The 50159-nt window shown below is 38.9% G+C and carries 47 protein-coding genes and 1 pseudogene; 17 read left to right on the top strand and 31 right to left on the bottom strand.

The annotated features are described in order from the left end of the window. Window positions 1-87 precede the first annotated feature (87 nt). The 3 genes from htpG to spoIVB all read right to left on the bottom strand — a co-directional run bounded on the left by htpG (window position 88) and on the right by spoIVB (window position 4387). Entirely contained in the window at window positions 88-1926 is a 1839-nt protein-coding gene (gene htpG / locus ACLU24_RS06325; protein WP_412611123.1) for a molecular chaperone HtpG, read from the bottom strand. A gap of 322 nt (window positions 1927-2248) precedes the next feature. Then, a complete protein-coding gene (spo0A, locus tag ACLU24_RS06330) occupies window positions 2249-3037 on the bottom strand; it encodes a sporulation transcription factor Spo0A (protein WP_412611124.1) in 789 nt (262 codons plus the stop codon). A gap of 117 nt (window positions 3038-3154) precedes the next feature. Next, window positions 3155-4387: a SpoIVB peptidase gene (gene spoIVB / locus ACLU24_RS06335; protein WP_412611125.1), complete on the bottom strand. Its 1233-nt coding sequence runs from the start codon at window positions 4385-4387 to the stop codon at window positions 3155-3157. Between the two features lie 58 nt (window positions 4388-4445). On the opposite strand from spoIVB, the gene ACLU24_RS06340 reads away from it, so the two are divergent. Further along, window positions 4446-4664 carry a hypothetical protein gene (locus tag ACLU24_RS06340; protein ID WP_412611126.1) on the top strand — a complete coding sequence of 73 codons (219 nt, stop codon included), beginning with the start codon at window positions 4446-4448 and terminating at the stop codon, window positions 4662-4664. Window positions 4665-4779: 115 nt separating this feature from the next. Here ACLU24_RS06340 and alaS read toward each other — a convergent pair whose 3' ends face one another. From alaS to ACLU24_RS06365, 5 genes are all read right to left on the bottom strand, one after another. Next, a complete protein-coding gene (gene alaS / locus ACLU24_RS06345) occupies window positions 4780-7410 on the bottom strand; it encodes an alanine--tRNA ligase (protein ID WP_412611127.1) in 2631 nt (876 codons plus the stop codon). Between the two features lie 113 nt (window positions 7411-7523). Then, window positions 7524-8738: a peptidase U32 family protein gene (locus ACLU24_RS06350; RefSeq protein WP_412611129.1), complete on the bottom strand. Its 1215-nt coding sequence runs from the start codon at window positions 8736-8738 to the stop codon at window positions 7524-7526. Between the two features lie 376 nt (window positions 8739-9114). Next, window positions 9115-10731, bottom strand: coding sequence for an endolytic transglycosylase MltG (gene mltG / locus ACLU24_RS06355; protein WP_412611131.1), 1617 nt, complete (start codon window positions 10729-10731; stop codon window positions 9115-9117). Between the two features lie 2 nt (window positions 10732-10733). After that, entirely contained in the window at window positions 10734-11336 is a 603-nt protein-coding gene (locus ACLU24_RS06360; protein ID WP_412611132.1) for a 5-formyltetrahydrofolate cyclo-ligase, read from the bottom strand. Next, on the bottom strand, window positions 11327-11869 hold the full coding sequence (locus ACLU24_RS06365) for a DJ-1 family glyoxalase III (RefSeq protein ID WP_412611135.1): 543 nt from the start codon (window positions 11867-11869) through the stop codon (window positions 11327-11329). Before ACLU24_RS06365 ends, ACLU24_RS06360 begins: the two co-directional genes overlap by 10 nt. A 612-nt stretch (window positions 11870-12481) precedes the next feature. On the opposite strand from ACLU24_RS06365, the gene ACLU24_RS06370 reads away from it, so the two are divergent. The 5 genes from ACLU24_RS06370 (at window position 12482) to feoB (ending at window position 17471) form a co-directional block, all read left to right on the top strand. After that, window positions 12482-13396 carry a helix-turn-helix transcriptional regulator gene (locus ACLU24_RS06370; protein ID WP_412611137.1) on the top strand — a complete coding sequence of 305 codons (915 nt, stop codon included), beginning with the start codon at window positions 12482-12484 and terminating at the stop codon, window positions 13394-13396. A 14-nt stretch (window positions 13397-13410) separates the two neighbouring features. Next, window positions 13411-14286 (top strand): SPL family radical SAM protein, encoded by an 876-nt coding sequence (locus tag ACLU24_RS06375; RefSeq protein WP_412611140.1) that lies wholly within the window; start codon window positions 13411-13413, stop codon window positions 14284-14286. 90 nt (window positions 14287-14376) lie between these two features. Next, window positions 14377-14832, top strand: coding sequence for a GyrI-like domain-containing protein (locus ACLU24_RS06380; protein ID WP_412611142.1), 456 nt, complete (start codon window positions 14377-14379; stop codon window positions 14830-14832). A 162-nt stretch (window positions 14833-14994) separates the two neighbouring features. Continuing rightward, on the top strand, window positions 14995-15237 hold the full coding sequence (locus ACLU24_RS06385) for a FeoA family protein (protein ID WP_412611144.1): 243 nt from the start codon (window positions 14995-14997) through the stop codon (window positions 15235-15237). 116 nt (window positions 15238-15353) lie between these two features. Continuing rightward, the gene (feoB, locus tag ACLU24_RS06390; RefSeq protein ID WP_412611147.1) at window positions 15354-17471 is read left to right on the top strand and encodes a ferrous iron transport protein B; all 2118 of its coding nucleotides are present in this window, start codon (window positions 15354-15356) and stop codon (window positions 17469-17471) included. 77 nt (window positions 17472-17548) lie between these two features. Here feoB and ACLU24_RS06395 read toward each other — a convergent pair whose 3' ends face one another. The 13 genes from ACLU24_RS06395 to coaBC all read right to left on the bottom strand — a co-directional run bounded on the left by ACLU24_RS06395 (window position 17549) and on the right by coaBC (window position 27389). Then, entirely contained in the window at window positions 17549-18190 is a 642-nt protein-coding gene (locus ACLU24_RS06395; RefSeq protein WP_412611150.1) for a SpoIIIAH-like family protein, read from the bottom strand. Window positions 18191-18692: 502 nt separating this feature from the next. After that, window positions 18693-19268, bottom strand: coding sequence for a hypothetical protein (locus tag ACLU24_RS06400; protein ID WP_412611153.1), 576 nt, complete (start codon window positions 19266-19268; stop codon window positions 18693-18695). A gap of 68 nt (window positions 19269-19336) precedes the next feature. After that, window positions 19337-19795 (bottom strand): hypothetical protein, encoded by a 459-nt coding sequence (locus ACLU24_RS06405; protein ID WP_412611155.1) that lies wholly within the window; start codon window positions 19793-19795, stop codon window positions 19337-19339. Further along, window positions 19792-20925 (bottom strand): stage III sporulation protein AE, encoded by a 1134-nt coding sequence (locus tag ACLU24_RS06410; RefSeq protein WP_412611158.1) that lies wholly within the window; start codon window positions 20923-20925, stop codon window positions 19792-19794. The genes ACLU24_RS06405 and ACLU24_RS06410 overlap by 4 nt, the downstream gene beginning before the upstream one ends. A gap of 167 nt (window positions 20926-21092) precedes the next feature. Continuing rightward, on the bottom strand, window positions 21093-21485 hold the full coding sequence (locus tag ACLU24_RS06415) for a SpoIIIAC/SpoIIIAD family protein (protein WP_412611161.1): 393 nt from the start codon (window positions 21483-21485) through the stop codon (window positions 21093-21095). A gap of 2 nt (window positions 21486-21487) precedes the next feature. Then, window positions 21488-21682 carry a stage III sporulation protein AC gene (spoIIIAC, locus tag ACLU24_RS06420; RefSeq protein WP_022263907.1) on the bottom strand — a complete coding sequence of 65 codons (195 nt, stop codon included), beginning with the start codon at window positions 21680-21682 and terminating at the stop codon, window positions 21488-21490. A gap of 20 nt (window positions 21683-21702) precedes the next feature. Further along, complete coding sequence (locus ACLU24_RS06425) at window positions 21703-22212, bottom strand: stage III sporulation protein AB (protein ID WP_412611164.1); 510 nt, start codon at window positions 22210-22212, stop codon at window positions 21703-21705. Next, complete coding sequence (locus ACLU24_RS06430) at window positions 22209-23141, bottom strand: stage III sporulation protein AA (protein ID WP_412611166.1); 933 nt, start codon at window positions 23139-23141, stop codon at window positions 22209-22211. Before ACLU24_RS06430 ends, ACLU24_RS06425 begins: the two co-directional genes overlap by 4 nt. A gap of 495 nt (window positions 23142-23636) precedes the next feature. After that, window positions 23637-24341, bottom strand: a complete 705-nt coding sequence (locus ACLU24_RS06435; protein WP_412611168.1) for a DUF6062 family protein — start codon at window positions 24339-24341, stop codon at window positions 23637-23639. Then, on the bottom strand, window positions 24338-25147 hold the full coding sequence (locus tag ACLU24_RS06440; protein WP_412611169.1) for an amidohydrolase family protein: 810 nt from the start codon (window positions 25145-25147) through the stop codon (window positions 24338-24340). The genes ACLU24_RS06435 and ACLU24_RS06440 overlap by 4 nt, the downstream gene beginning before the upstream one ends. A gap of 2 nt (window positions 25148-25149) precedes the next feature. Beyond that, window positions 25150-25554, bottom strand: coding sequence for a hypothetical protein (locus ACLU24_RS06445; RefSeq protein WP_412611170.1), 405 nt, complete (start codon window positions 25552-25554; stop codon window positions 25150-25152). Window positions 25555-25675: 121 nt separating this feature from the next. Beyond that, window positions 25676-26128 (bottom strand): DUF3916 domain-containing protein, encoded by a 453-nt coding sequence (locus ACLU24_RS06450; protein WP_412611172.1) that lies wholly within the window; start codon window positions 26126-26128, stop codon window positions 25676-25678. A 67-nt stretch (window positions 26129-26195) separates the two neighbouring features. Further along, a complete protein-coding gene (coaBC, locus tag ACLU24_RS06455) occupies window positions 26196-27389 on the bottom strand; it encodes a bifunctional phosphopantothenoylcysteine decarboxylase/phosphopantothenate--cysteine ligase CoaBC (RefSeq protein WP_412611174.1) in 1194 nt (397 codons plus the stop codon). Between the two features lie 532 nt (window positions 27390-27921). Here coaBC and ACLU24_RS06460 point away from each other — a divergent pair. The 9 genes from ACLU24_RS06460 to ACLU24_RS06500 all read left to right on the top strand — a co-directional run bounded on the left by ACLU24_RS06460 (window position 27922) and on the right by ACLU24_RS06500 (window position 35745). Then, a complete protein-coding gene (locus tag ACLU24_RS06460; protein ID WP_412611176.1) occupies window positions 27922-28674 on the top strand; it encodes a tRNA1(Val) (adenine(37)-N6)-methyltransferase in 753 nt (250 codons plus the stop codon). Window positions 28675-28695: 21 nt separating this feature from the next. Beyond that, window positions 28696-29517: a 16S rRNA (cytidine(1402)-2'-O)-methyltransferase gene (rsmI, locus tag ACLU24_RS06465; RefSeq protein ID WP_412611179.1), complete on the top strand. Its 822-nt coding sequence runs from the start codon at window positions 28696-28698 to the stop codon at window positions 29515-29517. 40 nt (window positions 29518-29557) lie between these two features. Continuing rightward, window positions 29558-30151 (top strand): Maf family protein, encoded by a 594-nt coding sequence (locus ACLU24_RS06470; RefSeq protein WP_412611180.1) that lies wholly within the window; start codon window positions 29558-29560, stop codon window positions 30149-30151. A gap of 39 nt (window positions 30152-30190) precedes the next feature. After that, on the top strand, window positions 30191-31390 hold the full coding sequence (locus ACLU24_RS06475; protein WP_412611181.1) for an acyltransferase: 1200 nt from the start codon (window positions 30191-30193) through the stop codon (window positions 31388-31390). Between the two features lie 139 nt (window positions 31391-31529). Then, window positions 31530-31700 (top strand): DUF362 domain-containing protein, encoded by a 171-nt coding sequence (locus tag ACLU24_RS06480; protein WP_022263918.1) that lies wholly within the window; start codon window positions 31530-31532, stop codon window positions 31698-31700. 618 nt (window positions 31701-32318) lie between these two features. Beyond that, the gene (locus ACLU24_RS06485; RefSeq protein ID WP_412611184.1) at window positions 32319-32795 is read left to right on the top strand and encodes a helix-turn-helix domain-containing protein; all 477 of its coding nucleotides are present in this window, start codon (window positions 32319-32321) and stop codon (window positions 32793-32795) included. Between the two features lie 84 nt (window positions 32796-32879). Further along, complete coding sequence (locus ACLU24_RS06490; protein ID WP_412611185.1) at window positions 32880-33953, top strand: hypothetical protein; 1074 nt, start codon at window positions 32880-32882, stop codon at window positions 33951-33953. Window positions 33954-34151: 198 nt separating this feature from the next. Then, a complete protein-coding gene (locus ACLU24_RS06495) occupies window positions 34152-35294 on the top strand; it encodes an IS3 family transposase (protein ID WP_412611187.1) in 1143 nt (380 codons plus the stop codon). 142 nt (window positions 35295-35436) lie between these two features. Continuing rightward, complete coding sequence (locus tag ACLU24_RS06500) at window positions 35437-35745, top strand: hypothetical protein (RefSeq protein WP_412611189.1); 309 nt, start codon at window positions 35437-35439, stop codon at window positions 35743-35745. A gap of 28 nt (window positions 35746-35773) precedes the next feature. Here the strand turns inward: ACLU24_RS06500 and ACLU24_RS06505 are convergent, their stop codons facing one another. The 6 genes from ACLU24_RS06505 to xerA form a co-directional block, all read right to left on the bottom strand. Next, a complete protein-coding gene (locus ACLU24_RS06505; protein WP_412611191.1) occupies window positions 35774-36565 on the bottom strand; it encodes a hypothetical protein in 792 nt (263 codons plus the stop codon). Window positions 36566-36679: 114 nt separating this feature from the next. Continuing rightward, on the bottom strand, window positions 36680-37039 hold the full coding sequence (locus tag ACLU24_RS06510; RefSeq protein ID WP_412611192.1) for a hypothetical protein: 360 nt from the start codon (window positions 37037-37039) through the stop codon (window positions 36680-36682). A gap of 165 nt (window positions 37040-37204) precedes the next feature. Next, entirely contained in the window at window positions 37205-39922 is a 2718-nt protein-coding gene (locus ACLU24_RS06515) for an ATP-dependent DNA helicase (RefSeq protein WP_412611194.1), read from the bottom strand. A gap of 34 nt (window positions 39923-39956) precedes the next feature. Next, entirely contained in the window at window positions 39957-43124 is a 3168-nt protein-coding gene (locus tag ACLU24_RS06520; protein WP_412611196.1) for a type I restriction endonuclease subunit R, read from the bottom strand. A gap of 74 nt (window positions 43125-43198) precedes the next feature. Further along, complete coding sequence (locus tag ACLU24_RS06525; RefSeq protein ID WP_412611197.1) at window positions 43199-44311, bottom strand: restriction endonuclease subunit S; 1113 nt, start codon at window positions 44309-44311, stop codon at window positions 43199-43201. Between the two features lie 12 nt (window positions 44312-44323). Beyond that, on the bottom strand, window positions 44324-45307 hold the full coding sequence (xerA, locus tag ACLU24_RS06530) for a site-specific tyrosine recombinase/integron integrase (protein WP_288283646.1): 984 nt from the start codon (window positions 45305-45307) through the stop codon (window positions 44324-44326). An 83-nt stretch (window positions 45308-45390) separates the two neighbouring features. On the opposite strand from xerA, the gene ACLU24_RS06535 reads away from it, so the two are divergent. Together ACLU24_RS06535 and ACLU24_RS06540 are read left to right on the top strand one after the other, a co-directional pair. After that, the gene (locus ACLU24_RS06535) at window positions 45391-46050 is read left to right on the top strand and encodes a restriction endonuclease subunit S (RefSeq protein WP_412611198.1); all 660 of its coding nucleotides are present in this window, start codon (window positions 45391-45393) and stop codon (window positions 46048-46050) included. Next, window positions 46047-46253, top strand: a complete 207-nt coding sequence (locus tag ACLU24_RS06540; RefSeq protein ID WP_412611199.1) for a hypothetical protein — start codon at window positions 46047-46049, stop codon at window positions 46251-46253. The genes ACLU24_RS06535 and ACLU24_RS06540 overlap by 4 nt, the downstream gene beginning before the upstream one ends. Here ACLU24_RS06540 and ACLU24_RS06545 read toward each other — a convergent pair. The 4 genes and pseudogenes from ACLU24_RS06545 to ACLU24_RS06560 all read right to left on the bottom strand — a co-directional run. Then, on the bottom strand, window positions 46250-46753 hold the full coding sequence (locus ACLU24_RS06545; protein WP_412611201.1) for a restriction endonuclease subunit S: 504 nt from the start codon (window positions 46751-46753) through the stop codon (window positions 46250-46252). The two genes, ACLU24_RS06540 and ACLU24_RS06545, sit on opposite strands and share 4 nt — an antisense overlap. After that, window positions 46743-47654, bottom strand: a pseudogene (locus tag ACLU24_RS06550) (N-6 DNA methylase); the annotation flags it as partial. The pseudogene ACLU24_RS06550 and the gene ACLU24_RS06545, both read right to left, overlap by 11 nt. 241 nt (window positions 47655-47895) lie before the next feature. Continuing rightward, the gene (locus ACLU24_RS06555; RefSeq protein ID WP_412611203.1) at window positions 47896-49473 is read right to left on the bottom strand and encodes a recombinase family protein; all 1578 of its coding nucleotides are present in this window, start codon (window positions 49471-49473) and stop codon (window positions 47896-47898) included. Beyond that, the coding region (locus ACLU24_RS06560; RefSeq protein ID WP_412611205.1) for a recombinase zinc ribbon domain-containing protein at window positions 49455-50159 on the bottom strand (705 nt) is incomplete at its 5' end. The genes ACLU24_RS06560 and ACLU24_RS06555, both read right to left, overlap by 19 nt.

Genomic DNA, 50159 nt, shown 5'->3' on the forward strand with positions numbered 1-50159 from the left:
CATGAGGGACTCCGTCCCTCAACCCTGCGAGCCTTTGAAAAGGCTCGAGCGAAACCTTTAAGTGTCTAAGGGAAGTTTGTTAGCTAATTATTTAATTATGCCAAGAATTTCAACACTTCTTGCTACAAAGTCCTTGAGTTCATCAGCAGTGAGCTTTCTCTGGCTGATAGTAGCAAGGTCAAGAATATGCTTACAAACAAGCTTGCGATTTTCTTCGCTTAATGTCGGAAGTGTCTTGATAATATCATTTGTTGTATTAATAACAAGTGTTTCCTTAGCCTCAGGTGAACCCCCGAAAATTCCGCCATAAAGCGTATTCATATCATTCATTCTTCTCATATACTCATTTTGAAGAAGAATTGCGGGAGTTCCCTTAGCTTTAAGACTTTCTGTCTGAATTTCAAGCTTATCGTCGCCGAGTGCAGTCTTAAAGATTTCCTTTAGCTTTTCGTTACTTGCATCATCAGTAACCTCATCAGATTTAAGTGCATCGCCAAGCTCTGAATCTATTCTTACAAGTTTTGTGCCGGTTTCCTTATATTCAAGGAAGCTTATGAAATGTGTATCAATAGTATGTGTAAGAAGAACCGCGTCAAGTCCATTAGCCTTAAACATATCAATATACTGTGCCTGAACACTTTCATCTGTGACATAGAAAATCTTGTCGCCCTGTTTTGGACAATCTGCGAAAGTTTTATATTCGCCTGAGATAGTCTTAAAGAGAATTATATCCTTAACTCTGTCATAGAACTTCTCGTCCTTAATGCAACCGAATTTAATAAATGGAGCAATATCGTCCCAATATTTTTCATAGGTTTCTCTGTCGTTCTTAAACATTGAAGAAAGCTTATCTGCAACCTTCTTTGTGATATGCTTTGAAATCTTAGCGACTTCGCCATCATTCTGCAAGAAGCTTCTTGAAACATTAAGCGGAATATCAGGACAATCAATTACACCCTTTAAGAGCATAAGGAACTCAGGGACAACCTCTTTGATGTTATCTGCGATATAAACCTGATTTGAATAAAGCTTAATTTCACCAGGCATAACCTGAAGCTTATCTGTCTGCTTAGGGAAATAAAGAATACCCTTTAAGTTGAAAGGATAGTCAACATTGAGGTGAATCCAGAAAAGTGGCTCATTAAAGTCGTGGAAAGCCTCTACATAAAATTCCTTATATTCTTCATCTGTGCAATCTCTTGGAGCTTTAAGCCAAAGTGGAGTTGTATTATTAACAGGCTTTGCGTCGTGCTTAATCTCGTTTCCGTCTGCGTCTTTTGTTACAACAGCCTCTTCTTCAGCAGGATTGAGATAAATCTCATAAGGCATAAAATGGCAGTATTTAAGGAGTAAATCACGAAGCTTATCCTTGTCAAGAAATTCTTCCTCGTCCTCAGTTATGTGCATAATGATAGATGTACCGTGCTGTGTGCGAGTACCATCTGTAATTTCATAAGTTGTACTTCCATCACTTACCCAGTGTACAGGCTGTGAATTTGGCTGATACGAAAGTGTTTCAATTTCAACGCTTTCAGAAACCATATAAGATGAGTAGAAACCAAGTCCAAAGTGACCGATAATACCTGCGTTGTCATCGGATTTATCTTTATATTTCTCTATAAATTCTTCCGCACCGGAAAAAGCAATTTGAGTAATATATTTTTCAACCTCATCAGCAGTCATACCAATACCGTTATCTGTAACAGTAAGGGTTTTTGCGTTCTTATCAGCGATAACTTCAATCCTTGGCTTAATACCGTCATTTTCAGCCTCACCAATACTACAAAGACTTTGATATTTTTTAATAGCATCGCAAGCGTTTGCAACAATTTCTCTGAGGAAAATATCCTTGTCAGAATAGAGCCATTTCTTAATTATCGGAAAAATATTTTCCGAGCTTACCTTAATTTGTCCTTCTTTTTGCATTATAAAAACCTCCTATGGCGTAATTGCCGGATTTTTTATGTAGATTTAAACAGGCAATACCATATAGAATTATGGTGCTGCCTGTTGTTTATATAATAATACCAATCATTCATTTTGTCAAATATTGCGGAAAGCGACAAATAAGCGCAGTTCAAAAACGAACTGCGCTTATTCTGAGAGGATTTATAATGTCGAACTGTATATGAAAATCTTGTAAGCAAATTATATTGTGTGAATTTTTAAATAGTTTAAAACATCAATGAGCTTTATTATATACCAAAATCTTATCAGCATTGATTAATTTTATACGAATATCAGAAAATCAAGCCACATCGCCACGATTTGGCACTTGCTTCATATGCAATCTCAATCTGTCAGAAATCATTGCCACAAATTCGCTGTTTGTTGGCTTTCCTCTGCCGTTGTGAATTGTATATCCGAAGTAAGAATTTAATACATCTACATCGCCTCTATCCCATGCAACCTCTATTGCGTGTCGTATTGCTCTTTCTACTCTTGATGAAGTAGTTTCATATTTCTTTGCAACACTTGGGTAAAGCTGCTTTGTTACTGCGTTTATTATCTCAGGGTGTTCTATCGACATAATAATCGAATCTCTAAGATACTGATAACCCTTAATATGTGCAGGAACTCCTATCTGGTGTAGAATCTCTGTAACCTGAATCTGCAATTCGCTATCGGAGCTTTTTATAGCACCGCTTGTCCTTGAAGAATTTCCTCGAATAAAGTCACTTATTCTCTCAAGCAAATCTGCTGTTTTGAAAGGCTTGATTACATAATAAGCTGCTCCTGCTCCGAGTGCCTCTCTTTCAAGCATTGAACTATCGAAATTTGAGAGTGTGATATAAATAATCTCCTTACCCTTTGAATTTCTTCTTGCATTCTTCATAACTCCGACAGCGTCAATATTTTTCATAAACATATCCATAACGACAACATCAGGTGATTGTTTATGAATTTCTTCAAGAAGAGCTGTTCCGTCTTTTTCGCAAAAACTTGGTGATACACCAAATTCTGCATAAACTGTTGTTCCTACATCAGCAAATTCTGCGGAATCCTCCGCAATAAGCATTTTAATTGTATTTTCCATGACCATTCCCCCGATTGATTTATTTGATGATTGAATATTACCATAAACTGGAAAAAATAGCAATAGTTTATCGTCAAAAAATTGGAAAAAAATGGAAATATGGTTGCTTGCATAAAATTAGGCAATATTTTCTATATCGTTTTGTGCAATTTCGTTGACACTTTCATACATATTCTCCGCAAAAATCGCATAGCCTCTTGTCGGGTCATTGACAAAAACATGGGTAACAGCTCCTATCAGCTTACCATCTTGAATAATCGGACTTCCGCTCATACCCTGAACAATTCCTCCTGCAGTATCAAGAAGTTCCTCATCTGTAACATGAATTACCATATTTTTCGTTTCCTGACTATCATTTCTGCTGACATTCTCAATCCAAATATTGTAATACTTCGGTTCACTGCCATCTATTGTAGAAAGCACCTTTGCCTCGCCTGTATGAACATTTTGCTTCCAAGCAATAGGAATTTCTGAATTATCAATCGGTGCTTTTTCTGCCTTACCAAAAACGCCCCTCTCTGAATTTGTAAGAATTGTTCCGATAGCATTATCATCGGCAAAATATCCTCTTAAAGAACCTGCCGAACCAGTGGTACTTTTTGTAAGACCGTTAATTTCCGCTGTAACAATATCACCGCTTAATAAAGGCAAAATAGTTCCTGCTTCGCTATCGCATATTCCATGTCCAAGCCCCGCAAAACACCCTGTATCGTTATCATAAAAGGTCATAGTACCGATACCGGCGGAGCTGTCACGCACCCATACCCCTATTTTATATTGAGCCGTTCCACATAAAGCAGGCAAAAGTTTAGTTGTAAAAATAACATTATCCCTGCGAACTTTCAACTTTATAGATTTCCCCTTTGACTTTGAAACTATCTCAGAAAGTTGTTCATTAGTGTCAGTTTCTGTTCCATCGGCGGATAAAATAATATCACCCACTTGTAATCCGGCGTCCTTTGCCGGATTAAGATACTTACCGTCTACGATAATATCTTCCATATTTATAACTATAACTCCACGAGTATAGAGTTTTACTCCGAAAGGTGTTCCGCAAGGAACAACAGTTTTTTCGTCACTTATTTTAATATCAATCTTTTTTATGGGAATACTGTTAAATAGCTTAAGTTCTCCACTTCCCACTTTTGTGGAACCACTTTTTGTACTTGCCGAAATAAAGCTATCTGCATCGGCCGAAACACAAAGCGGATAAGGTAAACTTATCTGACTTTTATTTTCCGAAACAGTAAATGAAGATTGTGCCGATACTGATTCATAGCCTACAATATAAAAAATCATCATTGAAATAATTGAACATATATATGAAAGCATTTTAAAAAATTTTTTCAATTACTTCACCTCCCTTTAAGAATAGCTTTTCCGACTACGAATAAAATAACTAAGGAAAATGCTAAGCTACAAACTTTCCAACAAATCGGCGGCAAGCCGCCGTTCCAAAGACGCAATGCGTGACCACACCGGACAAGACGCAGAATCGGTTTTGCAAGCAAAACCTCGACATATGCAAGGAAATTTTATTAACGCAGATAAAAAAATTTCCAATGAACTATCGACAAAAAATAAAGCGACGGACAAAGTCCGTCGCTCAAGAGCAAAGAATGGTTAAGGGCTTCGCCCTTAAAACCTACGAGGGACTCCGTCCCTCGACCATGCAAGCCTTTAAAAAGGCTTGACCTAAATTTTAATTTTCTTAGAGAAGTAATTTAGCTAATTATAGAATTCTATTCCTTTATCATTGGCAAAACTATATTTTCAACCTGCATAAGTGCTTCATCAATCTTAGTCAAATCTTTTACGCCAGCCATAGCTCTTTCCGGCTTACCGCCGCCTTTTCCACCTACAATAGCAGCGACTTCTTTGACTATCTTTCCAGCGTGAGCACCCTTCTTAACAGCTTCCTTACCGCAAGCAACAGCGATAGTTGCCTTTTCGCCGTCAATACCGAATAGAACTGCAACGCACTTATCTGCTGAACTAAGAACTCTGTCACACATATTCTTGAGCATTTCTGAATTTGTAGATGTAAATGCTGCTGAAATAATTCTTACATCTTTCTTGAGTTCAGAATTTGCAAAGAGTGAATCAAGCTTAAATGCTGCAATAGAGTTATTGAGCTTACTAATAGAATGTTCTTTCTCCTTAATATCATTTGCGATATGCTCACAAACATCAACAAAGTCATTGATGTTATTAACCTTGAGGATAGCAGCACCTTGCTTAACCATATCTGAGATATGATTAAGTGCATTGAGAACACCACGACCTGTAACAGCTTCTATTCTTCTTACACCAGCTGCAACAGAGCTTTCGCTTATAATCTTAAACATACCGATTTTTGAAGTATTATCAACATGAGTACCGCCGCAAAATTCTCTTGAATAATCTCCGATAGAAACAACACGAACTACATCGCCGTATTTCTCACCGAACAATGCCATAGCACCGAGCTTCTTAGCCTCTTCAATAGGCATTTCTCTGCAATCGACATCAATAGCGTCAAAGATTACATCATTTACCATATTTTCAATCTGATGAAGTTCTTCGTCAGTAAGAGCTGAGAAATGAGTAAAGTCGAAACGCATTCTATCAGCAGAAACAAGCTGACCAGCTTGTTCAACATGGTTGCCGAGAAGTTTTCTGAGGCTTGCTTGGAGAATATGAGCAGCAGTGTGATTTCTCATAGTGGAATTTCTTGTTTCCTTATCGACCTCAGCAGTAACTGTATCGCCTTCAGAAATAACACCGCTCTTAACTACGCAATGGTGCATGAATATTCCGTTGTTGTTTTTAGCTGTATCTTCAACTTCGATTTCACCATTAGAAGTTTTAAGAACACCGATATCACCTGTCTGACCGCCGCTTTCTGCATAGAAAGAAGTCTTATCAAGAACTATTACAACCTTATCATCTGCGCCGGAAAATTTTACTCTTTCGCCATTCTTGATGATTGCAAGAACCTTAGCGTCATTAGAAAGCTGAGTATAACCGAGGAACTCTGTCTTTGCAACATCACTGAGGTCTGCATTATCACTGAGCCAAGCCTCTGAATCAGCCTTGCTTCTTGCTTCCTTTGCACGCTTTTTCTGCTCTGCAAGAAGTTGATGGAAGCCTTCCTCATCAACCTTGAAATTACGCTCTTTTGCAATTTCCTTAATCAAATCGAGTGGCAAACCAAAGGTATCGTTAAGTTTAAATGCGTCATCGCCTGAAATTGTCTGGAAGTCTGAATCATCAATGACCTTATTTAGAAGTTCAAAGCCAAGAGAAAGAGTCTTAGAGAAATTTTCTTCCTCCATCTTAACAACCTTAGTGATAATCTCACGCTTCTCCTCAAGCTCAGGATATGCAGGATTTTCCTTGATAACAGTATCAACAATCTTATAGAGGAAAGGTTCTGTTACGCCAAGGATTCTTCCGTGTCTTGCTGCTCTTCTGAGAAGTCTTCTGAGAACATAGCCTCTGCCCTCATTTGAAGGCATAACACCGTCACCAATCATAAATGTAACACTTCTGATATGGTCAGTTACAACACGAAGTGAAACATCTGTCTTTTCGCTTTCGCCATATTTTACGCCCGAAATTTCGGAAACGTGTTTCATAATATTCTGAACTGTATCAACAAGGAACAAGTTATCAACTCCTTGCATAATGCAAGCAAGTCTTTCAAGTCCCATACCTGTATCAATGTTTGGATGCTCAAGTGGTGTATAGTTGCCGTTGCCGTCATTGTTGAACTGTGTGAAAACATTGTTCCAGAATTCAACATATCTGTCACAGTCACAACCAACTCCACAGGTAGGCTTTCCACAACCGTACTTTTCGCCTCTATCGAAATAAAGCTCTGAACAAGGGCCGCAAGGACCTGAACCATGCTCCCAGAAGTTATCCTCTTTACCAAGACGAACTATTCTCTTAGGAGATACGCCGACTTCCTTTGTCCAAATATCGAAAGCCTCATCATCTTTTTCATAGATAGAAACCCAGATTTTATCTTCCGGCAATTTAAGAACCTTTGTGCAGAATTCCCAGCTCCAAGCTGTTGCCTCGTGCTTGAAATAATCTCCGAATGAAAAGTTACCAAGCATTTCAAAATATGTGCCGTGTCTTGCAGTAATGCCGACACGCTCAATATCAGGCGTACGAATACATTTTTGGCAAGTAGTTACACGCTTTCTTGGCGGAGTAACCTCGCCTGTAAAATACTTTTTCATAGGAGCCATACCTGAGTTAATCAGCAAAAGGCTCTTATCGTCCTTAGGAACCAATGGGAAGCTCGGCAAGCGAAGATGTCCCTTTGATTCAAAGAAAGACAAATATTTTTCTCTTAATTCATTAAGTCCTGTCCATTCCATTTTTTTCACCTTATATTAAAATTATTTTTAACCCATGAGATTGATAGATGATTTTTCATCTTAAAATTCCATTATATATTATATTCTCTTTTCGCTAAGTGTCAAGCACAAATTTATACTCGTTTCTTTCTAAGCACAGAGCCTTTCGGAATTTCTACGCTTGTTATCATAGTAAGCTTTTGCATTGCGTGTGGCGCTGATTCAATCTCGTTGCCCCACTCGTCAAAGAGCTTTTCAGCTTTTGCATAGAAAGGCACTCCTGATGGCGGAAGTACATCAAGTTCATCGCCTGCATAGAATTTATTTCTTTGTGTAAGGCTTGCCTTGCCGTCTGCATAATCCTCACATACGGCGACAACCTCATAATTTCTGATATATCCGCCATTAGATGTAACCTGCCCGGGTTCTCCTCCAAAGAAAAAGCCTGTATTGTATTCTCTGTGGCTTACCTTGTCAAGCTCGTCACGAATCCAAGGCTTGAGAGTATAATTTTCGCCCTCTGCATAATAATCATCTATTGCGTGACGATAAGCATTAGTCGTAACCGAAACATAATAAGCCGACTTTGCTCTGCCCTCAATCTTCAAACTATAAACTCCCGCCTTAACAAGCTCAGGAATATGCTCAATCATGCAAAGGTCACGGGAATTATAGAGATATGTTCCATTTTCATTTTCTTCAATCGGAAAATATTGTCCCTCACGATTTTGCTCATAGAGGTGATATTTCCAACGGCAAGGTTGAGCACAATCTCCCCTATTTGCGTCACGACCTGTCATATAGCTTGAGATAAGACATCTTCCCGAAAATGATACGCACATCGAGCCATGCACAAAGGCTTCAAGTTCAAGCTCTTTTGGAGTTTTTGCTCTTATCTCAGCAATTTCATCAAGTGATAATTCTCTTGCAAGAACAACTCTCTTTGCACCCATATCGTGTAAAACATTTGCTGTATGATAGTTAACTATTCCTGTCTGTGTAGACATATGAATTTCAACATTCGGTGCATATTTTTTTGCTAAAGAAAATACTCCCAAATCTGCAACTATAAAAGCGTCAACTCCGCAATCTGCGGTACTTTCAAGAAAACTTGGAAGTGTTTCCATTTCTTTGCTTCGTGGAGTTGTATTGCAGGTAACATAAACATCAACGCCCTTTTCGTGTGCAAGTGCTACCGCTTTTTTTAGAGTATCGTGGTCAAAGTTTGCCGATGAGGTTCGCATACCATATTCCTCACCCGCAAGATAAATTGCGTCTGCACCGAATTTCAACGCACTTTGAAAACATTCAAAATCACCAGCAGGTGAAAGTAACTCTGTATTTTTCATTTTATCAGCTCCGAATTTTTTTCTTATTTTAATGTAAATTTGGTAGAAATTATTGATTAGTTAGCAAGTTTCTTTAAGACACTTAAAAGTTTCGCTCGAGCCTTTTTAAAGGCTCGCAGTTTCCAAAGGTAATCACCTACGGCAAAGCCTTTGGTCGCTCTCCACAAAAAATAGAAACACTTTATGCTCCTAAAAGCACAGGAAGGTAGAAAAACATTCCACTGGAATGTTTTTCGTAGGGAATCCTCGCAGGGGGTCCCTGAAATATAATTTCTAACTAAAACTTTCAACCCGATAGTTTTTCAAATCTATCGTCAAACTTATGTTATTTTAAAAACGCCGACAAACTGCTTAGTCAGTCGGCGTTTTTGTTTTATTAGTTCTGTGTTGTAGTTAAGCCTGCCTTAATGAGATTTGATTCGTGTTCAGCACCTGTTGTTGCATAATAGGACTGAGCAGGTGAATCAGAAGTAGCAGCCTTATGACAGAAGAAGTAGTAATTTGTATCATCAGGAGAAAGTGCCGCATCAATAGCGTCTTTACCAGGGTTACATATAGCACCAGCCGGCAGACCTTCTATATCGTATGTATCATAACGGCTCTTAAAGCTGTTTTTCTCAGCAATAGGAATTTGAGTTTTACTCTTATATGGATAATATACAGTAGAGTCAACCTGAAGCTTAGTCATACCAACATCGCCAAATGGGCTTACACCATCTGATTTAGCAGTATTAAGACGATTATGCAAAACGCTTGAAACAAGATACATATCATCAACATCGGCAGCTTCTGCCTGAATAATAGACGCAAGTGTTATAACCTCATCTACTGTCATTCCGGCAGCCTTAGCTCTCTGTTCTATTGTAACACGCTTATCAAAACCATCTACACGAGATTTTGTATGATAAACTTTAAGCTCGTAGTTATTGAGAAGTTTTCTCATTACATTTTCCATTTTTTCATCTTTATAGAAATAATAAGTATCAGGGAAAAGATAGCCCTCAAGCTTGTAATATCTTTCAGACTTATTTTTTATTTCCTTCAGGAAAGTAAATTCGTCATCGTAGGTATCGCTATTGCAAGCATTAAGGAATTCAGCTGATGAGCATACGCCATTCTTTTCAAGTACCTCAGAAAATTCTCTTACATTCATACCTTCTGTAAACTGTACAGAAACTATATCCGTTCTGTTAGTATCTGTCTGAAGATATGAAATAATAGCCTGATAGTCAAGATTTTTCTTTATGTCATAAGTTCCGCTGACAAAGCCCGATTTAGATTTTGTCATAGTAGCATAAAGATTGAAAAAGCTTTTATTATTGATAATATTATTTTTATAAAGTATATTTAAAACATCATCAAACGAAGCTTTACTTGGAATATTTATCGTAACTTCTTCATCAGTTCTTCCAACAGCAAGCATATCGTTTATGCCGACAACCATATATCCACCTAAAAGAATGGAAATAAGTGCCGCCATTATAGCCCATACAACTCTAAAGAAACGCTTATTTTTGCGTGATTTTGCTTTAAGACGCTTTTTATCCGCTTCTCTTGCCCTCTTAAATTCCTTCTTTTCAGCAGGAGTCATCTTTTTAGTAATAACATTTGCACTATAGCTCTGTATGCTATCGCTTGTACTATCGAGGTCATCGTCAGCAATAATCATACTCTGGTCTATATTCTGCAAAATACTGGAAGAATTTATATCCTCATCAAAATTGCTGTAAATCGGTTTTTGAGGTATACCATAATCGGTTCTTTCTTCCTGTGGCATATCCTCCATATTGTCTATGTCATCTATATTATCAATATGAACCTTAAAGTTCTCTATCTTATCACGCCTTGAAACAGCTTCGCCAAAGCTCTCATCGGCTATATTATTTTCCTCTGTCTGAGCTTGAGTATCGTCAGTCGGAAAACTTTCTTCATTGATATGAAGCTTAAAGCCCTCTATTTTTTCCTGACGCTTTTCATTCATATCATCGCTCATATCTATACCTCCGTAGTTCTTTGGTTAGTCCGTCTTATGTATTTTTCGGTAACAAGCAAATCTGCTCTCCTATCATAAAAGCCATGCACAAGCTTCCACTGAACGCAAGAGCTATAACAAATTCCCGCCGTATCTCCTCCGAAACGGCTCAAAAATCTATCATAATAACCTTTCCCATAGCCTAAACGATAACCATCAAAATCGAATACCAATCCTGGAATAATACATAAGCCTTTTGAGTAATCCGTCAGAAGTTCACACTGTTCTTTAATCGGCTCAAGAACTCCAAATGTTCTCGGCTCAAGCTGGTCGATTGAAGTAATATAATAAAAATCCATCTCTCGACTATTATCTATACATCTCGGGACGGCAACTCTCTTGCCGTCTTTTAAAGCCTGACGAATAAGACCAAATGTATCTACTTCTATCTTTGTAGAAACATATGTCAGAATCGTATCATTAGATTTATATTGTCTGAGCTTTAATATATTTTTGAGAACCATCTTATCAAGCAAAGCTTTTTGCTTAGGTGGCATTTCTTCTCTTTGTCTGCGTATTTTTTTTCGCAGCTCAGATTTATATTCTCGAATATCATCTATCGGCATTGTATTGCATTCCTTACGCTGTTAGCCACATCATTGCCTTTAAGCTCCCTGAGAAGTTCAAGTCCGAATTCAACAGAAACTCCCATACCTCTTGCAGTAATAATCTTGCCGTCTTTCTCAACAAAACCATTATTGCATATAGCTCCGTCAAGTTCTTTCTGAAAACCCGGAAAAGCTGTTGCGTGCTTGCCTTTTAGCAGACCCATATGTCCAAGAATTGACGGTGCGGCACAAATAGCACCGATGAGAATATCGTTCTGACTGCAATATTCCACAGTACCCTTAACAATTTCAGACTCCTCAAGATTCGTAGTCCCCGGCATACCGCCTGGAAGTACGATTGCCTCGATATCATCAAAATCATCAATTTCTTCTTCCATAATATCAGCTGTAACAACGATATTATGTGAACTCATAGCATCTCTTCCTGTAACTCCTACAGTAACAACATCTACACCGCCTCGTCTTAGAATATCGACAGGTGTAAGTGCCTCAATCTCCTCAAAGCCATCTGCTAAAAATACATATACCATTTTAAGTTCATATCCTTTCTTTAGTCAAGACCAAAACATTTGCCAACTTCCTGACTACAATTTATGTCACCACACATTTATTTTTTAAAAAGCACAGTAACACTTATACAGATACTATTAAACCTCAAATCCGATACAATGTCAATATTTTAGGATAAATTTCTACTGATTATACTATATGTATCACTTTTTATTCAGATATTTAGACATTGCTTACTTTGGGTTATTATGCTACTATTAAAGCAAAACTATGAAATTTGCTTTAATAGTAAAAATTTCGCTCAAGCCTTTTCAAAGGATTGTAGATCAAACGCAACGCCTTTGTCGCCGTCCGCAGACGGCGAAACCCTTTATATTTCTCTGAGCGCAGGAGGGCATAAAAACATTCCGGCGGAATGTTTTTCGTAGTGAACTCTTGCAGGAGAGCATGTTAAATATAAATGTATAAATGCTGAAAACTTTGAATTTGATAGTTTCTCAAAACTATTATAGATTAAGAATTATAATTGAATCCATATTATTCTAAAAATTATTTCTTAAATCATTATAAACAAGACAAGTTGCCGTCATGTTTATACAAATATAATGTATTTTATAAGGAAGTGATTTCATATGAAAATCGACCGACTAATCGGAATCCTTACCATTCTTTTACAAAAGGAAAAAGTAACTGCACCTTATCTTGCAGAAAAATTTGAAGTTTCACGCAGAACAATAAATCGTGATATAGAAGATATGTGCAAAGCAGGAATTCCAATAGTAACAATTCAAGGAAAAAATGGCGGAATATCAATAATGGATGGCTATCAGATTGACAAAACACTTCTCACAAATGATGATATGAATTCTATACTTTCCGCTCTCAAAGGTCTTGACAGCATAAGCAACACAAATAAATATAAGCTCTTAATTGAAAAGCTTTCCGCAGGAAATAATAAAAATCCAGATATTCTTCCATCTAACGAACATATTATAATAGATCTCTCCTCTTGGCAAAAATCTTCTCTTGCTCCAAAAATAGAACTTATTCAAGCCTCTATAAGTAATTCAAAAACAATTTCATTCCGATATTTCTCGCCAAATGAAGAAAGCTTTCGTGAGATTGAACCTATCTCGCTAATATTTAAGTGGTCATCATGGTATGTATGGGGATATTGTCTGAAACGAAACGATTTTCGCCTTTTTAAATTAAATCGAATTACCGAACTTAAAACAGGCAAAATCATCACCAAAAAACATATAAAACCTCCGCCCGACTTTTCAGCAGAAAATATCTTTCCGACAGAATTTACAATCGAAGCTATTTTCGATTCGTCTGTAAAATGGCGTATAATTGATGAATATGGAATCGATAGCTTTAAACAACTTGAAAATGGAAAATTATATTTCATTCATGAATCCACCGATAAATACAGCTTATTTTCTTGGCTATTGACATTCGGAGAAGCTGTTGAACTTTTAAAACCCGAATTTTTGCGTTCAGAATTTGCAAAATATCTCAAAAATATAAGCAAGATTTACACTTAAAAGGATTGAAAAATATGCACATGGTAAATGCAAAAGGAATTTTATCCGCACAAAATGGAATGAATATATACCGTGGCTGTTCACATGGATGTATATATTGCGATTCAAGAAGTAAGTGTTATCAGATGTCGCATAGCTTTGAAGATATTGAAGTAAAAGCTAATGCTGTTCAACTTTTAGAAAACGCTTTAAAAAGGAAGCGAAAGCCATGTATGATTGGAACAGGTGCTATGAGCGACCCATATATTCCACTTGAAAAAAATCTTTGTAATATGAGAAAATGTCTTGAAATTATTAATAAATATGGTTTCGGAGTATCTATTCTTACAAAATCAAACCTTATTTTGAGAGATTTGGAGTTGCTAAAAAGTATAAATCAAAAAACAAAAGTCGTTGTCCAAATGACTTTAACTACATATGATGAAAAACTCTGTAAAATTCTTGAGCCAAATGTCAGTACAAGCTATGAACGTTTTAAGGTGCTTGAAATTATGCGTGATAACGGTATTCCAACGATTGTTTGGCTTGACCCTATTCTTCCGTTTATAAACGATACGGAAGAAAATATTCGCGGTATATTAAGTTATTGTGAAAAAGCAAAAGTTTGTGGAATCATGTGCTTTGGAATGGGACTTACTCTCAGAAACGGCAATCGCGAATATTTTTATAAAAAGCTTGATGAACACTTTCCAAATCTTAAAGAAAAATACATACACAAATACGGAAACAGCTATGAGATTACAAGCCCTAAAAATAAGGAACTTATGCAGATTCTTATATCATTCTGTCGAAAACTTGGAATCATGTATAATATCGACGAAATTTTCTCGTATTTATCAGAATTTAAACAAAACGAAAATGAACAACTTAATTTTTTTGATATGCTATAAAATATGACACACTGTTGTCGTGGTTACTATGATATTCTTATCTTGTCGACAAAAGATATATCTAAAAAATTCAAAGGAGATAAAATTATTATGGAATATGAAATCGTCAATTTGCCCGAAAAAACAGCAGTAGGAATCTCTGCAAGAACAAATAATTTCTCACCTGATATGTGCAAGGTCATCGGCAATCTTTGGAAACGCTTTTTCGAGGAAGGCATTTTCTTCGGCATAAAAAATAAAGCTAATGAAAAAGCACTCGGAATGTATTACGATTATGAAAATAACGAAGAAGGAGATTATTCTACCGCAGTAGCCTGTGAGGTAAGTTCTTCTGATGGAAATAACAGCGATTTAAGCATTATAAAAATCCCCGCTGGGAAATATGCAAAGTTTATAGTAAAAGGTAATGGCGTAACAGCAGTTTCAGATTTTTGGAAAGAATTATGGCAAATGAATCTTCCAAGAACTTTCGTATGCGATTTTGAAGAATATCAAAATAGCGATATGAATAACGCAGAAATTCATATTTACATAGGCATAAAATAATAATATTAAACCAAAAGGCTTCATTCAGATTCTTAAAATGTATTTGAATGAAGCCTTTAATTTTTTATTATAAAACACTCTCTAAGTACCCTTATGGAATATAACAGCATAAGATAGATAGTGAGAAGCTGAAAGATTTTACAGCAGAAAGGTTTGGTTCTGATGAATACCAAAACAATCTCGCTTGATTCTCTTTCGGTTGGCGATTCCGGTTTTGTTTCAAAGCTGCTTTCTAAAGGCGAGCTTCGCAGAAGAATGTTAGACCTTGGACTTGTCAAAGGAACATATGTAGAAAGCCTTATGAAAAGTCCTGTCGGAGGACTTACCGCCTATTTTATAAGTGGTGCTGTAATAGCCATTCGCCCCGAAGATGCGAGATACATTTTAATAAATAAGCAACAGTAATTAAAGCGGTATGTGTATCATTTAGATTTCACATACCGCCAGAATTACTCTATAATATTCACCTTTCTAAATCTTTATTGCAAATATCCTACCATCTTCACTCAGGAGGTACATAGATGAAAAGCGATACTGAAAAGCTTAAAAATTCCAATCTAACGGTCGCTCTTGCGGGAAATCCAAATGTAGGCAAAAGCACCGTTTTTAATGCCCTTACCGGTATGCGACAACATACAGGAAACTGGGCAGGAAAAACTGTCGCCAATGCAAGCGGAACTTTTACTCATAAAAGCATTGACTTCACGCTTGTAGATATTCCGGGAACATATTCGCTTATGGCGTCATCTCCGGACGAAGAAGCCGCAAGGGAATTTATCTGCTTTGGTCAGCCTGATTGTATAATTGTAGTTCTTGACGCAACCTGTCTTGAACGAAATTTAAATCTTGCTCTACAAATTTTAGAAGTAAATAAAAAAGCTGTAATTTGTGTAAACCTACTTGACGAAGCAACAAAAAAAGGTATTCAAATCGACCTTGATGAACTTTCACTATATCTCGGCGTTCCTGTCGTAGGAACTGCGGCTCGTTCCGGAGAAGGTCTTGAAGAACTAAAAGATGCCGTTTTTGATGTAGCCACTGAAAAAAGAAAGGTCTTCGGCACAAAAATAAAGTATAACAGCAATCTCGAAAAAGCTGTAACTAAGCTTGAAAACATTATCGAAGATTCAAAGCTTTTTGATGATAAAACTTTCAGCTATCTTTCAAAAAGATTTCTTGCTTTAAGGTTAATTGATTGCGATAAAAAGCTTGACAATTCCATAAAAGAATATTTCAATTTCAGCCTTATAGAAAATCAAACTATAAATAAAGCCGTCACAAAAATACATGAAGAATTTGAAACCATTGGTCTGAAACAGGATGATACAAGAGATATTATAGTCGAGGGAATCGTTGCAAAAGCAAGAGAAATCTATGCACATTGTACTTGTCTTTGTGATAAGTGTTACAGCAGGCGTGACAGAAAGCTCGATAAAATTTTAACCTCAAAGCTGACCGGTATTCCGATAATGCTTTTGCTTTTCGGGATAATTTTCTATATAACAATTTCAGGTGCAAACTATCCATCTGAGCTTCTCTCAATGGCATTTTCTAAGGTTCAGGAATGGCTTTATGGGCTTTTTGATTTATTACATTCACCACCATTTTTAAAAGGCTTATTGATAGATGGAATGTTCAAAACTCTTTCGTGGGTAGTTGCAGTTATGCTTCCGCCTATGGCAATTTTCTTTCCACTCTTTACCCTTTTAGAGGATTTCGGATATTTACCAAGAGTGGCATTTAATATGGATAGATTCTTCGCTAAATCAGGCACAAGCGGTAAACAATCCCTTACGATGCTAATGGGATTCGGGTGTAATGCGTGCGGCGTTACCGGCTGTCGAATTATAGAATCTCCAAGAGAACGAATTATAGCGACCGTAACGAATAATTTTGTCCCTTGTAACGGAAGATTTCCAACTTTAATTGCAATAATAACGATGTTTTTCGCCGCAGGAATTTCATTACCATTTCGTTCGCTTGTTTCAGCGGGTTTATTATTGACAGTAATAGTTTTTGGAGTGGTAGTCACACTCTTAGTTTCAAAACTTCTCTCAGCAACACTTCTAAAAGGTTTGCCTTCATCATTCACGCTTGAACTTCCACCATACCGTAGACCTCAGATTTGTAAAACAATAGTGCATTCCTTGCTCGACAGAACTGTTTTTGTACTTTTAAGAGCAATGTGTGTAGCCGCTCCTGCAGGAATTGTAATATGGTTGATGTCAAACATTATGATAAATGGAGAATCGTTATGTGTTATAATTTCAAACTTTCTCCAACCTCTTGGCTCACTTATGGGACTTGACGGTGTAATTTTACTTGCGTTTATTTTAGGATTTCCAGCGAATGAAATCGTTGTACCTATAATCATTATGATTTACACTGCCTCCGGAACACTTGTCGAATACGACAGCCTTTCTTCGCTTTATAATCTGTTCGTAGAAAATGGTTGGACTTGGGTAACAGCACTATGCACTATGATTTTCTCACTAATGCACTTTCCATGCTCAACCACTTGTCTTACAATCTATAAAGAAACCAAAAGTCTTAAATGGACGCTTCTTTCATTTATCCTACCTACAATATTAGGCATATTACTCTGTATGGCAATAAACGCTGTTTTCTTTTGGGTATAAAACATAAAAGTGGGCTGCTGAATATAGCAGTCCACTTTTTATAATGCAACTTACAAAATTATATTTGCCCTTTAGATTTATTCTGATTTTTCACTTGATGCTTGCTGATTATCTGAAACCTGTTCAGTTATGGTAATCTTTCCATATTCAATACCGCTCTGTTTATGAACAATATCCTTAATTGTAATTGCTCCTGCATTGGTAACATTTCCGGCAGAAACAACAATACTACACTCGCCATTAGAAATAAATGCTATACATTCATCAAATCCCTTTGCTTTAATAAGGCTTTCTATATTGCTTTGCTGTTCTATCCTTTTCGTGATTTCAGCAACTTGCTTTACTGCATCCGTCTTTGCAGCTTCGTTTTTATCATCATCTTCAATAATATTATTCAGAAGTTCGAGTTCTTCATCTTGTGCCTGTTTGCGTTTAAGTTCAGCTTGTGCAAAATATTCGCTTTTTTCTTCCGCATTGGCATTGGTTTCTTTGACCGATTCATTACTTGTAGTTTCTGATTTACTGCTTTCAGATTTCTTAGAAGCTGAAGTATTTACATACTTAGCCTCACCAATTTCCTTAGATGATGATGTTTTGGAGTTTTCATCGGCATTAGCCAAAAGTGAATCATTCGCCGAGAACTGCCAGTTAAGATAAACCGCCGCACCAAGTGCTACAACCAGAGCCGCAATAATAAACTGTCTTTTACCTAATTTCATTTTATAACCTCCATTATTATGTAAATATATTTAAGCAGCGGTGGCGGATTGCCTCCACTGTCAGGATACCAAATCATTCGTAATCGTTGTCATAATCGAAGAAATTCTTTAACTAATGCACTTTCCAAAGATACTTAAAGTTTAGGTCAGGCCTTTTAGAGCTTACAGTTTTCAAAGGTAATCACCTACGGCAGAGCCTTTGTTGGGTTTTAATTGTGAAGCCCTTAATATTTTTGTTCTTTTAGCGTAGCGGCAAACTTTGTTCATCGCTTTTTTCTTTTATCAGCAACAACAGTTGAATAGGGAACCCCCTGCGAGGGTTCCCTACGAAAAACATTCCACTGGAATGTTTTTCTACCCTCCTGCGCTTTTAGGAGCATAAAGCATTTCGCCGTCTGCGGACGGCGACCAAAGGCTCTGCCGTAGGTGACTACCTTTGGAAACTGCAAGCTTTTGAAAAAGCTTGAGCAAAACTTTTATATTTCTTAAAATAAAGTTCAACTTATCGGCTCGCCGCTTTCTGAACCGAAACTCTTGATGATGCCACACCTAAAACCGTTCGCACACTATCTATAATATTTTGTTTTACAATAGCAGAATCCGCTCCCTCACAAACCACAAGAACACCTTTAATCTTCGGCATAATTTCTGTAACCTTAATCGGTTCTTCGGTGCTGTTCTTCCCCTTGATTATTACAGTTGAAGATTTATTGCTATATTGAGAATTTTCGCCATCAGATTTATTATTTGTATCTATATCAGTCTGATAAACGCTCTCTATCTCTCTATCTATTGTAATAAGAATATTTGTTTTTCCTGCGCCATTGATATTTGAGATAATCTTTGCCAAATCCTCCTCAAGCTTTTTTGCATAATCATCAGCCGTAATCTTCGTTTCAGAAACAGGTGCATCTGTTTCTTCCGTTTTTTTACCCATAAAGCTTGAAAGAAATATCAGAGCTATTCCAAGTATTCCGGCGAAGATTATCAAATTTTTAAGATTATTACCCGAAAAAATTGATTTTGCGGTTAATTTTTTTTCTTCTTTTGTTTCGTCTTTTATATCTTCGTTTTCCATAAATCTCATTCCTTTTTCGCTTTTTAACATAATAACATTTTGACCATGAAATTTAGTGCCGAATCATGCTACTCATTTATAAGACATTCAAGACCTAATTCATCAGCAATTTTACTTCTTATTTTTTCAGAAAATTCCAAGTCCTTTGCTGAGATTTTAAGCCTTACCTTTATCATATTTATGCAGTTGTCCTCATCAATATCCATATCAATAGAAATTTCTTCCGCCTCAACAGGAATCTCAGATAACTTATTCTTAACAAGCTCTACCATACTTTTTTTAACATATTCAACAGATTGTTGATTAGCAGCCTCAACATTAGATGAGCTTATATCTTCTATCGGTGGAACTGCACTAAAATCAAGGTCAATTTCAGATAACGGAACTATTACCGCACAAAGCATAAATCCGCCAAAAACAAATCTGAGTATTCCGTTCATTCTTGAGGACGGTGCAAGAAGCTCCAGAACTCCGCATATAACTGCCGCTATACAAATCACTACTGCCCAAGACGAAATAGCTGTCACGAACCTGCACCCCCTATAATCAGAATAAGTACTGTCGAAAGAATAAACACTGTCATAACGCAGAGCAAAACCGCAGTAATTGTTGAAACAACTTTTGATGCAGAACGCAGCAGCTTACAAACGCCGTCAGTGCCGAGAATATCTCCGATTGATGCGGATATATTAAGTGAAAATATCCAAAGTAAACATCTAATGAGTACGGGCAGAAACATAAAAGCTATTCCGAAAATCATAAATACACCCGAACCGGATTTAAGCAGTTTTAAACCTCCACGAACAGACGCAAGTGATTCGCCCAAAGCTCCGCCGACAACCGGTACAAATGAGCTTACCGCAAATTTTAATGCTCTTCCGCCCGCTCCATCTGCCCTTGTAGTTATTACACTCTGAAATGTAAGAACACTAACGAAAACCGACATACAAAAGGTCATTGTCCATTTGCAGACCTTATATAACATATCGCAAAGTGAAGATAATTTCATTCTTGGAGAAATTGACGACATAACCGATACGCCAAGAAATATATTAAGTAGAGGGAGAAATAAATTTGCCGAAAGAGCTGAAATCGCCTGTGCCGCTGTCATCATAGCAGTACAATAAGATGTGCCTGAAATAGCCTCACCTGCTGAAAGCATAAGCCCTCCCATAATAGGAATATAAAGCGTCATAAAACCGCAAGCACCCTTTATTATTTCACAGGTTTCTTGTATCACTCCACAAAGCGGAACTACAACACAAGCAACAACACAAAGCGTTCCGACAGTAGAGCCAACACCACCCATACTACTTACAAGCGAAACTCGAAAGCTTTCCACAAGTGAACAAAGAACGATTATTCCGATACAAACGGGTATAGCGCCAAAAGGAGAAGTTGCTTCTTTTAGAGCAATATTTGTTATTTCACCGAATACATCTGAAATACTCACCGAAGATAATATGCTCGTTTCAGAAGATGTGATTCCTGCATTTTCAAGAGCATTCTGCGTTTCTTCAGGGAGTTGACCAAATAGTTCCGCTACACCGCTTGAGTTATATTGTTCGGAATAAAGCTCGTCCTCAGTAGCATTTACGCTAAAAGAAAATACTGCTAATAATAAGAAAATAAAGAAAAAAACTCTTTTAAACATCATATTAAAACTTTCCTTAAAATAATAAACTATCGCCAATTCACAGAATCGGTTTATATTCATACAATTTAAGACTATCATTCGGGCGAACACAGTTCGCCCATACATTTTTGCTTACCCGCTTGATAAATATTTCATCTACCACAGCAAATTTTTTAATTGATTTTTCATTACCCCTGATTTATCAAACCCACCGCTACGCTTATAAGCTTTTCAAACATAGGCATTGCTATTATTAAAATTGCGGCTCTGCCTGCCAGCTCAACTCTTGATGCAATCGAACTCTGTCCGGAATCTCTGCAACAATCTCCGGCAAATTGACATAGAAAACATATTCCAACAGTTTTAAGTAATATACCGCCATATTCAGAGACAGCTCCCGCAGAATTTATAAGAATTTGCAATTCATCTATGACAGGCAAAACCCTTGAAAGAATAGCTGTAAATATAAGAACTCCTGCACCAATCGCAAGAATAGTAGAAATTTCGGGAGTATGTTTCTTTATGGAAAGTGCAGAAATTGAAGCAAAAATTCCTATAAAGCAAATACTTACTATATCCATAGCTAAAACCCGAAAAGCGTTTCTATTTCAGTAAAGAGTGTTGCAATCTCTTTAACAAGCATTAGCAAAACCACTATCAAGCCTGCAAGCGTTGTCATCATAGCCTGTTCTTCCCTTCCTGAACGACTAAGGACAAGACTCAACACAGCTACGATTATTCCTATTGCAGCTATTTTAAAAATAAAATCAACATTCATTTTTATCCTCCTTTTTATTTTTAAAGAATGATAAGCGAAACAGTTATTCCACCGAAAATTCCAAGCGTTCTATATAGCTTTCCTTTTTGTGCAAGTTCCGTACGGGCCTTTTCAAGCCTGTCCTCAACCAAAGCAATATTCAAATCTATGCGGCTAATCTCACCATCAATATCTCTCTGCCCAAAATCTGTTCCAAAATCGGATATAAGTTCCTTGTCTGCTTTATAAAGTCTATACTTTCTAAACGCAGAATTAACTGCCCGCTCCCAAGAGATTTTCACATTAGATTTATTCTTAATATTACGAGTAAATTCTGCTGTCATAAAATCAAGCGGTTCATAGCCTGAATCATTCTTAAAAAGTTCCCGAATATCACAGGCTGAAAGTCTTATTCTTGTTTTAGTTTCATTCAGAAGGGTTATGTATTTTTCAAGAAATTCTGTTCGTGATTTAAGCCTTAATGATGCATTTATGCCAACAAGACCTCCCGTAACAGATATAAGAAAAAGTCCTATCAGTTTTAAAATCATTTTGCACCTCGCAATCTGATAAGTTCCTTAATCTTACCAACATTTTCTCTTGAATCAAGTATAACAATCGTTTTAAAAGCGCCTGTTCCGATAAGAGCTTTACCTTGATTTCTTGAAAGTAATTCGTGATAACTTCCTGCGTGTATAGTAGCAATTATACTTACACCAGCATTTACGCCCTGTTCAATCGCTTGCATATCATTTGATGTTCCAATCTCATCGCATATAATTGCTTCTGGTGAAAGTGTTCTTAAAGCTTGCATAATTCCGTCGGCTTTTGAATAGCCATTAAGAATATCAGCAAGTCCCAAATCATTTTTTGAAATTCCTGCATATGTACCCGAAAGCTCACTTCTTTCATCAACAACGCTCGTACGCATAATCCGACAATCAATCCCGAGCGAAATTCGTCTTGCGAGGTCACGCAAAATAGTTGTCTTTCCTGAACACGGCATACCTACTATCAATAAGCCCCCGTCAATCTTTCCAACCCTTCGCATAAGCTCCTCAGACGCATTAGGAATTTCTCGTGCGATTCTTATATTTAATGAGGAAATATCCCGAATAGAGCTTATCTCTCCATGAATAGAAACTGCTGTTCCACAAATTCCTACACGATGACCGCTTCCCATTGTTACAAAGCCGTTTTTGATTTCATTTTGATGGCTATAAACAGAGTAGCAACAAATATTCTGAAATGTAGTGACAATATCCTCCATACTTGCCACAATAGAATTTTCATAGTGTTCAGATAAATTAAAATCATTATCTACAAAGAAGGTATCATTTCCAACTGATAACGCAAGTGGTTTTTCCGCTCGAACACGAATCTCCTGAATCTTAGCTTTAAGCTCGTTTGGCAGTTTGTAAACCGCTTTATAGAGCCTATCATTCAAGGCACGAGAAGCCTCATCAAAGCGTTCACTCATAATTTTCATTCCTTTCGATTGCTTGTCCTTTTAAGAAAATATATGACCTCGAAAACAAAAATAGAACTTGTCATCAATATTTTCAAACAACGGTTGATTAGCTAACAAATTCCCCAAAGACAATTAAAGTTTAGGTCAAGCCTTTTTAAAGGCTTGCGGATTCCAAAGGCAGAGCCTTTGGTGGGTTTTAAGGGCAACGCCCTTAACATCTCTTGCCTCTGTAAGGGCGGACAAAGTCCGCTCTTATGACTGATATTGCTAACAGGCTACCGAGTGGGCAAATACAGTTCGCTTTTATATTTAACCCATTAGTTTGTTGCTGACAAAAGAAAAAGCGGCGGATAAAATCCGCCGCTCAAAGAGCAAAGAATGTTAAGGGCTTCGCCCTTAAAACCCACGAGGGACTCTGTCCCTCGACCCTGCAAGCTTTTGAAAAAGCTTGAGCAAAACTTTTAATTTTCTTTAAGAAAGTGCATTAGCTAATTGCTAATTAGTTCACGCTTCTTCATCGTGGGTTGGCGTCCATCTCTCAGCAGTCAAAAACTCAATCGAGCGTTCTATACTGTCACGAGAGTTACCCCAATCGCCATCTGCGTTTCTATAATCGTACATCTTGCAAAAATGCGATACATCACCTTGAAGTTCCTCAAGATACCCCCCTGCAAGCCTTGCCGTTTCCTCATAAAATGGTACAACGCCTCTGCCCATTGCTTTTGTTGCTCCACTCATAAGTGCTGTATAATGCTCAAGACATATAAATTTTTGTTCAGAATATAACTGCTTAAATTCCGGATTTTGTTCCCACATCGCATAAACAATTCTATACATATTATCCATATTCATATTTACACGATTACATACAAAACACTCGTGTGTGAGCTTATCAAGATTAGCAAGAACCTTTTTATCAGGCTTGCCTTTAACAGTTTTTGGCATAAGTTCTTCTGAAATTTTAAGCAAATGACTTTCGAGAATAAGTGCATTAGAAAGTCTGCTGCCTACTTTAAGCATCATTTTGAAATGCCTATTGCAGAATCCCTGTTCATTAGTAGTGACACGAACATCAGGCTCCATCATAGCTGCACCTGTAACATATTCTGCCATTCTAAGTTCGAGCATATCTCTCATTCTGCAAAACGGACAACCGTCCTTAGGAGCGAACACATCATTTATCGGTATGCTGCAAATATCCTCTTTCACTTGTTCTCCTCCTCTATCTTCAGAACTTTAAGAGCATTTTTTCTGAATATCAATTCATATTCATCTTGAGAAAGCTCCATTTTTTCGAGCATTTTTATATCATCAGCAGAATTCCACATAGGATAATCTGTGCCAAATAACATTCTTTCAGCACCATATGCCTTAATCAGTTCTTTACTTCTACGCTGACCTAAATACATCATAGAGCTTGAAGTATCAAGATAGCAATTCTTATCCTCAAGGTATTCCAAGGCTAAATTCCAAAGTGACCAACCGCCGAAATGTGCAGCAACAACCGTCAACTTTGGAAAAGCGTCAAGAACATTTGCAAGCCTTTCTGGGCGTGAATATTGAAAACGATAATCTCCGCAGTGCATAAGTATAGGCAATCTGCCCTCAAGCATTTCATAAATTCTCATAGCCTTATCGCTATCCATAAGAAAACGCTGTGAATCCGGGTGAAGTTTTATTCCCTTTAAGCCAAGAGATATACAGCGTTCTATTTCTTCTTCGGGATTTTCCATATCGGGGTGAAGTGTACCCAAACCAAAAAGTATATCTGGATTTTCTGAACATTTCTTAGCAATAAAATTATTTATACTTTGTACTGTTTTTGGAGTAACTGCGACAGACTGAACCGCAAACTGAGTAACACCCGATTTCTTACCATCTTGAATAAGCTGCTCAAGGGTTCCATTATAATCCATTTTTATACCGTAACCATCAGAGACGCTTTGAGTTGCTCTGTCGGCAATATTCTCGGGGTATATGTGTGCATGAAAATTTATAATATTATTAAATGACATAATTATCCTTCTTTAAAGCTTTTTACTATCCATTTACCATCTTTATATTCCCATTCGATAGTGCATCTTACATTATCGCAACCGGTAACAGCAACGCCGGTATCTGAATTTGTAATTGTATAATAATATGTAGTTGTCGCAGAATTAAAACGCCATTCAGTAGAAGGATAGCTCAATTCCTCTTTTACAGCTTTATGGCGTAAAGAATTTGCTTTGTGCATCCAATCCAACTGCTCATATGTGTAAAGATTAAGAACGCCCTCATATTTTTCCGGCAAAACGTCCTCATGCTTCCAAGAAGATTCAACAAGCTCTTTAGTCATCTGTGAGATATAAAAAGAGAAGCCGAAATAAGTAATCACACAGATTAATACAAGACCGATGATAATTCCTATAAGTTTTTTCATAAAGTAACAATCCTTTCTTTAATGTTTGATAATAGCATTATTATATTACAATATGAAATAAAAGTAAACTGCCATTTCATCATTTTTATATAATTATTTCAATACATACTATTTTCTGAAATCATATACAAGGTAACTCTCCATAAAACCATAATTCATCTTTAAATATAAAATCCTCATCTATAAATTTCTCATAGTAGCCATATTCCTGAAGTGAAGTTTTTATATTTCGTTTTCTGACAAATGAAATATCATCAGAAATTGGAGTCCAATATTGATATAGTTCCGTTCGATTCCAAAATTCACTCCAGTATTTCTCATCATAGAAAATAATAATCTTAGAACTCCATAGATTAGGAAATGATAATACAGAAGTAACCTTACAGAACTTAATGTCTGAAGGTTTATCTGCAATAAAGCGTTCTGTGGTTTCAAGCCATTTTCTGCAAAATTCCGTTTTTATCTTTCCACTTGTACACCTATGCTCAATAAACATATCACTTGGAACTTTAAATTCCTCAAATTCTCCAACAATTCTTTCAAATGGAGTAAATTTGTCTATTTCCTTAAACATCGACTTTAATTTCCTGTATTGTCCTCTTTGCTTTTTTCGTTGCATAAACATATTATATTTCAAAAATTCAACCTTTCATATCTATAAGTTTTGTCAGTATCTCATCTGCAACAGCGTCTTTTGAAAGCAATCCAAGAGAAAGCTCATCACTTTCAGTGATAATAGTTACTATATTAGTATCTACACCAAAGCCCGCACCCTTATCACTTATTGAATTTGCAACTATCATATCAGCATTTTTCTTTTTAAGCTTTTTGCGTGAATTTTCAAGAAGATTTTCGGTTTCCATAGAAAAACCGCATATAAGCTGACCTTCACGCTTAGACTCACCCAAGCTTTTAAGAATATCCTTAGTGCGTTCAAGTTCTATAGACATATCTCCGTCATTTTTCTTTATTTTCTGTTCAGCAACAATCTTTGGCGTATAATCTGCAACAGCTGCCGCCTTTATTATAATATCCTGTTTATAAGCACAAGCTCTAACTGCATTATACATATCCTCTGCACTTGTAACTTTAATTATATTAACAAAATTCGGAAGCTCACATTCGGTTTTTCCTGCAATAAGCGTAACCTTTGCACCCCTCAGCATAGCTCTTTTTGCAAGAGCCGCTCCCATTTTTCCAGTCGAATGATTTGTAATATATCTCACAGGGTCTATGCTCTCACAGGTTGCTCCTGCTGTAACAAGAACCCTCATCCCGTCCATATCATGTGGAAGTGCTATTGCTTTAAGAACATAATCAAATAAAAGCGATTCGTTCGGAAGTCTGCCGTTACCAATATCACCGTTTGCAAGTATACCTGATTCAGGCGGAATTTCTTCATAACCGTAGTGCTTTAACTTTTGTATGTTATCAAGTGTAATCGGATTATTATACATATTGGTATTCATAGCAGGCGCTATAATCTTCGGACAGTTGCAAGCAAGAGCCGTTGTAGTAAGCATATCATCTGCGATTCCACAAGCAAGCTTTGCAATTACATTTGCTGTTGCAGGAGCTATTATAAGCAAATCGGCTTTTTTTGCAAGAGAAACATGCTCAACGCTATATTCAAAGTTTTTATCAAAGGTATCAACTATGCACTTATGCTTTGTGAGTGTTTCAAAAGTAAATGGAGTTATAAACTCACAGGCATTTTTAGTCATAATAACATGAACCTCTGCCCCGGCTTTTATAAGCATACGGGCAAGATTCGGCATTTTATAGGCGGCAATTCCGCCGCTCACACCGAGAAGTACGGTTTTTCCTTTTAGCATTATAATCCTTCTCTCCACAAAAATTATTTTCTAAAAAACTTTCTCAAGGCGGCGTGCCACCACTCTCAAGACGCGGTGCGTGACCGCACGGGACAAGACGCTGAATCGCTCGACATTTTCAATCGTATTATGTTGTCGCGATTGTTGAAATTACCGAACGGGCGAACACTACGATTTGCTAACCAAACTTTCCCAAGACACTTAAAAGTTTCGCTCGAGCCTTTTCTACACCAGCTTTGCTGGTGAAAGCTGCTCGCAGGGTTGAGGGACAGAGTCCCTCATGGGTTTTAAGGGCAACGCCCTTAACATTTCTTTCTCTCTAAGTGGGCGAACATAGTTCGCCCACTAATCACTTTATTTCTCTAACAATTATAAGCAAAAGCTAAACCAATGTCAAATTATCAGCCCTCAAGTTGAACTTTAAACAATATGACAATTTACATATTGATATAAATGTGATAAAATCAAAATATATGTAAATATTTGGCTTATTATGTTGAATATTGAATCTTGCACGAAAAGTGGTGATTAAATGCTTTCAGAAGGCGAAAAATTTGAACCTCTCGGAAGCGGTATTGAAGTTATTGTTTCAAAAAGGCATATTTTCTGGACAGATACCGTTCTGCTCGCAAGCTTTGCAAAGCCTAAAAAATCAGACCTTGCTTGTGACCTCGGCTGTGGCTGTGGAACTATACCACTGATTTGGTGCAGAGAATCTGCAACCACGCCTAAAAATATTCTCGGCGTAGAAATTCAGCAAGAAGCCTATGATATGGCTTGTCGCAGTGTTGAGCATAATAAGCTTAAAGATAAAATCAATATAGTAAATGCTGATTTGCGAAATCTAAATGGAATTACAACCTTTGGCATATATAACCTTGTTGTGTGCAATCCTCCATATAAAGCCGAGGGTACGGGAATAGTAAATCCTGATAGTTCCCTTAAAGCTGCAAGGCACGAAAGCGAATGTACTATTGACGATATAACCGCCTGTGCATCAAAGCTTTTGCAGTTTGGCGGAAGATTTTGCATATGTCAGCGACCTGAACGCCTTCCGGATATAACAGAGGCTATGCGTAAATATAATATTGAGCCTAAACGCCTGCGTTTCGTTCAGCTTAATACGAAAAAAACTCCTAAGTTACTTTTGATTGAGGGCAGACGAGGCGGAAATAAAGGCGGATTAAAAGTTGAACCTACACTTCTGCTCGAAGACGATTTTGGAAAATGCAGTCAGGAAATGCTCGAAATCTATGGCTCATTCGCACATGGTCATCAAAAATAATTTAAAAATATAAGGTGAATTATGAACGGAAAATTATATGTAGTCGGCACACCAATAGGAAATCTTTCAGACTTCTCTCCTCGTGCAATAGAAACTCTCAGAAATGTAGATTTCATTGCGGCAGAAGATACAAGAGTTACACTCAAACTACTAAATAAATTTGAAATTAAAACTCCTATGATAAGCTATCACGAGCACAATATGCGTGAGCGTGGCGAGATTGTTTGTGAAAGAATTGAAAACGGAGAAAATTGTGCCATAGTAACAGACGCAGGTATGCCTGCGGTTTCAGACCCAGGCGAACAGCTTGTTATGCAGTGTGCAGAAAGAGGAATTGAAGTAAGCGTTGTTCCGGGACCTACGGCAATGGCATCTGCTCTTGCAATCTCAGGACTTCCAACCGGAAGATTTACCTTTGAGGGCTTTCTCAGCATGAATAAAAAAAGCCGTCATGAACATTTGCTCTCATTGCGTGATGAGCATAGAACTATGGTATTCTATGAAGCTCCGCATAAGCTTAGTGCAACCTTAAAAGATATGGCTCAGGCATTCGGTAATCGTAGAGTTTCTATCGTTCGTGAGCTTACTAAGGTTCACGAGGAAGTCATTCGTACAACCTTGCCGGAAGCCTATGAAAAGTACGGCGATGGTTCATTAAAAGGTGAAATCGTTCTTGTAATAGAGGGAGCTCCTATCATAGAGGAAAAAGAAATGACTCTTGAGGATGCAGTAAGCTTTGCAAAAGAACTTATGGAGAGCGGTTCTAAACCATCAGAAGCAGCTAAAAAAGCATCTGAACTTTCAGGCATTAAAAAGGCTGATATTTATAAAGAGATAGTATAATTATATTTTTTAGGGGTAAAAATTTTTAGGAGGAAATTTTATGAATGTTATTTTGGCGTCGTCTTCTCCGAGAAGGCGTGAGATTATGAGTATTCTTACAGATGATTTTATCTGTATTCCGCCCGATATAAATGAAATTGCACCATCAGATATTGAGCTTGAGCTTAAACCGCAGTATATTGCAACTCAAAAGGCAAAATATATATCCAAAGGTCATCGCGACGCTATGGTAATAGGCTGTGACACTTCGGTTATAATTGATGGCAAAATTCTTAATAAGCCTATAAATACCGAACACGCAAGGCGTATGCTCAGATTGCTTTCAGGCAATACCCATAAAGTCATAACCGGCTGCTGTATAAATTACAGAGGTTTAGAGCGTTGCTTTAGCGTTTCAACTGAAGTTGAGTTTTTCGAGTTGACCGAAAATGAAATAGAAAGTTATGTCAATACAACTGAACCCTATGATAAAGCCGGTGGCTATGGAATACAAAGTCACGGTGCATTATTTGTAAAAGGAATAAACGGTGATTATTATAATGTTGTTGGTATGCCAATCTCAAGAATTGCACGAGAAGCAAGTGAACTTTTGATGGAATATGAAAAACAAGTCGAACAAAAAAGCAAAAAATAATTTCATAATCTTAATTTAAAAAGTAATTGGAGGAATTTCATGCAAAAAGCACAGAGAAAATCGGGCATAGAGCTTTTAAGAATTATTTGTATGCTTATGATTATCGTACTTCATGCCTATACATATGGTGGACTTAATCAGCTTTCTAATGCTCAGAATGGTGGTTTTGAAGCAACAAGCGACCTTATATGGTCTTTTTTCAGAACACCTGTTAATGTCTTTATGATTATTACAGGCTATTTTATGAGTAAAGATGTACTTGATTTCAAAAAAAGCTATCGACGCATACCAAAAGTATATGCAACTATGCTTTTTTATTCTATTTTACTTACAATCTTTGCATTCATAGTTTATAACTATAATGGTTTTTCTATTCCAAATGAAACAGCAGATAACCTTACATCTGCCGATAAGCTTAAAATAGACACTATGCATGACCTTTCCGGACGCTTTGCAGTTTATTCTATTATCAAAATGTTTTTCCCTCTACTTTCAAAGCAATGGTATTTTTTAACAAACTATGTTATAATTTTGCTCCTCTCACCTTTCATAAATAAAGTCCTTGTTGAAATTGATAAAAAGCAATTTAAGATTCTTCTCGGACTTCTTTTCGTATTTCTATCAATCTACCCAACAATTTCAACTATGGGTGGTTTGAAGGAAATATTCTCTACTACCAAAGTTCTACCTATTGAATATGGAAAATCTATGATTTCTTTCCTATTTATGTTTATTATAGGTGCTTATCTCAAACGCTTTGTCGCAGACGATGAAAAGCTACACTTTAAATACCTTGGCTATTTTGTAGGACTTTGCATAATAGATTTTTCGCTCTATTATTTCCTCGGCAATGTTATGCTCAATAAAGTAGGGCTTTATAATAGTGCTGTTTTCGGACAATTTTCAAACCCATTGGTAATACTTGAATCAGTTTCAATATTCCTATTTTTCAGAGGCTTTCAATTCAAATCAAAAGTTGTCAACTACATCGCCGGAACAACTATTGGAATATATGCCATACATGAACATCCTCTTATGAGAGGTTTCATTTGGTCGCATAATGAACTTGGCGACCCGAATCTCTATAATAATTTCTTAGGAATAATATTTGTAGTAGCAACTATTTTCGAGATATTTATAATCTGCTCGGCAATAGACATTGCAAGACAAGGAATTTTTACAGGCGTAATAAAGTTAGCACAAAAATTCAAGAAAAACAAGCCAACTGAAAAAGCCTGAATGTTTGCACAGATGTTGTAATATATACCAAGTTAGTTATATCTAATCTATGAGATTTTATGTAATTTTCTGAAAAATACTTGATTTTTAAAAATTTTATGATAAAATATAGGTATCATTATTAAGGAGGTTATTTTCTATGGCATATGTAATTTCTGACGATTGCATCGCTTGTGGTGCATGTGCAGCTGAATGTCCTTGCGAGGCTATCTCTGAGGGTGACGGCAAATATGTAATAGATGCTGATGCTTGTGCTGGCTGTGGTTCTTGTGCAAGTGTATGTCCTGTAGGAGCTCCTCAGGAAGCTTAAGCTTAAAAACTTAATATTTAACTAAAAGACAGCTGTTATCATAACGGCTGTCTTATTTTATAGCAAAAATCTCGGATTTTTTATTTTGCAAATATAAAAATTACAATAAAAAATGAATTACCAGTAATCCGCTTTCGATTAGGTATATCAGCATTAAACTTTCTGCTCAAAATAGATTAGGATATTTATGTAAATATTCTGATGCATATTTAAAATCTTTTTCTACGAAGAACTAATGCAAAAATATATTTTTGCATAACTCTCAATGCAATCTTTAGATTACGATATATTCCTTGTCTTTCAAGTCATATATACATTCTGTTATAACCATACATGTTAATTTTATTGCTGACATTCTTTTATTTCTTTTTCATTATTACTTATGAACCTATAATTTCTCAGTATAAAAATTTCTCCTATAGTAGTTATCTTAATTCTACAATCGAAAATTACTTTTTGTATTATCTATTTTTTACGGATTTATTCATACTTTATACAATATAAAAAAACTATGAATGAAAAAATAATTTCATCCATAGTTTTTCATCAATAACATATTTGAGTTATTATTCCAAAAATCCGAACACAAAAATATTGTGTTCGGATTTGCACAATCTGGTGGACCTATCGGAAACCTATTCAAACAATTATTCAATAATTCGAGAATATGTCAAGGGATATAAGCCCACCCCTGTAAAACCGACCATAGATCCATCAATCACAGATTTATCCTACGACCCAAATTCTACAGTAAAAGCCATCACTCAGCAACAGAAAAATCTATCAGAACTAGAAATTCAAACAATTTGCGAAAGATATAAGAATGGCGTCTCGAGCTACGAACTAGCCAAGGAATTCGGCTGTCACCGCAGGACTATCAGTGACACCCTGAAACGTAATGGCGTTGAGGTATCCCACCAAGCCGCCACAAAACCAGAATTGGTCAAGCGCATCATAGAGCTATACGCCGAGATGAAGACTCCAAAAGAGGTTGGAGCCATCGTAGGGGTTGGTGGCGATACTGTCCGCAAAGTCCTTAAAGAGAACGGAATCTATATCCGGAAGAGCTGGGAGTATCCGAAGGGGACAAAATAGTACAAATCGCTGCCAAAAAAAACACAAGACACTTCCGAAAAACTTATGTTAAAATAAAAACATAAGTAATAAGGGAGTTATAGGATGAGCAAAAAATGTTCATTTTTATATGGGACCTTGGCGGTAGTGCTCGGTATTGCTACTAGTGGTTCTATGGTTGGTTCTGTCTACGCGACCAACTACAGTGGAAGCGAAACTATTGATTTATCGGCCGATATCACCGATGGCATCATCATAAAAAGTGGAGCAAATATTACACTAAATCTTAACGGTCATACCATTAGCACTACGGAGTCGGAGGACACAATCTACGTCGAAAACGGCGCAACATTGACAATTAGCGGTGATGGTGAAATTACTAATATAGCCGGAAAAGCAAACATCTTTAATAATGGCGTAGTAACTATCAATGGCGGTAAAATCACTCACACCGGAAGCTACTATGCAATCCTCAATCACGGGGAAATGATAATTGAGGATGCAACCGTAACCTCCACTTCTGAAGGTAATAGTATGGTGGTAAATGGTTACTATAATTACACTAGCACCGACGAGCGCATCGGCTACGTTGAAGGTAAGGGCATTGCCAATCCAACTATGACTATTAATGGCGGTACGTTTACTGGCGATATTAAAAACTGTATCTATAAAGGCGATGACGGCAGTATTAATAATATCAGTGGCGGCACTTTTAGTGGGGCAGCAGCCTGCGTATTGCAAAACGTAAACGAAATGACAATATCCGGCGGCGACTTCACAAACAATAATTCGGGATACCCAGTAATCAACAACCAATACTACGATGATGAAATAGACAAAGGCGTGGTTACTATCGAGGGCGGTAATTTTACTTCCGCAGACGAAAATAGCCCACTATTTGAAAATGGAGATAACAGCACAATTGAAATTAGTGGCGGTTCATACAGTCTTGAACCAGACGAAGAATTTATCGTAGACGGCATAGGATTCAACCAACAGGACAATAACCGCTGGGAGATTGATGCACCAGAGGAGCCAGAAACTCTCCCAACCGTTACAGAAGAACAAAATCCTGCCACCGCAGACGATATCCTTACTACTACTGGCATACTTGCCACATTAATGCTCGGCCTATTGGCCATAATTGGTGCGCTCGGCTTCAATAAGCGTCGCGCCTAAATAAAGTACATGCGTACAATCCCCTACCTTTTTCAGTAGGGGATTTTTTGGAACCATACAATCATCCGACGACACCGACTTGCTTCACTTAACACTCTTGATTAAGAGTTAAACCTAGCACGAACTACGCAGATAAATAGCCATTAACTACATTACCCCCAGTTTACTGCCGCATTTCATGTTCATTAAAATATAAGCATGAGCAAGCACGTATCTAAAGACAAGAAAAAGAAAATCGTCAAAATGTATTATCAGGGGGAGTCGCCTAAATCCCTCTGCGAATACTACTCTATCCCCAAAAGCACGCTATATACCTGGATATACCAATTCCCAGAAAAGAGAAGGAACAGCAAATACCTAGCGCCATCAACCGAATATAAAAATCTCGTAAAACATGCCGCAAAGCTTGAACATGAACGGGATATCCTACAATCGTTCATTGCTGGCTTAGACTTAACCCAAGAGACAAAATACGGCTTCATGGATGAAATATATGGCCAATACAATATTCATGAGATTTGCGACGCCATGCAAGTTAATCGTGGCACTTACTATAACCATCTCAAAGCAAAAGATAGGCTTACCAAGTATGACGAGCGCAAAGCATATCTATCTGAACAAATTTGCAATATCTACGAAGAGAGCCATAAGACCTATGGTGCTGAACGAATCAGGCTTGCATTTAAGAAGCAGGGTATCAAGGTTAGCAAAGCATATGTTCTAGATCTCATGCATGAGACCGGCATCCTCAGCTACAATAACAGCCCGAAGAAGCTCCAGCGCATCCTCATGTGGCGCACTCGTAAAGAGAATCTCTTTCTCAAAGGATATACAGCCACGGAGCCAAACCAAATCTGGGTCTCAGATATTACTCTCTTCCGCATGAATAGCCGTGATTACTATATCTGCGCATATCTAGACGTTTATTCCCGAAAGATCGTTTCATATACTATTGGAAGGTCCGCTAGTACACATCTTGTCAAAATGGCTCTCGTTAGGGCCTATTCCGTGCGAAAACCAGAGAAGGGCTTGATCATTCACACGGACGGAGGCGCACAATATGATTCCTGGAGCATGCGCCGAGAATACCTCAAAAGGCATATTCGACATTCTATCTCCCGGCCCGGCACGCCAACAGATAATCCTCTGATAGAATCATTTTACTCGAGGCTTAAAAGCGAGCTACTCAACGTTTATTTCTTCCGTAGCGAAGCTGAACTATACGAGAAACTTGCCGACTACATTGATTTTTATAACAACCAGCGTATTCATGAGGACCTTAATGGTCTATCCCCTGATGAATTTGAGCAAAAGGTTGTTTTAGCAAAAAGTCCAGTTTAACAGGGAAGAATACAAAAAACGAGGGGTTCAAAACTCCTCGTTTTAGAAAATCTCACATCAGTTTTTGGATTTTTCCGCATTTGCGAAATCCGTACTAACACCCCTGTTAAATTGGACGATAAATCAAATTTTGGTCTAAATTTTGAAGACCATATCAGTCCAAGCCATATGCAAAAGATATCAGTCCGGGGACTCGGTATATAAATTGGCCAAAGACTTCGAGTGTCACAGAAGTACTATTAGTGCAGTATTAAAACGTAATGGCGTAGAGGTATCACATAAAGCATCCACGAAGCCTGAACTCGTCAAGAAGGTCATAGAACTATACGCTGAAATGAAAACGCCAAAAGAAGTCGGGACAATTGTTGGATTAGACTGCGCAACAGTAAGGCAGCTGCTCAAAGACAACGGAATCTATATCCGCAAGGCATGGGAGTATCCGAGGAAATAGTAACCTTACCTTAATAATCCTATCTAAACTAGTAGCAAGTTGCGTGGGCAGTATCTCCGAAACTAGATATATTACAATTTCTTATCCTATACAAAGAGTTTAGAGTTAAGTCCCAAGCCCTATCGGATTGTTCTTTACGTTTTTCCTCCAGCTTAGACACGGCTTCGTCGTACCTAGTTTTAGCTGAACTTATTTTATTATTTGCTTCGGCTATGTTATTATCCTTAGCTTTAGTTACATGTTCTTCGTTGCATTTAATGACGCCATTTTGAAATGCTACGTCATAACTATATGACCAAAGATCCATATATCCCTCTTCGCGAAATTCTAGCCCCTCAGCCTCAGTCAAAGAATTAGCATAGTTCTTAGCGTCTTCATCTGCACGTTCGTTACAAACTCTAAGCAACTTCGCCTCATTCGCTTCGCGTATCTCGCCATCGTAGTATAGATATCCAAATACAGATAAGCCGCACAATAATATGAGAACGGCACAGAGAAGGGCAATCGCTTTTTTATTTCTTTTTACGCCAACAGCAGCCTTTTTCGTTCTTCTAGCAAGCTTATCTTCACCGGAAATCTTATATATTTTAGCCTGTATTTTATACATGCGCGAAAGTTGAGACTTCGAGCAGGAGTCTTTATACTGGTCAGCTAGCTTATCTAATACACGCTGACATTTTTCGAGTTGGCCACGAGATATTCCATCTTTTAGATGGTCGTCAAGTTTATCTAGGACATCATCTATTTTATCTGACCTTTTCGAAGGGGAATCCTCACGATCAAGGCCGTATTTTCGTTCAGACCCCAAGCCTACATCCATACATCTCTCCGGTTATACTTAAATAATTATATCATTCTTTAAAAGATAAACACGAGCAAAGCTTAGGAGTATCCGAGAAAAAAGAATGATATATAAACATATTTTTCCCACTCACTACCGAGAATATTGTTTATACAGATCTGGTTTTATCTTCTTTTTATGAATGAACTTGCTCACGCTATCTATGATACTCTTTTTAAGCCTTTCGGAAGCATAATAAGAAATAGCAGAAGCCGGTAAAGTTGCTAGCAATGCTCGTCCTCCAAAATCTTTCGCCTGTGCATCGCCCCCAAAAATAAGGCCACCAAGTCCAAAGAAGACGCCTAGAACACCAAATCCAAATATAAAATTGAGACAATTGATCGTAAACTCTTTCAATTTCGTCTTAATAATTAGAAGTTCTCCTTCCTCGCAATTGGTAGATTCTATGGCTTTTATCAGTTCTTTTTTTATATGCCAACTCTCTAGATACATATCATAATTATATCAGGTTATTTTTTGCTACGCCGGGTCAATTTGTAGCGTCCCCACACAGCACCAACCCACCATACTATTTTTTCGATCATTTGGGATCTCCTGTTTAGTTTACTGAGTCAAGATAACCCGAATCAAAGAAACAAGAAAGCATGAGTTCAATGTTTATGACATCGCAAGAGACGATAGCTGTGCGAGCAAGTAGGCATCCTTGTTTGAATTTTTCACCTCGAGCCGACCTAGCACAGATTGCTCCGTCTCAGGGCTCCAATAAATCTTCAATTTGTTCTTGGCTCTAGTGATCGCAGTATAGAAAATATTGTGCGTGATTCGTTCTTCCGTTTCATTTGTTATTACAATCTTCACAGAGTCATATTCCAAGCCCTGTGCCTTGTGGATGGAAACTGCATATGCGACTTGGAACGGGACGACCGTCGAATTATTATCGTCATCGTCTTCGTCGGTGCTACGGTATTTATTGACGCTAAACGAAATGATGGAATTTCCATCTTCTGATTCGCCGATCAATTCAAAATCATAACCCCATGCATCGATTTCATTAATCGATTCCTCGAGTTCAATATCAAACCAGATTTGCTGTTTCTCTGGACGAATATCGACAATTCTGCCTTTTGAGTTGTTGTGAATCAGCGGAGAAAAGATATTCGACTCATTGAATAGGATCGGATCACCTACCTTGTAGGTATTAATCCCCCATACGATGGCTGGACTAGGATTACTATTCTGCAAGAACCTGTTGATATTATTTATACCATACAGACCGTCATAGTTTAGGCAAAGAATAATCTCATCGTCATCGCTATGCTCAAAGATGGATTCATCAAGTCTTGCTACATATCCGTTCTTTACTAGCGGCTCTAGGATCGCATCGTCGAGCTTGCGCACGCGATCCCATACAGTTAGAAGATCATTATTCGTCGTCCGATAAGGATGCGTCAACTCAAATATTGAAGTCGTTGGTAAAAATTTCTGAGCGATGCTAAACCAGTTTCCAAAGTAAATTGACTCAATCTGAAAGATGTCGCCAACAAGAACAAGTAACTTGAAGTTTGCTTTTTCGAGCACACGACGCATATCGTCATTGCTGACCGTACTACACTCATCAATAAAGAGAACATCACAATCCGTATTGTTGTTCCGCTTTGAGAGAAACTTCGCAATTGTGTTGTACTCGCTATTTCCGGCAGTAACCTTTCTGCGCATATTATCTACGGCAGGGTGTGTATTGGCTAGGAATATCTTATCCTTGTCCGCCCAGAAATTAGAGATGTGCTTGATCAGTGTAGATTTCCCAGTACCAGCAGAACCGTAAATCAGTGCAACGTGGGAATTGGCAAACATCTGTCTAAGAGCTTCTTTCTTACCGTCATCATCAATCACATAAGACTCTCTAGCTATCCATGAATCAACAGATGCTGTATATTGAGAAACGCCTGAAGATGCCAGCTCCTGCAACTTCTTGATAATTTCCGTGCTATCTTCAACGTAGCCTTTAATGTATAGATGGTCTTTGTACTCCTCAATTCTCCGCGCAGTGTGCTTATAGTATAGGGAAAAATTGTATTTTCTTATCAGGACATCAATATCTTCAAAGCCTTCAATTTCGGCCTTAGGTGTGAAAAGGTGTCCGTCTATTTCCGTGTTGTTTTTAATGTATCTTGCGAACAGTTCATGCTTGTGGCCGGAAACAGGAATAGACTCAAATAGGTCGTATATTCTTGGATTATGCTGTCTTGGAGAGCTGCAATATGGCATTTCATCAAAGGGTTTACATCCATAGTGGAGATAGAGCCCAGACAGCCCGTCATATCGCTGATTCCACAGTTGCCACTTAATGACTCTATTGTTCATCTTATGGAGCAAATATCTCAACACATTTGCTCCGGGCTTATTGCCGATAATTATGGCACGGCACTGATCTAGCATTTCATAAATTTTAGTAGATTGAGCGCGTTCGGTAATCTTGCCTTTTACGAAATCATAGTAATCTTGATCGCTACTCACGAGCTCAGTTAGGGACATCCTAACAACAGACAGGAATCTCATCAGCTCTCTATACTCATTAGAATTCGTACTATGCTTAACTCTCGGACCGAAGATTTCAGACAAATTATCCCACTCACATGGGCGAATAGACACCTCGTAGCCGTCAATCACGAGAATAGACATATCTTTGTCTAGAATACGGATCATGTCGTTGTGAATTGAAAACTTAACGGCATAGTTATCAACAATCTCATGCCGCGTAAACGCAATGACACGATCAAATTTGCTCGCATTCGCATTTGCCGCCGTAAATGTTACTTCATAGTAAATCTGTTGATTTACAAAAAATGGTTTTACCTTCTGCACATAATAACGATCGTTGTAAGTAACAGGGTAGCTATGCGTACTCGGTGACTCAATTCTTTCCGCTATCTTTTCATAGTAATCTGAAAGTTCCGTATCTGTATTCAGCGGGAAGTCGCCTATATTCTCCAATACATCCAGATTATAAGCTTGCTTCAGGTATAGCTTTATTTTGAGGAGATGCTCATAGTATTTGAGCATAAGACGTTCCGATCCGTCTTTATCCACAGTATAATGCGACACAGACTTTTGGAGCATCTCGTGGAACCTATAAAGGAATCGCAAATCTCCACGACGCTGCATGTCCTTCAATGCGGCAACATTTAGATCGTAATCATTAGGATTAACATCTTGACCATTTGAGTAGGCCTTAATCGCTATATACTCCACGAAGTTGCGTATCTGGCTAAGTATATTCTGGCTCAAAAGCCCTCTGTCGGTTTCGCGGAGCTGTTTTATGTTGTCACAGATCACTCCATTCGCATCAAGAATGGCCTTATCGATTCTTAACATTTTTTATCCCTCCTTGGATGCGAATATAGCAAGTTTATTCCTTCTCCCCATAAGGAGCAGGATCTTCGGCGACCATGCCTATATCTCTAGGCTGAGAAAAATCATACGTTACAGTCTTATGAGGTTTCTGCTCAGGCTCAACGTCCATCACATTATCAGTCCAGAGTTCACACTGTAGCATAACCGTCTGAAGCGCATCGTCCATGCCTTCCGGCGGATACTTGTGTTTCTTCAGCAGTTTCTTAATCAGCATCCGCATCTTTGCTCTGGCCGAATCACGTTTTTGCCAGTCAATAGTACGGTTCTTACGAAGCGTTTCAGTTAGTTCCTTCGTTATAGCAATGAGCTCATCGTTCTCATAGAAGTCCTTAATTGCGCGGGGCTTTGTAAGAGCATCATAGAAAGCGAGCTCGTCAGTCGTTAGGCCGAGCTCCTCACCTTCCTCTTGAGAAGCGGCGATGGAATGTGCCAAATTAAGAAGCTCCTGAATAACCTCTTCATTTGTGAGCATGCCATTGAGGTACGCTTTCATCATGCGCTGAATAATCTCACTGAACTGCTCGGACTTAACAACATTCGTCCGACGGTAGATAGATATCTGCTCCGCAATTAATCTCTTCAAAAGCTCAACAGCAAGATTCTTCTCCTTCATCTTCGCAACTTCTTCAAGGAACTTCGGATCGAAAAGGTTGAATTCTCCTGCAACGTCAGAAAACAGATTTATTACACCGTCGCTCTTAATACTTTGTTTCAAGAGTTCATTAATACGCTTGTTCATCTCTGGAAGCGAAATCTTCTTCTCGCCACCGGTATTTGAGAGCCGCAGAACAAGTACGCGCACCGACTCAAAGAATGCGGCCTCAAAACGAGCGTCTTCATCAACAAGAGAAGAACAGAGCGATAGCGCTTGATGGAGCAACAAAGCTTCGCGGATAAACGCTTCTTTCTTTTCTTCGTTCTTAACATCGACGATAAAGTTGACCGCACCGCTAATCGCCTTTGCTCGTTCAAGATCAGTACCGATCTTAAACTTAGAATAATCATAGCCATAGAACAAATCACGACAGACTTGAAGTTTTTCGAGAAACTTCGGATAAGCAACCTTCGCAACGTCCGTGTCGCCATAATTCTTCTTGTCTCGAGTCGTATAGTCATTCATGGCACGCTTCAATGCGGACGCGATGCCTACATAATCCACGACAAGACCGCCTTCCTTATCTCGGAAGACACGGTTAACCCGAGCGATTGCCTGCATCAGATTATGGCCGGACATTGGTTTATAGACATACATGGTCGCAAGTGAAGGCACATCAAAACCAGTCAGCCACATATCTACTACAATAGCAATCTTCAGTGGGCTTTTATTGTCTTTGAAGAGCGTTGCCATATGATCTCTGTGACGCTTATTTCCGATAACCTTACGCCACTCTTCTGGATCTTTGTTACTCTCGGTCATTACTACGCCAACTTTGTCCGTCCAACTTGGGCGAAGCTCAAGGATGCGCCTATAGATCTTCATGGCAATAGAACGAGAATAGGCAACAATCATCGCTTTTCCGGTCAGGAGATTTTCGCGGTTGTTCTCGTAATGATCGAGAATGTCATTCACAAGGGAATTGATCGTGTTCTCATTTCCGAGAATAGCCTCCATCTGACCGAGCTCACGCTTGCTACGCTCAATTACAGACGGATCAGCATTGTTCGCCATAATCTCATATTCGGTATCAATCAGTTTTAGCGTATCGGTGTCTAGATTTAGTTTTATTACACGGCTTTCATAGTACACCGGACGAGTTGCGCCATCCTCGACGGCCTGAGTCATATCGTAGACATCAATATAGTCGCCAAAAACCTCACGGGTATTGCGATCCGTTGAAGAGATCGGGGTACCAGTAAACCCGATATATGTAGCTTTCGGAAGACTGTTACGGATAATACGTGCAGTACCTACAACGCGCTTTGCGATTTCTTCACCCTCCTCATTGGTAGTGATCTTAATCTTCTCAGTCAGACCATATTGGCCGCGATGCGCCTCGTCTGCCATTACTATAATATTGCTGCGCTCAGAAAGCGGCTCGTGAGACTCCTCAAACTTCTGCATTGTCGTAAAGATAATGCCATTCGCCTTGCGTCCGGCAAGCAGAGTTTTCAAATGCTCACGGCTCTCGGCATGCATTGGTTCCTGGCGCAGGAACTCTTTACATTTTGCGAACTGACCATAAAGCTGATCATCAAGATCATTGCGGTCTGTAAGAACAACGATTGTAGGGCTATCCAAGGCTTCCTGCAAAAGATGGGCATAGAAAACCATCGACAAGGATTTGCCACTGCCTTGGGTGTGCCAGAATACACCGCCTTTGCCGTCGCCTCCATCAGCGGCGGCTCTTTTTGTTGAAGCGATGGCCTTATTTACAGCGAAATATTGATGATAACCGGCAAGAATCTTGAAGATATTTACGCCTTCATTCGAGAAACAGATGAAGTTCTTTATGATATCCAGAAAACGCTCCTTCTGGAACATACCTTCAAAGAAAGTATCAAACTGAGCATACTGCGTGTTCTCATAGCTACCATCAACCGTCTTCCACTCCATGAAACGATCTTCGCCGGAGGTAATTGTCCCGGCTTTCGAAGTCAGATGATCGCTCATTACGCAGATAGCGTTGTAAACAAACATCGACGGGATCTCTTGCATGTAGTTTCTTAACTGACGATATGCTTCACTGGCGTCGGTTTCTTCACGAGATGGCGACTTTAGCTCCACCATCACAACCGGAATACCATTCAAGAACAGAAGAACATCCGGACGCTTATTACTGTTTTCGATAAACGTCCACTGATTTGCCACAATGAAGGAGTTGTTATCTGGATTTCCGTAATCGACAAGATACACAATTGCGGAGCGTTCGGAGCCATTAACGAAGTAACGCACGGGGATACCGTTCTGAAGATAATCCATAAAGACGGCATTCTTCTGGACAAGAGAACCGTTCTCGATATTCTTTAGCTTGTTCAATGCCTCAATCAACGCGTCTTGAGGGAGCGTCGGATTAAGGCGCGACAAAGCATCCTCTAATACTTCTTCGTACAGAGGATTGCGAAGATCTCTTTCAACTTCAGGACCATACAGATGCTGATAGCCCATGTTCTGAAACAGTTCAATCACGGAATTCTCATAATCCGCCTCAGTATAACCAGGCATATTGTTTCGCTCCTTTGTGTATATTCTATCGCATCTGCGATAATCGGTCTAATTTCAAACAAGAATTTAGCGCCTTAGATAGTAAGCGATGATATATCAAGCTCTCCAGACATAAGTCGAGGAAGTAATGTATCTCTCAATACTCCGAGTGCAGTTGATTGATTATCATTTTCTTTCATCATTTCGTACATCGGTGCAACAGTATTCTCAAACTGAAGAAGCGTTTCGTTATCTGGTATACGCACCTGCATTGCATTCAGGATGTTTGTGGTCATACTTGGAACTGCAGAACCTGCATTCAAAGAAGCGAGATCCTTTGCTTTCATAAAATGATAGACAAACTTGGCGATATTTGGTCTTAACATCTCGGTATAGAACATTGTATCAACAGACCAAAATGCACCATTCACGTACATTACATTGTTCAGCGTTCCTTTTCGAGGGATTAACACTGATTCGCCAGTATAAAGCGGTCTTTCAACATAGCGCATGATACCACCAGATCCATATACTGGATAAATTCCATCTTCCAGTTTTTTATGATCTTTGCCGTATTTAACTGCAATTATGTCGGATAACTGCCCCGTTTTCCATTGGGAATCAGGATTACTTATAAATAGTGACGTGTAAATTGTCTGAGCTTGAGCTTGTAAATTCTTGTTTATCTTACGGTTTTCTTCAATTTTACAGTCAATAGAATCAAGAAATTCTCCGATTGCTCTCTGCGCAGAGAGTGTAGTGGGAACCCTAACCTTGATTCCTTTCATCGTACTGCCGGAGACTTCCTTAAAAGTTGTACCGCTGCCAAGGCCTTCGATCATATCCTTATTATATCTAAGTAAATAGTACAAGAAGAGGTAATCCGTATTTTTATTAGGTACGACGCTCTTAAAACCCTGATTCGTACAAACTTCGCCATCAGCTATAGCAACATAACCAATCGGAGCACGCGACGTAAAGAGAACACTATGCTTGGGCATAAGCTGCGCCGAACAACCGCTAAGGCCTTTTTCGGTAATATTCCTTTCACCGTGAGAGATGTATCGGTCTTCATAATTCGACAGATCTTTAGGCGTAATCCACGCAATCTCCCCGCCATCATAATTACTCGGATCCTTAGTGGAAGGCGTAGCACCACCAACAACCGTACCGATATCCGCAATTGTGCATTCTTTCCACTCAGTCATATTCTTACCGTCCTATCCTATATATTTCTTGTGAGCCAACTTGACGTTACTCTGTTTAACCATTGCATACTGTAATGTTGTATCTATTTTACTATGTCCCAAAAGTCGCTGCAATTGCTCGATAGGCATGCCTTTGTCTATAGCCATTGTAGCCAGAGTGCGTCTGAACTTATGAGGATGAACTTTCTGAATCCCCAGTTTTTGGCCAAGCTCCCGAAGCCGCACCTCTACGCCACCAATCTTTAATCGCTCGTGAGGAGCCTTCAACGACACGAACAGCGCAGGGGAATTATCTGTACGGCTCTCCAGATAGTTTTGGAGATGGATCTTCGTGCGTGCGTCGAAGTAAACGACGCGTTCCTTGTCTCCCTTACCGAACACTACACACTCACGATCTGCGAAGTTGATATCACCTCTGTTCAGCAGTACCATCTCGCCAACACGCATACCCGTAGAAGCCAGCATATCTATCATTGCGAGGTCTCGCAGTTCGGTGCAGCCATCGCGCATCAGCTCCAAAGACTCATCCGTGTATGTTTCTTTGATGTTAGAGGCGGTCTTCACCTTATGTATCCGGCGAACAGGGCTTTTCAAGATATAATCCTCATCCTCTAGCCATGCAAATAAGCTCGATAGGATTCTACGCACATTATCCACCGTGACGCGACTAAGGTTCTTCCGCTTCTGATATTCCGTCAGGTAACTCCGCAAATCTTCGGTAGTTATCCGTCGCAGGCTTTTTCCAACCGTCGAGCACATAGCCTCAATAGTGGTCTGATAGTACTTCAGGGTCTTTTCTGAGCATCCCTCAATCCTCTTCGCTGAGAGAAAAGCAGAGACCAACTCATCGCTATCATCCTCTCGTTCAGCAGCGGAGGCGGTTACCTCATAGTAGAACAATGTGTGCTCTAGAACCTCCTGCAGTTTCTTAACCCCAACATTATCGAGGAAGGGAAGCATTTGCTGCACAACCTCGCTGACGATTTCTCCTTTCATTTCGTCATCCTCCTTCATAAAAATTATTCCAGAGAACGACGCCAACGGCTGTTCATATGGTTAACTCTCGCCGTTGATGAGAGTTGTTAAACAAGAATTTACTTGAGCAAGCTCAAAGCATTTTTACCAAAGAGTTCCTTATGTTCGACTGCATCCCGGATGGCTGGCAAGAAAGCTCCCTGCTCGGTATTGCCGATTACCTCAATGGACTCGCCATGCAGAAGTACCGTCCAAAGGATGATGAGCAAGGGCTGCCTGTTCTTAAAATCAAAGAATTGCGCCAAGGTTCCTGTGATTTTAACAGTGAATTATGCTCACCTTCCATCAAACCGGAATATATTGTTCATGATGGCGATGTAATATTCTCATGGTCGGGCAGCCTCCTTGTTGATCTTTGGTGCGGAGGAACTTGTGGTTTGAATCAGCATTTATTCAAAGTCACATCCCCCACCTACGATAAATGGTTCTATTACGCATGGACAAACCACCATCTGCAAAAGTTCGCTGCTATCGCTGCGGACATGGCCACAACGATGGGACACATCAAGCGCGAAGAACTGTCAAAAGCAGAAGTGCTGATTCCTTCGCAATCTGACTATGACCGCATAGGTGGTCTTCTTGCTCCCCTATACGATCTTGTTATCGCTAATCGTATAGAGAACCGTAAACTTGCCTCCCTGCGTGATGAGCTACTTCCTCAACTTATGTCAGGACAGCTTGATGTTTCGGAGGTGTCATTATGAATGAAAAGGAACTGAGGGTTCCCTTTAATGCTCCTCTCAACGAGGTGGACACTGAATTGCAGACCTATGGCTGCCGTCAAAACAATCCCGACATCTGTGGTAACAATGGCCTTGCTGGTGTTTGCGCTTTTGTGAGCAAGGATGGAATCTGTCGTAAGCCATCTCGTGCATGGAGGAAGCAGTACCAAAAGCTCAAGGGTTAAGCTGCTAAATTCTTGTTTATCTCACTATTGATTGCAATTTTTCCGTCTATAGATTTAAGTAATGATGCAATCTTGCGCTGAATCCTCAATGGGTAATTGGGCACTTCATATTCCAAGAGAGCCTTCTTGTCCCCTCGAGGCATCTTTGTGCCTTTCGATGTAGCCATGGAATAATCGAAGAACTCATCATTCGCCAATACATAGTACAAAAAATCCGGATCAGTCCCGTTCTTCGCCCTAAAAACAAGTACATCATTAGAGCACCCACCTTCAAATTCAGCATGCCATATCTTTTTGAAGTATGGACGGATATTAGAGACCAGAACATCGCCAATCAAATATTCCTGTGTCTGAGGAATAGTCGGAAGCGATGAGGCTTTATCTATTCCACCTTTGTTTGGCAACATATTTTCCGTTGATATATAAGTTCGTTCATCAAGAGTTTCAACAGCAACTTTACCTTTTGCGTATTCGCAAATGTCTGAGAGTTTATATTTCATACCCAATCGCCCCCAATTTTTTTCTGATTTCATCTTCGAGTTCATGGGATTTCTCAAACATCTCCGAAAGCTCCGAGGTTAAGCGAGACATTTTTTCCTCGAATGGCTCTCCATCGTCTTCTTGCTCCTCAATGCCAACGTAACGTCCTGGCGTAAGGATATAATCCTGCTTTTCGATATCCTGAATCGTCGCTACGGAACAGAAGCCTTTTACGTCTTCAAGTTTGCCTTCTTGGAAAGCAGTGAATGTATCTGCAAGTTTCTGGATATCTTTTTCAGAAAAATCACGGTGCTTGCGGTCAACCATATGGCCCATCTTGCGGGCATCAATGAAAACCGTTTTGCCTTTCTGCTTTTTATTCTTCGTGATAAACCAGAGAGTAACTGGAATGGTAACACTATAGAAAAGCTGTGTCGGCAAAGCAATAATGCCTTCAACGATATCGGCTTCGATAATTTTCTTGCGGATATCACCTTCACCACCAGACTGCGTAGAGAGCGCTCCGTTTGCCAATACAAGACCAATCTTACCATTCGGAGCAAGGTGGTAAATCATATGTTGAATCCAAGCGAAGTTGGCATTGTTTGCCGGAGGAAGGCCATATTTCCAACGCGGATCATCTTTCAGTTTTTCTTGATTCCATGGATGATAGTTAAACGGAGGATTCGCAAGAATAAAGTCTGCCTTCAGAGTTGGATGCAAGTCATGAGTAAATGTATCGGCCTGATGTTCGCCGAAATCAGCGTCAATGCCACGGATAGCCATGTTCATCTTAGCCATCTTCCAAGTATCGGCTTGAGCTTCCTGACCATAAACAGCTACTGTACCTCTACGCCCGCTGTGCGCCTGAACGAATTTTGCGCTCTGAACGAACATACCGCCTGAACCGCAGCAAGGATCTATAAGCGACCTAAAAATGATACAACTGAACGAAATCCCTGTTTTGGGTGCATTTGGGTGCATTTTTGACAGCTTGGGTGCAAAATTGCACCCGAACGATAATTACTTCCGCCGTACTTTCACAGATTGATTTTCATTTGATCAGCATCGGATTGGCAAAGCAAATACAATCCCCATAGACGCAAAAAACACCCGGACGGTCAGCATAATGTGCCAACTATCCGGGTGTGGTTATCATATATCAAATTTTTATCTCTGTTCCGTCACGGAAGGTAACAGTGCAGTTCTCTTTTCCGACAGTAATGAAGTCTGCCATCGTGCTCCACAGTGCTTCATCAAATTCGGTTATGAAACCGTCCTGTGATTTCAAAGCTCCGATAAACTGCTGTATTTTTTCGCTCTGTGCTTTTTTCTGTTCTATCGCATAAACCAGCTCATCATACCTGTTCTTTGACGTTTCGTATCTGGTCACAAGCTCATTGTATTTTTTCTGGTATTCATCCTGGTCTTGAGCCTTCCTTGCATTTTCTGCTACGCAGCTGTGTGTCATTTCAACTATGATCTCCAGTTCATCTCTCAGTTTATCCCTTTCTGTCGCTAACGCTGATGTGTCCGAGATGGTTTTCATAATCATTTCAAGATTGCTTATGATCTCCTTTTTTTCTGTTATCAGCTGATTGACAGCTTTTATAAATACTGCTTTTATCTCATCCTCCGTAATATGTGGTGTATCGCATTTTTCTGAATCATATTTTCTGTTGCAGCGGTATATGACCCGGCGGTATTTATCAGTGGAGTGCCATACCTTTGAGCCGAACCACGCTCCGCAGCAGCCGCATTTTATTTTGTTGGAAAATATGCTTACTCCGCTGTATCGAGAATTCTTTGAGCGTTTTCTTCTTTCCAGTTCTGCCTGTACCATATCGAATACCTCCGGGCTGATGATCGCCTCGTGGTTTCCCTCAACATAATACTGCGGAACCTCGCCTTCATTTTTCTTCATTTTTTTCTGCAAAAAGTCAACGGTAAACTCCTTCTGGAGCAATGCATCACCCTTGTATTTTTCATTTGACAGCATTCTGCGGACAGTACCTGAATTCCATTTATCTTTTCCGGCAGGAGATTTGATACCTCTGCGTGTCAGTTCAGCGGATATGGAGTGTGGTGTCATTCCTTCAAGAAATAACCGAAAAATCAGCCTGACTGTTTCAGCCTGTTCTTTGTTAACGACAATTTGTCCGTCCGCACCTTTATCAAAACCGAGAACATGAGAATAGGCAAAGCTGACCTTACCGTCTGCAAACCGTTTTCTCTGACCCCATGTTACATTTTCTGAAATAGAACGGCTTTCTTCCTGTGCTAAACTCGACATAATTGTTATGAGCAATTCACCCTTGGAATCAAGCGTCCAGATATTCTCTTTTTCAAAGTATATCTCTATACCCATCTCTTTCAGTTCACGGACGGTTGTCAGACTGTCCACAGTATTCCTTGCAAAACGGCTGACGGATTTTGTTACGATAAGGTCAATTTTTCCCGCCTTTGCATCGGCTATCATGGACTTAAAGCCCTCTCGTCTTTTGGTGTTCGTTGCGCTGATGCCTTCGTCTGTATATATCCCGGCAAACTCCCAATCAGGGCGGCTTTTTATATAGTTCGTGTAATAATCGACCTGTGCTTCATAGCTGGTAAGCTGCTCTTCATGGTCTGTGCTGACACGGGCATAGCCTGCCACTCTGCGTTTCTTTTTGCTGTTAACAGGTACTGCCGTAAAACGGTTCAGGGTTGCAGGAATGGTGGTTACTTTCCTTTTTTCCAATGTTCTCCACGCTCCTTCCGCATTTGTATCATCAGTTCGCTCATTTGCTGCCTCTTTTCGGGAGTCCACTTTGCTTTCATGACCTCGCTCATATGTGCTTTGGATTCTTCACTCCTCGGCGGAGAAAAACGAAGGGGAGGGATGTATTCAGCAGATTTTATCGTGCCGTCCGCAAAATAAATATCAAGTGTCCCCTTGTCTTTTACATAAATAACCTTGACCGTTTCTTTGAACAGATCAGCATCATATACTTCTGATTCCATTACCGCTGCTAATAATCCTTTCAAAACATCTTCACGCAGACCGATCGTCTGACAGGCTGTGTGTTCCGAACATCTCCAATAATACGCTTTGCCTAATTCAGCGGAGGGCTGTGTTGCTCTCCTGAAATTGCACCCACAAACGGAGCATTTTATTTTTGCTGTAAGCTCCGTTGCATTTTTACATCTTGGGTGTGATCGTCTTTCCTCCGATGCCTTTGCACGGTATTTTTCCGTCCAGCAATCCTTATGGGAAGTGTTTACCCAATGCCTTGTATTGATTGTGCCGTCTTTGAAATAAAATACCAGAGTGCCGTGTTCTGGAACGGTTATCTTATCGATTTGTTCAGTAAAAACATCCTCGTCAAATTCTTCTGTACCGAGCACCTCACAACACAATCTCTTTAATATATGGTCGGGAATTTC

The sequence above is a fragment of the Pseudoruminococcus sp. genome (assembly GCF_047012705.1).
GTDB lineage: Bacteria > Bacillota > Clostridia > Oscillospirales > Acutalibacteraceae > Pseudoruminococcus.

Excerpts from the sequence above, each read along its gene's own strand:
- ACLU24_RS06450 (WP_412611172.1), bottom strand. The coding sequence starts at position 26,128 with ATGTTTAAGGAAATAGACAAATTTACTCCATTTGAAAGAATTGTTGGA.
- htpG (WP_412611123.1), bottom strand. The coding sequence starts at position 1,926 with ATGCAAAAAGAAGGACAAATTAAGGTAAGCTCGGAAAATATTTTTCCG.
- ACLU24_RS06505 (WP_412611191.1), bottom strand. The coding sequence starts at position 36,565 with ATGGATGTAGGCTTGGGGTCTGAACGAAAATACGGCCTTGATCGTGAG.
- ACLU24_RS06375 (WP_412611140.1), top strand. The coding sequence starts at position 13,411 with ATGCACATGGTAAATGCAAAAGGAATTTTATCCGCACAAAATGGAATG.
- ACLU24_RS06540 (WP_412611199.1), top strand. The coding sequence starts at position 46,047 with ATGAATGAAAAGGAACTGAGGGTTCCCTTTAATGCTCCTCTCAACGAG.
- ACLU24_RS06510 (WP_412611192.1), bottom strand. The coding sequence starts at position 37,039 with ATGTATCTAGAGAGTTGGCATATAAAAAAAGAACTGATAAAAGCCATA.
- ACLU24_RS06475 (WP_412611181.1), top strand. The coding sequence starts at position 30,191 with ATGCAAAAAGCACAGAGAAAATCGGGCATAGAGCTTTTAAGAATTATT.
- mltG (WP_412611131.1), bottom strand. The coding sequence starts at position 10,731 with ATGAGCGATGATATGAATGAAAAGCGTCAGGAAAAAATAGAGGGCTTT.
- coaBC (WP_412611174.1), bottom strand. The coding sequence starts at position 27,389 with ATGCTAAAAGGAAAAACCGTACTTCTCGGTGTGAGCGGCGGAATTGCC.
- alaS (WP_412611127.1), bottom strand. The coding sequence starts at position 7,410 with ATGGAATGGACAGGACTTAATGAATTAAGAGAAAAATATTTGTCTTTC.
- ACLU24_RS06430 (WP_412611166.1), bottom strand. The coding sequence starts at position 23,141 with ATGAGTGAACGCTTTGATGAGGCTTCTCGTGCCTTGAATGATAGGCTC.
- ACLU24_RS06400 (WP_412611153.1), bottom strand. The coding sequence starts at position 19,268 with ATGGAAAACGAAGATATAAAAGACGAAACAAAAGAAGAAAAAAAATTA.
- ACLU24_RS06395 (WP_412611150.1), bottom strand. The coding sequence starts at position 18,190 with ATGAAATTAGGTAAAAGACAGTTTATTATTGCGGCTCTGGTTGTAGCA.
- ACLU24_RS06520 (WP_412611196.1), bottom strand. The coding sequence starts at position 43,124 with ATGCCTGGTTATACTGAGGCGGATTATGAGAATTCCGTGATTGAACTG.
- rsmI (WP_412611179.1), top strand. The coding sequence starts at position 28,696 with ATGAACGGAAAATTATATGTAGTCGGCACACCAATAGGAAATCTTTCA.
- ACLU24_RS06365 (WP_412611135.1), bottom strand. The coding sequence starts at position 11,869 with ATGGTATATGTATTTTTAGCAGATGGCTTTGAGGAGATTGAGGCACTT.
- ACLU24_RS06445 (WP_412611170.1), bottom strand. The coding sequence starts at position 25,554 with ATGAAAAAACTTATAGGAATTATCATCGGTCTTGTATTAATCTGTGTG.
- ACLU24_RS06340 (WP_412611126.1), top strand. The coding sequence starts at position 4,446 with ATGCTAAGCTACAAACTTTCCAACAAATCGGCGGCAAGCCGCCGTTCC.
- ACLU24_RS06545 (WP_412611201.1), bottom strand. The coding sequence starts at position 46,753 with ATGAAATATAAACTCTCAGACATTTGCGAATACGCAAAAGGTAAAGTT.
- spo0A (WP_412611124.1), bottom strand. The coding sequence starts at position 3,037 with ATGGAAAATACAATTAAAATGCTTATTGCGGAGGATTCCGCAGAATTT.
- ACLU24_RS06480 (WP_022263918.1), top strand. The coding sequence starts at position 31,530 with ATGGCATATGTAATTTCTGACGATTGCATCGCTTGTGGTGCATGTGCA.
- xerA (WP_288283646.1), bottom strand. The coding sequence starts at position 45,307 with ATGAAAGGAGAAATCGTCAGCGAGGTTGTGCAGCAAATGCTTCCCTTC.
- ACLU24_RS06460 (WP_412611176.1), top strand. The coding sequence starts at position 27,922 with ATGCTTTCAGAAGGCGAAAAATTTGAACCTCTCGGAAGCGGTATTGAA.
- ACLU24_RS06410 (WP_412611158.1), bottom strand. The coding sequence starts at position 20,925 with ATGATGTTTAAAAGAGTTTTTTTCTTTATTTTCTTATTATTAGCAGTA.
- ACLU24_RS06440 (WP_412611169.1), bottom strand. The coding sequence starts at position 25,147 with ATGTCATTTAATAATATTATAAATTTTCATGCACACATATACCCCGAG.
- ACLU24_RS06380 (WP_412611142.1), top strand. The coding sequence starts at position 14,377 with ATGGAATATGAAATCGTCAATTTGCCCGAAAAAACAGCAGTAGGAATC.
- ACLU24_RS06490 (WP_412611185.1), top strand. The coding sequence starts at position 32,880 with ATGAGCAAAAAATGTTCATTTTTATATGGGACCTTGGCGGTAGTGCTC.
- ACLU24_RS06425 (WP_412611164.1), bottom strand. The coding sequence starts at position 22,212 with ATGATTTTAAAACTGATAGGACTTTTTCTTATATCTGTTACGGGAGGT.
- ACLU24_RS06470 (WP_412611180.1), top strand. The coding sequence starts at position 29,558 with ATGAATGTTATTTTGGCGTCGTCTTCTCCGAGAAGGCGTGAGATTATG.
- ACLU24_RS06515 (WP_412611194.1), bottom strand. The coding sequence starts at position 39,922 with ATGTTAAGAATCGATAAGGCCATTCTTGATGCGAATGGAGTGATCTGT.
- ACLU24_RS06360 (WP_412611132.1), bottom strand. The coding sequence starts at position 11,336 with ATGCCGATAGATGATATTCGAGAATATAAATCTGAGCTGCGAAAAAAA.
- ACLU24_RS06415 (WP_412611161.1), bottom strand. The coding sequence starts at position 21,485 with ATGGATATAGTAAGTATTTGCTTTATAGGAATTTTTGCTTCAATTTCT.
- ACLU24_RS06350 (WP_412611129.1), bottom strand. The coding sequence starts at position 8,738 with ATGAAAAATACAGAGTTACTTTCACCTGCTGGTGATTTTGAATGTTTT.
- ACLU24_RS06370 (WP_412611137.1), top strand. The coding sequence starts at position 12,482 with ATGAAAATCGACCGACTAATCGGAATCCTTACCATTCTTTTACAAAAG.
- feoB (WP_412611147.1), top strand. The coding sequence starts at position 15,354 with ATGAAAAGCGATACTGAAAAGCTTAAAAATTCCAATCTAACGGTCGCT.
- spoIIIAC (WP_022263907.1), bottom strand. The coding sequence starts at position 21,682 with ATGAATGTTGATTTTATTTTTAAAATAGCTGCAATAGGAATAATCGTA.
- ACLU24_RS06495 (WP_412611187.1), top strand. The coding sequence starts at position 34,152 with ATGAGCAAGCACGTATCTAAAGACAAGAAAAAGAAAATCGTCAAAATG.
- ACLU24_RS06385 (WP_412611144.1), top strand. The coding sequence starts at position 14,995 with ATGAATACCAAAACAATCTCGCTTGATTCTCTTTCGGTTGGCGATTCC.
- ACLU24_RS06525 (WP_412611197.1), bottom strand. The coding sequence starts at position 44,311 with ATGACTGAGTGGAAAGAATGCACAATTGCGGATATCGGTACGGTTGTT.